46 protein-coding genes (1 of these 46 cut by a window edge) are annotated in these 57,671 nt (G+C 57.0%); 30 read left to right on the plus strand and 16 right to left on the minus strand.

Annotated features, from left to right (window positions below):
• Window positions 1–74: 74 nt before the first annotated feature.
• The 12 genes from Poly51_RS20125 to proS all read left to right on the plus strand — a co-directional run bounded on the left by Poly51_RS20125 (window position 75) and on the right by proS (window position 14,412).
• Window positions 75–1,304, plus strand: coding sequence for a hypothetical protein (locus Poly51_RS20125; protein WP_146459572.1), 1,230 nt, complete (start codon window positions 75–77; stop codon window positions 1,302–1,304).
• Window positions 1,305–1,361: 57 nt separating this feature from the next.
• Window positions 1,362–2,048 carry a FliH/SctL family protein gene (locus Poly51_RS20130; protein WP_146459573.1) on the plus strand — a complete coding sequence of 229 codons (687 nt, stop codon included), beginning with the start codon at window positions 1,362–1,364 and terminating at the stop codon, window positions 2,046–2,048.
• Window positions 2,045–3,562, plus strand: coding sequence for a FliI/YscN family ATPase (locus Poly51_RS20135; RefSeq protein ID WP_246114636.1), 1,518 nt, complete (start codon window positions 2,045–2,047; stop codon window positions 3,560–3,562). Before Poly51_RS20130 ends, Poly51_RS20135 begins: the two co-directional genes overlap by 4 nt.
• Window positions 3,563–3,672: 110 nt before the next feature.
• On the plus strand, window positions 3,673–4,128 hold the full coding sequence (gene fliJ, locus Poly51_RS20140; protein ID WP_146459574.1) for a flagellar export protein FliJ: 456 nt from the start codon (window positions 3,673–3,675) through the stop codon (window positions 4,126–4,128).
• Complete coding sequence (locus Poly51_RS20145; protein ID WP_246114637.1) at window positions 4,125–4,781, plus strand: hypothetical protein; 657 nt, start codon at window positions 4,125–4,127, stop codon at window positions 4,779–4,781. Before fliJ ends, Poly51_RS20145 begins: the two co-directional genes overlap by 4 nt.
• Window positions 4,782–4,861: 80 nt before the next feature.
• Entirely contained in the window at window positions 4,862–6,445 is a 1,584-nt protein-coding gene (locus tag Poly51_RS20150) for a flagellar hook-length control protein FliK (RefSeq protein ID WP_146459575.1), read from the plus strand.
• A gap of 84 nt (window positions 6,446–6,529) precedes the next feature.
• On the plus strand, window positions 6,530–6,976 hold the full coding sequence (locus Poly51_RS20155) for a flagellar hook assembly protein FlgD (RefSeq protein WP_146459576.1): 447 nt from the start codon (window positions 6,530–6,532) through the stop codon (window positions 6,974–6,976).
• A 72-nt stretch (window positions 6,977–7,048) separates the two neighbouring features.
• Complete coding sequence (locus Poly51_RS20160) at window positions 7,049–9,487, plus strand: flagellar hook-basal body complex protein (protein ID WP_146459577.1); 2,439 nt, start codon at window positions 7,049–7,051, stop codon at window positions 9,485–9,487.
• A 200-nt stretch (window positions 9,488–9,687) separates the two neighbouring features.
• Window positions 9,688–10,269 (plus strand): sigma-70 family RNA polymerase sigma factor, encoded by a 582-nt coding sequence (locus Poly51_RS20165; protein ID WP_146459578.1) that lies wholly within the window; start codon window positions 9,688–9,690, stop codon window positions 10,267–10,269.
• Complete coding sequence (locus Poly51_RS20170; protein ID WP_146459579.1) at window positions 10,266–11,666, plus strand: serine/threonine-protein kinase; 1,401 nt, start codon at window positions 10,266–10,268, stop codon at window positions 11,664–11,666. The genes Poly51_RS20165 and Poly51_RS20170 overlap by 4 nt, the downstream gene beginning before the upstream one ends.
• Before the next feature lie 35 nt (window positions 11,667–11,701).
• A complete protein-coding gene (locus Poly51_RS20175) occupies window positions 11,702–12,766 on the plus strand; it encodes a hypothetical protein (RefSeq protein WP_146459580.1) in 1,065 nt (354 codons plus the stop codon).
• A gap of 137 nt (window positions 12,767–12,903) precedes the next feature.
• Entirely contained in the window at window positions 12,904–14,412 is a 1,509-nt protein-coding gene (gene proS / locus Poly51_RS20180) for a proline--tRNA ligase (protein WP_146459581.1), read from the plus strand.
• A 29-nt stretch (window positions 14,413–14,441) separates the two neighbouring features.
• On the opposite strand, the gene Poly51_RS20185 is transcribed toward proS, so the two are convergent.
• The 5 genes from Poly51_RS20185 to ispF all read right to left on the minus strand — a co-directional run bounded on the left by Poly51_RS20185 (window position 14,442) and on the right by ispF (window position 18,659).
• Window positions 14,442–14,918, minus strand: coding sequence for a thioredoxin family protein (locus Poly51_RS20185; RefSeq protein ID WP_246114638.1), 477 nt, complete (start codon window positions 14,916–14,918; stop codon window positions 14,442–14,444).
• A gap of 156 nt (window positions 14,919–15,074) precedes the next feature.
• Complete coding sequence (ruvA, locus tag Poly51_RS20190; protein ID WP_146459582.1) at window positions 15,075–15,698, minus strand: Holliday junction branch migration protein RuvA; 624 nt, start codon at window positions 15,696–15,698, stop codon at window positions 15,075–15,077.
• Window positions 15,699–15,718: 20 nt separating this feature from the next.
• Complete coding sequence (gene ruvC, locus Poly51_RS20195; RefSeq protein WP_146459819.1) at window positions 15,719–16,213, minus strand: crossover junction endodeoxyribonuclease RuvC; 495 nt, start codon at window positions 16,211–16,213, stop codon at window positions 15,719–15,721.
• Window positions 16,214–16,245: 32 nt separating this feature from the next.
• Window positions 16,246–17,874: a cysteine--tRNA ligase gene (gene cysS / locus Poly51_RS20200; RefSeq protein WP_146459583.1), complete on the minus strand. Its 1,629-nt coding sequence runs from the start codon at window positions 17,872–17,874 to the stop codon at window positions 16,246–16,248.
• 224 nt (window positions 17,875–18,098) lie between these two features.
• Window positions 18,099–18,659 (minus strand): 2-C-methyl-D-erythritol 2,4-cyclodiphosphate synthase, encoded by a 561-nt coding sequence (ispF, locus tag Poly51_RS20205; RefSeq protein WP_146459584.1) that lies wholly within the window; start codon window positions 18,657–18,659, stop codon window positions 18,099–18,101.
• A 99-nt stretch (window positions 18,660–18,758) separates the two neighbouring features.
• Here ispF and Poly51_RS20210 point away from each other — a divergent pair, with 99 nt between their 5' ends.
• Complete coding sequence (locus tag Poly51_RS20210) at window positions 18,759–19,742, plus strand: ABC transporter ATP-binding protein (RefSeq protein WP_146459585.1); 984 nt, start codon at window positions 18,759–18,761, stop codon at window positions 19,740–19,742.
• Window positions 19,743–19,767: 25 nt separating this feature from the next.
• On the opposite strand, the gene Poly51_RS20215 is transcribed toward Poly51_RS20210, so the two are convergent.
• Window positions 19,768–20,970 (minus strand): phosphorylase family protein, encoded by a 1,203-nt coding sequence (locus tag Poly51_RS20215; protein WP_146459586.1) that lies wholly within the window; start codon window positions 20,968–20,970, stop codon window positions 19,768–19,770.
• Between the two features lie 73 nt (window positions 20,971–21,043).
• Here Poly51_RS20215 and Poly51_RS20220 point away from each other — a divergent pair, with 73 nt between their 5' ends.
• Complete coding sequence (locus Poly51_RS20220; RefSeq protein WP_146459587.1) at window positions 21,044–21,820, plus strand: exodeoxyribonuclease III; 777 nt, start codon at window positions 21,044–21,046, stop codon at window positions 21,818–21,820.
• A 21-nt stretch (window positions 21,821–21,841) separates the two neighbouring features.
• Here the strand turns inward: Poly51_RS20220 and Poly51_RS20225 are convergent, their stop codons facing one another.
• Window positions 21,842–22,954: a cis-3-hydroxy-L-proline dehydratase gene (locus Poly51_RS20225; protein WP_146459588.1), complete on the minus strand. Its 1,113-nt coding sequence runs from the start codon at window positions 22,952–22,954 to the stop codon at window positions 21,842–21,844.
• A gap of 174 nt (window positions 22,955–23,128) precedes the next feature.
• On the opposite strand from Poly51_RS20225, the gene Poly51_RS20230 reads away from it, so the two are divergent.
• Both Poly51_RS20230 and Poly51_RS20235 read left to right on the plus strand, forming a co-directional pair.
• Window positions 23,129–24,916: an ATP-binding cassette domain-containing protein gene (locus tag Poly51_RS20230; protein WP_146459589.1), complete on the plus strand. Its 1,788-nt coding sequence runs from the start codon at window positions 23,129–23,131 to the stop codon at window positions 24,914–24,916.
• Between the two features lie 50 nt (window positions 24,917–24,966).
• A complete protein-coding gene (locus Poly51_RS20235; protein ID WP_146459590.1) occupies window positions 24,967–26,220 on the plus strand; it encodes a serine hydrolase domain-containing protein in 1,254 nt (417 codons plus the stop codon).
• A 6-nt stretch (window positions 26,221–26,226) separates the two neighbouring features.
• Here the strand turns inward: Poly51_RS20235 and Poly51_RS20240 are convergent, their stop codons facing one another.
• Together Poly51_RS20240 and nrdR are read right to left on the minus strand one after the other, a co-directional pair.
• Window positions 26,227–26,871 carry a glycine zipper domain-containing protein gene (locus tag Poly51_RS20240; protein ID WP_246114639.1) on the minus strand — a complete coding sequence of 215 codons (645 nt, stop codon included), beginning with the start codon at window positions 26,869–26,871 and terminating at the stop codon, window positions 26,227–26,229.
• 221 nt (window positions 26,872–27,092) lie between these two features.
• The gene (nrdR, locus tag Poly51_RS20245; RefSeq protein WP_146459592.1) at window positions 27,093–27,560 is read right to left on the minus strand and encodes a transcriptional regulator NrdR; all 468 of its coding nucleotides are present in this window, start codon (window positions 27,558–27,560) and stop codon (window positions 27,093–27,095) included.
• 237 nt (window positions 27,561–27,797) lie between these two features.
• Between nrdR and Poly51_RS20250 the strand changes: the two genes are divergently transcribed.
• Together Poly51_RS20250 and Poly51_RS20255 are read left to right on the plus strand one after the other, a co-directional pair.
• Window positions 27,798–28,409 (plus strand): PH domain-containing protein, encoded by a 612-nt coding sequence (locus Poly51_RS20250; protein ID WP_146459593.1) that lies wholly within the window; start codon window positions 27,798–27,800, stop codon window positions 28,407–28,409.
• Between the two features lie 32 nt (window positions 28,410–28,441).
• Window positions 28,442–28,852 carry a DUF4339 domain-containing protein gene (locus Poly51_RS20255; RefSeq protein ID WP_146459594.1) on the plus strand — a complete coding sequence of 137 codons (411 nt, stop codon included), beginning with the start codon at window positions 28,442–28,444 and terminating at the stop codon, window positions 28,850–28,852.
• Window positions 28,853–28,933: 81 nt separating this feature from the next.
• Here the strand turns inward: Poly51_RS20255 and Poly51_RS20260 are convergent, their stop codons facing one another.
• From Poly51_RS20260 to Poly51_RS20270, 3 genes are all read right to left on the minus strand, one after another.
• Window positions 28,934–30,322: a hypothetical protein gene (locus tag Poly51_RS20260; RefSeq protein ID WP_146459595.1), complete on the minus strand. Its 1,389-nt coding sequence runs from the start codon at window positions 30,320–30,322 to the stop codon at window positions 28,934–28,936.
• Window positions 30,323–30,408: 86 nt separating this feature from the next.
• Entirely contained in the window at window positions 30,409–32,220 is a 1,812-nt protein-coding gene (locus Poly51_RS20265; protein ID WP_146459596.1) for a pilus assembly protein N-terminal domain-containing protein, read from the minus strand.
• Window positions 32,221–32,423: 203 nt separating this feature from the next.
• Window positions 32,424–33,302 (minus strand): TrmH family RNA methyltransferase, encoded by an 879-nt coding sequence (locus Poly51_RS20270; protein WP_146459597.1) that lies wholly within the window; start codon window positions 33,300–33,302, stop codon window positions 32,424–32,426.
• Between the two features lie 91 nt (window positions 33,303–33,393).
• Between Poly51_RS20270 and Poly51_RS20275 the strand changes: the two genes are divergently transcribed.
• From Poly51_RS20275 to Poly51_RS20305, 7 genes are all read left to right on the plus strand, one after another.
• The gene (locus tag Poly51_RS20275; protein ID WP_146459598.1) at window positions 33,394–34,536 is read left to right on the plus strand and encodes an N-acetyltransferase; all 1,143 of its coding nucleotides are present in this window, start codon (window positions 33,394–33,396) and stop codon (window positions 34,534–34,536) included.
• Between the two features lie 101 nt (window positions 34,537–34,637).
• Entirely contained in the window at window positions 34,638–36,032 is a 1,395-nt protein-coding gene (locus tag Poly51_RS20280) for a beta-ketoacyl synthase N-terminal-like domain-containing protein (RefSeq protein ID WP_146459599.1), read from the plus strand.
• 253 nt (window positions 36,033–36,285) lie between these two features.
• Window positions 36,286–39,054 (plus strand): PSD1 and planctomycete cytochrome C domain-containing protein, encoded by a 2,769-nt coding sequence (locus Poly51_RS20285; protein WP_146459600.1) that lies wholly within the window; start codon window positions 36,286–36,288, stop codon window positions 39,052–39,054.
• An 11-nt stretch (window positions 39,055–39,065) separates the two neighbouring features.
• Entirely contained in the window at window positions 39,066–40,469 is a 1,404-nt protein-coding gene (locus Poly51_RS20290; RefSeq protein WP_146459601.1) for a DUF1501 domain-containing protein, read from the plus strand.
• A gap of 80 nt (window positions 40,470–40,549) precedes the next feature.
• Entirely contained in the window at window positions 40,550–41,833 is a 1,284-nt protein-coding gene (locus tag Poly51_RS20295) for a valine--pyruvate transaminase (RefSeq protein ID WP_146459602.1), read from the plus strand.
• 187 nt (window positions 41,834–42,020) lie between these two features.
• Window positions 42,021–42,863 carry a hydroxypyruvate isomerase family protein gene (locus tag Poly51_RS20300; RefSeq protein WP_390621797.1) on the plus strand — a complete coding sequence of 281 codons (843 nt, stop codon included), beginning with the start codon at window positions 42,021–42,023 and terminating at the stop codon, window positions 42,861–42,863.
• A gap of 325 nt (window positions 42,864–43,188) precedes the next feature.
• Window positions 43,189–43,623 carry an AP2/ERF family transcription factor gene (locus tag Poly51_RS20305; protein ID WP_146459604.1) on the plus strand — a complete coding sequence of 145 codons (435 nt, stop codon included), beginning with the start codon at window positions 43,189–43,191 and terminating at the stop codon, window positions 43,621–43,623.
• A gap of 9 nt (window positions 43,624–43,632) precedes the next feature.
• On the opposite strand, the gene Poly51_RS20310 is transcribed toward Poly51_RS20305, so the two are convergent.
• Together Poly51_RS20310 and Poly51_RS20315 are read right to left on the minus strand one after the other, a co-directional pair.
• Entirely contained in the window at window positions 43,633–46,227 is a 2,595-nt protein-coding gene (locus Poly51_RS20310) for a UvrD-helicase domain-containing protein (RefSeq protein ID WP_146459605.1), read from the minus strand.
• Window positions 46,224–49,118: a PD-(D/E)XK nuclease family protein gene (locus Poly51_RS20315; protein ID WP_146459606.1), complete on the minus strand. Its 2,895-nt coding sequence runs from the start codon at window positions 49,116–49,118 to the stop codon at window positions 46,224–46,226. Before Poly51_RS20315 ends, Poly51_RS20310 begins: the two co-directional genes overlap by 4 nt.
• 312 nt (window positions 49,119–49,430) lie before the next feature.
• On the opposite strand from Poly51_RS20315, the gene Poly51_RS20320 reads away from it, so the two are divergent.
• From Poly51_RS20320 to Poly51_RS20335, 4 genes are all read left to right on the plus strand, one after another.
• Window positions 49,431–50,306 (plus strand): TIGR03546 family protein, encoded by an 876-nt coding sequence (locus Poly51_RS20320; protein WP_146459607.1) that lies wholly within the window; start codon window positions 49,431–49,433, stop codon window positions 50,304–50,306.
• Window positions 50,303–52,057 carry a TIGR03545 family protein gene (locus tag Poly51_RS20325; protein WP_146459608.1) on the plus strand — a complete coding sequence of 585 codons (1,755 nt, stop codon included), beginning with the start codon at window positions 50,303–50,305 and terminating at the stop codon, window positions 52,055–52,057. Before Poly51_RS20320 ends, Poly51_RS20325 begins: the two co-directional genes overlap by 4 nt.
• 177 nt (window positions 52,058–52,234) lie before the next feature.
• Window positions 52,235–53,092, plus strand: a complete 858-nt coding sequence (gene ypfJ, locus Poly51_RS20330; protein ID WP_146459609.1) for a KPN_02809 family neutral zinc metallopeptidase — start codon at window positions 52,235–52,237, stop codon at window positions 53,090–53,092.
• A 41-nt stretch (window positions 53,093–53,133) separates the two neighbouring features.
• Complete coding sequence (locus Poly51_RS20335; protein ID WP_146459610.1) at window positions 53,134–54,243, plus strand: acyltransferase family protein; 1,110 nt, start codon at window positions 53,134–53,136, stop codon at window positions 54,241–54,243.
• A 64-nt stretch (window positions 54,244–54,307) separates the two neighbouring features.
• Here Poly51_RS20335 and Poly51_RS20340 read toward each other — a convergent pair whose 3' ends face one another.
• Together Poly51_RS20340 and Poly51_RS20345 are read right to left on the minus strand one after the other, a co-directional pair.
• Window positions 54,308–55,372 (minus strand): SAM-dependent methyltransferase, encoded by a 1,065-nt coding sequence (locus tag Poly51_RS20340; protein ID WP_146459611.1) that lies wholly within the window; start codon window positions 55,370–55,372, stop codon window positions 54,308–54,310.
• Window positions 55,365–56,672 (minus strand): amidohydrolase family protein, encoded by a 1,308-nt coding sequence (locus tag Poly51_RS20345; RefSeq protein ID WP_146459612.1) that lies wholly within the window; start codon window positions 56,670–56,672, stop codon window positions 55,365–55,367. The genes Poly51_RS20340 and Poly51_RS20345 overlap by 8 nt, the downstream gene beginning before the upstream one ends.
• On the opposite strand from Poly51_RS20345, the gene Poly51_RS20350 reads away from it, so the two are divergent.
• Window positions 56,659–57,671, plus strand: partial view of a serine/threonine-protein kinase gene (locus Poly51_RS20350; protein WP_246114640.1) — the 5' end (the start) only. The gene runs 1,324 nt beyond the window's last position; 1,013 of the gene's 2,337 nt are visible here — the first part of the coding sequence; it begins with the start codon at window positions 56,659–56,661; the stop codon falls past the right edge of the window. The genes Poly51_RS20345 and Poly51_RS20350 overlap by 14 nt on opposite strands.

Consider the following 57,671-nt stretch of genomic DNA (forward strand, 5'->3'; position numbering starts at 1 on the left):
GCTCAAGTTTGCTTAGAAGAGGGTTACCGGGGTTCCGGTAGCACCAAACAAGCTCTTGGGAGGAAATCTGTTCGATGGCAGGCTCAGCAAACAACGATGCGGCGAACCGAGACGCAGCGATGCGCCGAATCGCGATCGTGTTGACCAGTTTACCATCGTCCGTCGCGGCAAAGCTGATGGGTTCGATCGACCAAGATTCGAAACAAACCATTCGCCGCACGATGGCAACCCTGGCCGATGTCGACCCACTTGAACGGCATCGCGCGCTGCAGGCTTTCAAGGTATCGGTCAAACGCCAACCCGAATCGGCCGCTAGCATCAACGGCGATCGTTTTGAGTCGTCCCGGTCCATCGACGACACCTTTGTCAGTGCCCTCCATACGACGTCGTCCAACTCGGTTTTAAAGAATCGGACGATCGATCCAGCCCACCATCAAAACAATCAATCTCCGTTGGGATTTTTGTCCGACGTCGAGGACGATCACTTGGTCGAACTGCTGTCCGGCGAACATGCACAAGCAGTCGCCGTGGTCCTGGCATCACTCTCGCCCGTCCAAGCGGCTCGCGTGCTGCCCCGTTTGGAATCAAATCTTCGATCGTCTGCACTGAGCCGCCTGGGACGACTCGGCGATATCTCCGAAACCGCATCTGCGGAAGTCGCCAACCACTTTCGCGCTCGTTTGAGCAACCGTCAAACATCGCAATCGAACCATACGACGACTTCCGGACGGCGGGCGCTTGACGCCATCTTGGCCGTGATGCCATCGCAATCCACCGCCAACGTTGCCCCTGAACCGGCGGTATCCGAAGTTCCCGTCGCCACGACACGGAACCATGCCGTGGATGACATCTACCAAAGCGGCGCGATTGATTCCATCGACTCACCGCCCGACCTTCGCATCGCTGAACACACGCTCGTCGATTCGACGCCGCCCTCCCCTGCCCCGGCGTCCCAGCCCTCGACCGCGAAGAACCGAACCGACGAATCCTTTGAATCGACGGACGCGATCCACTTGCACCTGGTCTCGTTGTCGGCAAGCGATTTGTGTGCCGCACTTGGCCAGGTCAACACGCGTGATGCGTTGCTGGCTTTGTGTGGGCTGCCCACCGCAAAGGCTAATGCCGTTCTGGCTGTATTGCCGCGAGACCAAGCGAAAACGGTTCGCGCCCAAATGAACTCCCTCAGTTCGTTGAATCTGCGGGAAATCGACCGAGCGAAAGAACGTGTCGCCCATGCATCGGTCGGTCGAGGCGGTGACGCAGACGTGTCGCAACCCAAGCCGATGGCGTCCGCGGCAGCTTGACCATGACTCGTTCGTAGCAAACGACGTGCGTGAATCCTTCGAAAGAGAACTTGAATCATGGCGAATGTACTGAAGGCAAACTCGCCTTCCGAGAAAGTCGAAGCGGCGCGAAACATATCCGGTCTTGCCGGATTCAACTTGAACGATCTCGCCGACGAAGGCCGAAGTCGGTTGGACGAGTGCCGGAATCAAGTCCGCCAAATGCTCGACGAAGCTGCGATCGAAGCCAAACGGATCCGAACCGAAGCCGAAGCGAAGGGCTATGAAGAAGGCCTGACGCGTGCGCAAGTCGACAACGACAAGAAGATCCGAGCCCAATCTGAACAACGAGCCAAAGAGGGTCTGAACGTCCTCCACCAAGCAGTCGAAAAACTACACACTCAGCACGAAGACTGGATGAAACAGTACAGTCGCACACTCAGCCGAATCGCACTGGCAGCCGCCGAACGCGTTGTCCGTCGCAAACTGGTCGATGAACCCGAGATCCTAGTCCGTTGGGCCGAAGACGCCCTGACAAGCACACGTTCGGCTTCGAAGTTGACGTTGGCCGTTCATCCGGAAACGATCGCCCAACTCGGTGAAGCCTTGGACCTGATGCTTGTGTCACCCGGCTTGCCCGAACAGACTCATGTCGAACCGGATGAAACGCTCGCACGCGACTCGGTCGTCGTTCGACAACTCGGTGGCGATATCCAAGCGGGTCTCGAGGCTCAATTGCATCGCCTCGAGGAATTGCTCGCATGACATCGCAAGCCTCCCAGCGGTTCAGCCTAAAAATCCCACCGCTTCCGGATGCCGATGCGGCGTCCGAAATGATCCAGCGTTCAACGACACATCAAGTGCGCGGACGTGTTTCGTCCGTGATCGGTGAAACGTTAGAAATCGAAGGCATGACAGCGCCGATCGGCGCGATCTGTGAATTGACGATGTCCGACGAGACGACGATGCGCGGCCGCGTGATCGGGTTTCGTGGCGTGCGGCCAGTGCTGGCACCGATGGAACGATTGTCGGCGGTATCGGCGGGCGATCCGGTTCGCTTGATCGACCGAAGCGCCAAACTGCGAGTCGGCCCGTCGTTGTGTGGACGCGTCATCGACGCCTTCGGCGATCCGATCGACGGTCGCCCATTGCCATCCGACTTGATTCCCGTCGACGCGGACCGAAGTCCACCCGAATCGCTCGATCGACCGCCGATCGACACCATCTTGCAAACCGGTGTGCGGGCAATCGACACAATGCTGACGTGCGGGCAGGGCCAGCGTCTGGGGATCTTCGCGGGTTCGGGAGTCGGTAAAAGTACGCTGCTGGGTATGTTGGCGCGGGGCAGCGCGGCCGACAAAATCGTGATCGGTATGATCGGCGAACGAGGTCGCGAGGTTCAAGAATTTATCAATCGTTGTTTGGGCGAGGCCGGTTTGGCGCGAAGCGTCGTGGTGGTTGCGACAAGTGATCGCCCGGCCGCACAACGAGTTTCGGCGGCCTGGACAGCAACCGCAATTGCGGAAACATTTCGTGACCAGGGACAAAACGTTTTATTGTTGCTGGACTCGGTAACCCGCTTCGCCATGGCGCAGCGTGAGCTTGGATTGGCCGCCGGTGAACCGCCGACGACCCGCGGCTATCCGCCCAGCGTCTTCAATATGTTGCCACGATTGGTCGAACGGACCGGCCGCACGACCAAGGGATCGATCACGGCGTTCTACACCGTCCTGGTCGAAGGCGACGACAACAACGAACCCATCGCCGACACGCTTCGCGGATTGCTGGATGGTCACATCATGCTCAGCCGTGAATTGACCGCTCAAGCTCAATGGCCGCCCATCGATGTGTTGGAAAGCCTTAGCCGCTTGCAACCTCATTTGATCACCGCCGAAATGTCATCGACGGTATCGACAGCACGCCGACACTTGTCGATGTACCGTCGCAACGCCGACTTGATCTCGATCGGCGCCTATCGCGCCGGCAGCGATCCCAACATCGACGCGGCGATCGCGATGCGAGAACCTATGAAGATGCTTTTGACTCAAACCGCTGATGAGATCGCACCGCTGGAACAATCGCACCTGCAATTGACCCAATTGATGCAGATGCCGATTGGCGCACTGAACGCAGCGATGGCTGGTCAACAGGCAACGCCCACCGACGTACCGGCTCCGACCGCAAGTCCGGCCAAGCCACAGGCTGCGGACAAACCTCGGGCCGCGGATCTGCCACGAACTCCGTCCCAAACCGCCAAAGACCAAAGAATTTTGAGCTAAAAAATGAGAAAAGGGTGTCCGCCCCCTTTTGTGCGAAGCACCCAAAGGGCCGGTACCCGGCAAAAGGCGTCGGACACCTTTTTTTCGCGCACCCCTGAGCGATAACAACCATGGCATTCAAATTCCGCTTCCAATCGATTCTCGATCTTCGTCGGCGCCAACGCGATGAAGCCGGTGCTGACGTGGGCAAGGCGAATCAGGCGATTGCTCGGATCGACGATCAAGCCCGTGACGTGGCAGCGAATCGTTCGCGTTTGCGAAACGAAACCGGTGGCACCCGAGTTGGCGAAGTCAATGTCGAAGGATTGATTTCGCTAGGACGGTACGAACTGCAACTGCAATCCGAACTTGCGCAATTAGCAGCCACACGAACCGAGTTGGTCAAAGAACTCGATCGTCGGCAAAGCTTGTTGGTGGAAGCAGAAGCCGAAGTGAAACGGTTTGAAAAGCTTCAAGGAAACGAACGTGAAACTCATCAAGCCCAAATGCTGGCGCGTGAGCAAGCCGACGCGGACGAGCGGACCAGCCAAGCCTACATCCTTGCTCGTCGGAGACCGGCATCGTGATTTCAAAACTCACCAAAGCCTTTGTCGTATTTTCCATAGCGACAGTCATCACACAGATCATCCTGTTCGGCTACGTCTTGTCGCGTGGGCATATGAACGGCGACACGCTGACGAAGGTGATCGCGTTGATCAACGGGATCGATATCTCCGGAAATCGCTTGCAGCAAATTCTGAGGCAAAGCGAAGACCGCGAGCAACCTGATTTCGACGAAATCCTGGAGGCACGGAAGCTCGAAAGCTACGATATGGAAGTTCGACTGAAGAGCCAGCAGGCGTTTCGTGACGAGTTGAGCACCAAGTTGGCGGAATTGAAAACCGAACGAGATCGATTCGATGAACGCCTCTCCTCGTTTCGCCGCGAACTTGAGGAAATCCGCGAAGGTGCTCAAAGTAAAGGCATTCAGGATGTGCAACGTACGCTTCAGTCACTTGATGCGGCTCAGGCTAAAGAACAACTCTTGATCATGTATGACGATGAAAGAATGGATGACGTCGTCACAATCATTCAAGCTATGTCCACAGAAAAACGAAAAGACATACTGGCGGAGTTCGTTTCGAAGGACGAAACGGAAAAACTTGCCGAAATTCTTCGCCGCATTGGCGAAGGCATGCCAACAACCGGCTTGATCAACAAAGCGAGCAACGGTCTGTAAAGGACCGCGATTGCTCGACCGATCGAGCCTGCACGTGACGAATACGTCCGAATGCCGGAATCCTGGGGGGGAAGCCGATCATGAGTGACCTCGAGACAAAGTCTGCGCGGGTATCGGTTTCGACACCCAACAATGCCAATTCAGCGCAGCGTCAGCAATCGATCAATGTCGGTGGCAACTTTTTTGCATCCGCCGATGGACTGGTGGACGCATTCTCGGAAGTGTTTGCCCGAATGGCGTCCTCGTCGACCCAACCGCTCGGACCGATCGCCGAGTCGCCCACGATCCAGTCGTATGATGTCGACAGTGCTGAGCCATCCGAAGCGACCGACTCGGCGTCCGAATCGAAAGAGTCGACCGAGGAACAAAAAACGGATGCGGCCGCGCCCGTGGAAGCTCGAGACGATACCGAACTCGTCGAACAAGTTGGCGTTGCAACCTTGACCGAGACCGACGAAACGTCGGAACCAGACGATGACAACGCAGACGAAGTCGTCGTCGTCAATGTCAGTATCGTGGTACCGAAATCGACCGACAGCGAGTCTGGCATTAGTGATATTGAAGCAGCCGCCACCGCCGGAGATCTCGAGCCAACGTTTACTGTCGAAGCATCGTTACGGAAGGATCGCTCGCCAAACGAAAACAACGATGGCTTGGACTCTGCCGTCCGAACGGAAGGCGAATCCGTCGATGCCGAATCCGAGGCCCCGGTGGCACAAACATCGGTCGAGAGTGAATTTGAATCGACGATTCCCAGCGGCGATGGAGCGGCCGGCGAACAAGATTCGACAACGGATTCGCGTCGTGATCGGCGACGCGACCGACGCGACAATCGAGGCATCGATGAATCCTCGAACCGGCCCAACGCCGCCGGATCGGCCAGCGGTTCGACGGAAAGGAACGGATCAATTCCGATACCCGAATCGATGATGGGCGATTCAGCCGGCCAACCGTTGGACCAGGAACTTGCTCAAGTTTCCACCGACAAGTTGGTGCAATCCGTGAACCGGACGGTGAATGTCGCCGCCGCAGTAACGGGCGCATCCCCCATTTCGTCGGCTGCTGCCGCGACATCATCACGCGGAACGTCAACCATCGACGGCGTCAACGGAACCGTCGACCAACGTCTAGACGCGCCCCCCACCGAAAACCGCGTCAATGGCGAACCCAAAACGAAGGCATCCGCGGGATCCCAAACCGACAATGTCGACACGCTCGCTCGCATCAAACTGATCCAACGGGTCAGCAAAGCGTTTCAGCACTTGGGTCCCGACGGAGGCGTCGTTCGATTGCGTCTGGCACCCTCGGAACTTGGCACCGTTCGGGTTGAAATGAGGCTGCACCAATCCAAGATCGAAGCTCGCGTGGTAGCCGATACCGAAGCCGCCAGTGCGGCCCTGCGAGAGCATTTGCCGGAACTGAGATCACGCCTTGAATCATTCGGCCTTCAAGTCGAAAAGATGGACGTCGAAACAGACCCTGGATTTGCGTCGAATGATTCCCCGTCATCGTTCAGCGATCAAGAAGCGTCGTCGAATCGGCAACGGCGGTATACGAACAGCAATGAATCAAGCGAGAAAGAAGTTTCACGGCCCGCCATGCCATCGGTTCTACGGCCGTTGGTTGGCACGGCTATCACTTCAGGTGTCGACCTTCAATTGTAAATTGATCTCGCGTCGGCCTTCGACGACTTCGTAAAGCTGAAGGTCGGGTACCGTACGCACTCAAGAAATCTCAGTGGTCAACTCATGTCAACAATCGGACAAACTGGCACAGCCAATTTCACGGCCTCCCAGTCGCAGGCCCAAGCCACCGACGCCTCGGACCCCTATGGCGAGCTGGATATCGATTCGTTCATGCAATTGCTGATCAGCGAAATGCAGAACCAAGACCCGCTTGAACCGATGAAAAACAGTGAGATGGTTGAACAGATCAGCCAGATTCGAAACATCGGCGCCACCGACGCGTTGACGAGCACCCTTAGCGGGCTGGCATCAAGCCAGGAATTGGTCACCGCCAGCAGCTTGATTGGCGAGCAAGTTACCGGATTGGCCGAGGACGGTTCCCCGATCGATGGCATCGTGGATCGTGTCACCGTGGAAACCAACAACGAAAACGATGCACGTTCGATCAAAGTTCACGTGGGTAATCAGACGATGAACATTAAGAACATCCGGGAAATTCAGACTGGGTAAACTTTATCGTTTGCCGTCCAGCGGCTTTCCAGGGTGCCACGTTACTAACGCATCCTGGGGAGACCGACGCCGATGGGACTCACATCCGCACTGACCACCGCACTAACCGGACTGGCTGCTGCCGAAGCTCAGATCGATGTGATCGGCAACAACTTGGCCAACTCGCAAACCGTTGGCTTCAAGTCGTCTGATGTCGTCTTTGCGACGCAGTTTCTTCAAACGCTGGCCCTGGGTGCCGGACCAACGGCCAACAACGGTGGTACAAACCCGCGCCAAATCGGTTTGGGTGTTCAGGTTGCCGAAATCGCCGCCAACCACAACCAGGGCACCATCGAAATCAGCAGCAGTTCGTCGGACTTGGCGATCCAAGGTGACGGCTTCTTCATCGTCGAAGGTGCGGACAAGGAACGACTGTATACGCGAAACGGGATCTTCAAGCTCAACAGCGATGCCGAATTGGTCAACAGCACCGGCCAGCGATTGCTTGGTTACGGAATTGACGATCAGTTTCGTTTACAAGAGACTTCATTGGTGCCTTTGTCGGTGCCGCTGGGGACCGAATCGGTTGCCAAAGCGACCGAGAACGTTACCTTCGAAGGTACCCTGACGCCTGAGGGCGATCTTGCAACGGTTTCCGAAGTGATCGAGTCGATCAAGTTGGGTGACGCGAACGTACCGCGTCCTGATGCGTCCGAGACACTGATCAGTGTCTCGCCGCTTTCTGACACCGCGGGCGTGACCGTGGGTACCGGTGGCGTCGGCACCCTTGCCGCCGGCACGTACAGGTACCGCGTCGCCTTGGTCGATTCGTCGGGCAACGAGTCAACCCTCAGCGCACCGATCACGGCGACCGTGGGCACCGGAGGCGCCGTCGCGCTGGGCGATCTACCAAACGAGCCGACGGGCGACTTCCCCACCGTCAACGTCTATCGCACCGGCCCCAACGGCAGCGACTTCTTCCGACTCGGATCGGCTGCAGCCGGTGCGACGTTTACTGACAACGGCTCGACCGCGCTTTCGGGCAACGCGATCAACGACGACACGCTGACGGGGAACTACACGTACATGATCACCTACAGCCGACCGGGCGAAAAAGAAAGTCGGCCAAGCGTCTTGATCGGACCACAGAACGTCGTCAACGGACGCGTGACGCTTTCCAACTTTCCGACGCCGCCAACACCCGAAACCGGTGACGCGTTCCCTGCATACACCCAAGTCAAAATTTACCGCAACTTGGCGGGTGACCAGAACAACTTTTATCTGGTGGATACCGTCGCACCGGGGACGGTCTACACCGACGGAAAATCGGATGCACAGATCGCCGATCTGGCGATTCCCGGCAACCAATTGGTCGACCTCGATGGACCAACCGTCAATAGCAGCACGTTGCTGACGTCGGTTTTGAAGCGTGACGGGCTGACGTACCAAAACGCTTTCGAATTGGGCACGCTCAGCTATAGCGGTCGCAAAGGCGGCCGCGCCTTGGGCACCCAGACTCTCGAGATCACCGAAACGACATCGGTTCAAGACTTCTTGGATTTTGTCGAGGCAGCCTCGGGCATCCAGAGTTTGCAAATCGACTCTCAAAACCCAGTTCTTGCGTCGGAGAACCTGATTGCCGGCGAAACGGGGACTCTGGTACCAGGCGGTTACATCCAAGACGGCGCTCTGCGCTTCGTCAGCAACACGGGCGAATTGAATGCCTTGGAAATTGACTTAGCCGCCTTCCAACTTCGCACACGAGCCGGCACCGTGACAACGCCGAACCTTGGTTTCGGATCGGCACAAGAAGCCGTCGGCCAAAGTGCCGCCAGCGACTTCATCGTCTATGATTCGCTGGGTGTTCCGATCAACGTCCGCGTCACGGTCGCGTTGGAAGCACGCACCAACGAACAAACCGTGTATCGCTGGTACGCCGACAGCCCCCAGAACCAATCTGCTTCGTCCGGCGGCGGTGTATCGGTGGGATCAGGATTGTTGTACTTCGACGGCAACGGCAGCTTCGTCAACTCATCCAATGATCGAATCGCCATCGGCCGCGACGACATCCCCAGCCTTTCGCCTTTGCAGTTCGACCTCGATTTTGACTTGGTGTCGGGCTTGGCGACGCAGAACGCGACGCTGGCAGCGACTCGACAAGACGGTAGCGAACCGGGCGTATTGAACAGCTTCGTGGTCGGCGAAGACGGAACGATCCGAGGCGTTTTCAGCAACGGGATCACGCGAGATTTGGGCCAGCTTCAATTGGCCCGCTTCGCCAACCCCGTCGGCTTGGAAGCACGCGGTTTGAACATGTATGCCAAAGGCGTCAACACGGGCTTGCCCGTCCAAGGTTCGCCGGGCGAAAACGGCATCGGCAATGTCATCGGTGGTGCGCTCGAATTGTCGAACACGGACATCGGCAAAGACTTGATCGAACTGGTGCTGGCCAGTACCCAGTACCGCGGAAACAGCCGCGTGATCACGACCAGCCAGCAGTTGCTCGACGAACTGTTGAACCTGCGTCGATAACCCAAACTCTTTTCTCTTTCCACTTCTCAGGTGCCTTTCATGTGGGTGGGGCTCTGGCAAGGACGGACCCACATGGGGAAAGAAGTGGCGTGCGAGTTTCGGCGGGAGTGATCAATTTTTTTGATCCGGCGTGAGATTCCGCCTGCAAGGTGGACTACAACCAATAGACATACGCTCTTTTGGTTGTTGGATTTCGCCGCATGTTGAACCCCGAGACACGACCGAGCTTGATCGTCCGGCTGGCGGATCAACGGGATCAATCCGCTTGGTGGTCCTTCGTCGAAACGTACGAGCCGTTCCTGAAGCACTTGATCGCTCGTCAGGGCGTTCCGCTCAACCACCAGGGCGACGTCGTCCAGCAAGTTCTCTTGGCCATCGCGGGATCCGTGTCCGGATGGACCGACGACGGGGCCGAAGCCTCGTTTCGTCGCTGGGTCAATCGCGTCGCCCGTAATGTCGTGATCAAATTCATGGCACGTCAACGCCGCCAAATTTCGGGGCAAGGTGGCAGCGACGCGATCGCCATGCTGGACCAACATCCCGACCGCACCGATCCGGCGATCGAGAATCAATACCGTCACGAATTGGTCGTGTGGGCGGCGGGAAGGGTCAAAGACGAATTCGCGCCGACAAGCTGGCAAGCGTTCTGGGGAACGATGATCGATGGCCGCGACGTGACCGAAGTTGCCGAGTCGATCGGCGTCTCGCCGGGCAGCATCTACATGTCGCGATCGCGAATCATCCGCCGCATTCGCGAAACGATTGACGAGGTGATGCAATGAAGGCCCATCACCCCAGCGACGCGGCGCTTGCCGATTCGGTCAACCAACGAACCGACCAAGCAACCGAAGACGCCGTCGTCGACCACCTTAGCAAGTGCCGCCAATGCCAATCACGCATCGACGCGTTGATTCGCAGCGATGACGGCAGTCACGAAATATCGCAAGTCCTTCGTCGTGAATCGGAATCGGCAAAATCGCTGGGATCTATCAATGGCGGAACGAGCGGCGAACACGAATCGATCGTCGATTTCGCGGTCGCTTTCCTTGAACCAACCGACCGATCCGATGCGCTCGGACGACTGGGCGAATTCGAAATCTTGTCCGTGATCGGTCATGGCGGCATGGGGATCGTGTTGAAAGGGTTCCAAGAAGAACTCAACCGTCCCGTCGCGGTGAAGGTCATGTCGCCACACTTGGCCACGATGGCGGTTGCGAGAAAACGGTTCTTGCGTGAAGCCCAAGCCACCGCCGCGGTGGTCCATCCCAACGTGATGCCGATCTTGTCGGTTAGCGAGTCATCATCGCTGCCGTTTTTGGTGATGCCGTTCGTTGCATGCCACTCGCTACAACAACGCCTCGATGCCGATGGCCCCTTGCCGCTTGTCGACACGCTGCGGATCGCCGTTCAAGTGGCGCACGGGCTAGCCGCGGCGCACGCCCAAGGGTTGGTTCACCGCGACGTCAAACCTGCCAACATTCTGTTAGAACGCAGCGTTGATCGAGCCATGCTGACGGACTTTGGCTTGGCCCGCGCAGCCGATGATGTGACCGTGACGCGTTCGGGCGTGATCGCCGGCACGCCCCAGTACATGTCACCCGAACAGGCGCGCGGATCGGCCATCGATGCTCGCAGTGATCTGTTTTCGCTCGGCAGTGTGATTCATGCGATGGCGGTGGGCAAGCCGCCCTTTCGAGCTGAAACCAGTTACGGCATTCTGCGAAAAATCACCGACGATGAACCTCGATCGATGCGAGTCCAAGGTGCCGACGTGCCTGATTGGATGGACCGGTTGGTCGCCAATCTGTTGTCAAAGAATGCCGACGATCGACCCCAGAGCGCTGCCGAGCTGGCAACGACCCTGGAAGTCTGCTTGGCTCACGTGCAACAGCCCACATCGAATGCCCTTCCCTCTTCGCTTGCCTCGCGACGGAAAATCAATCCCATGCTTCGATACCTGATAGGTGCGTTGGTCATCCTGGTCGTGTTGCCGGCAGTCGCGATGTTTGGTTGGTACGCGTCTTTGGATACACCAACGCAATCACCGGTGCGGCCAATGCCACCTTCGTTGGTCCCGGTAAGCGAAACCGAACCGACCGCTCCCGAACCAACCGTCCGTGAACAGATTCAGTCGCTCAACGATGAAGTGGATCAGCTGATGCAGAGGATGGAACGATGACCCTTGTCTCCCCAACGAATCAACGAGAGGTTCCCATGACGCGTTCTTATTCCATCGCCTTGGCATTTTTTGCCGTCTTCACGCTCGCAAATTTCACCAACGGCCAAGGAGGAATGGGCGGCGGAGGCTTCGGTGGAAATCAGGCCATGGAAGTCGTGATCCTGCTTGGCGAGGATTATGACTATCAATCGCCACCGTTCGTCAGCGCGCAAGAGATCGTGCGGGCGTTCGGCCCAGATCATAAGTCCGGAACGATGATCTTCGACGCGCCCACATTGGCAAGCGTTCGAGTGGACGTGACCAGCCGTGTTCCCAAGTCATCCAATCGGTCGATCGTCGCCGAGTACCCAAATTCGCTGGCGGGTGCCGAACTGGATCAGTTCAAAAAGAAGTCCAAACTCAACGCGCTTCGCTTCGGTATCAATGACGTCGAATTTGTTGAGGTGGACCCCAAGGACGAATACGGAGCCGAAAACGGCACCAGGTTATGGCTACGCGAACCGTACGTTTCGGAAAAAAAGTTGCAGGACGACTCGCGAATGTTATCGGAAATTTCTCGGACACTGGCCGCAGGCGATTTTGACAAACCATCGACGCCGGTCCGTTTGGATTTGTTCGCGGCAATGGTCAAGGCGCCGCAGTCCTACTACGACATGGGAATGGACATGATGGGGATGGAATCGGGAATGGGAATGGGAGGTGGAATGGGAATGGACGGTGAAATGGACATGGCAATGGGGAGGGAATCGGGAATGGGAATGGGAGCGGGAATGATCATGGGACCACTTAGCCATGAACAACTCAGCACCCAACGGGCCGCAAACGACACCCAACGCGCAGAGTTGAAAAAACGCATCGAGTCGATCGTTGCCGTGATCGCTCAAACGCCCGACGGCGATGACACGCAACTGCGGCGTCAACTGGCCGAGGTGGCCACGGCAGACCTGGCATTGGAACAGGAAAACGAGAGTCTTGAAGTTCAAATCATCCAATCGAAGCTCGAAGAACTGCGCGACCGCATCGAACGCGACCATCACCGGTTGAACCGAGACGAAACCATTCGGCAGCGCGTCGACGCTTGGTTGTCAAAACGCGAATAGACGTCAAACACGCCACCGGCATCGCCATATCACGGATGTTCGAGGACGATATGGACATGGGCTGTTCAGAAGGGCCTTGGGAAGCGAAATTCATTGCTTGAACCAATTCTCCTTCTCGATGCCCCCGATCCCCTGCGATGTCCAAAGCACCTAAAACGGCGATCCAACCCACCCGCTGCGAAGACTATCCCGAGTGGTATCAACAGGTCATCAAAGCTTCGGATTTGGCCGAAAACTCGCCGGTTCGTGGCTGCATGGTGATCAAGCCCTGGGGCTATCGACTTTGGGAAAACATGCAACGGGCGCTCGACGACATGTTCAAAGCGACCGGGCACCAGAACGCATACTTCCCGCTTTTGATCCCGATGAGCTTCCTGGAAAAGGAAGCCGAGCACGTCGAAGGCTTTGCCAAAGAATGCGCCGTCGTCACCCACCACCGACTCGAACCCGATCCCGCCGGCGGACTTCGACCGGCCGGAAAATTGGACGAGCCGCTGATCATTCGTCCCACCAGCGAAACCATCATCGGTGCCACTTATGCGAAGTGGGTCCAGAGCTACCGCGACCTGCCGATTCTGATCAACCAATGGGCCAACGTGCTGCGATGGGAAATGCGGACGCGGATGTTTTTGCGGACCGCCGAGTTCCTTTGGCAAGAAGGTCACACCGTCCACTCGACCGCACAGGAAGCGATCGAAGAAACCCAGCGGATGGTCGACGTCTACAAAGACTTTGCCGAAAACTGGATGGCGATGCCCGTCATCGTCGGTTCAAAGACTCCGCATGAACGGTTCCCCGGCGCGGTCGACACCCTTTCGATCGAAGCCATGATGCAGGACCACAAGGCGCTGCAGGCCGGAACCAGTCACTTCCTCGGCCAGAACTTTGCGAAGGCACAAGAGATCGTTTTTCAAGCCGAAAGCGGCGAACGCGAGTTTGCTTGGACGACATCTTGGGGCGTTTCCACTCGCTTGATCGGTGCGTTGATCATGACGCACAGCGATGACGACGGATTGGTTCTGCCGCCTCGATTGGCACCGGCACAAGTTGTGATCCTGCCGATCTATCGCGACGACGAACAACGTGTGGAAGTCTTGAAGTATGTCGAATCTTTGAAGGCCGAACTGGCTGTGCAAACCTATGCCGGCGCGGTGATTCGGGTCGAGATCGACGACCGTGACGTCCGCGGTGGCGAGAAGAAATGGCATCACGTCAAACGGGGCGTTCCGATCCGATTGGAAGTCGGCCCGAAAGACATGGAAAAGAACTCGGTCTTCTTTGCCCGTCGCGATCAACCCAAGTCCGTCGGAATGGATCGCGCCGAACTGGTTTCCAACATCGGAACGATCTTGGCCGAAATGCAGCAAGCGTTGTTCGACGCGGCGCTAAAACTTCGCACAGAAAACTCGAAAGTGATCACAAGCGAAGCCGACTTCCGGGCGTTCTTCAAGTCGGATAACGAAGATGGAATCGATGGCGGGTTCGCCTACTGTCACTTCGCTAGCGAAGACGAAGTCGAACCGCTGCTGAAAGAGTTGAAGGTGACGATCCGGTGCATTCCCCGCGATGGAAACGATACTCCCGGCACGTGTTTCTTGACCGGCAAGCCCGCCGCGAAACAAGCCGTTTTCGCGAAAGCCTACTAAGAATCCAAAGCATCACCGACGCTTGCCGGTTATCGCTTGAAGACTTTTACCTTGACGTCCCGCAACAGCGATTTCATTGCAATCGCGGGTTGATATCCGGTTCGGTGCGCCACGATTTTTCCCTGCGGAACCCCGATCAAGGTTGTCGGATACGTATCGACTTTGATGCGTTGCAGCGTCTGTGAATTCTCTTGCGGCGTCAGCTCGATGGCGACGAAGCCCTTGGCAAGGTCCGTTTGAACCGTGGGGTCACACCATGTGTCATGTTTCATCGCTTCGCAATAGCGACACCGATCGGTGGTGATGAAGATCACCATGGGTACATCGCGGCGACGCGATTCCTCCCAGCCGGAATCCAGCGACGTATGCCAACTGATGATCGGGGGCGACACGCCCGGTTGCTCAATCGACGGATCACCACGCCGGGGCATCTCTGCCTGCGATTGCGTGGTGAGTGAAAATGTGAGGAGCGTTCCCAATCCCAACGAAACCATGAATCGTTTCACGGTGTTTCTCCGGAGGCCAAGAGTGTCCGATTCGACGCATTCGCTTCACCGATGACGAAGCGAACGCAGCAAACTAGGTACTCGAGGTTGCCAAAACAAGCGGCCCCCATGGGTGGGTACGCATTGGTTCGAAGCAGGATCCGGCAAACGCCAAGACTAGTTTCTTCGCTGGTAGATGGCTGTTAACAGCGATTCGGTGTCCTTAAACTTGCCCCCGCTGGCGATCGTATCGTCGATCAACTTGCGGGCATCCGATTCGCTGTGACCGAGCGAAATGAGGGCGTCGAACGTTTCCGCCGTGATTTGCGAGCCGCCTTCGATCGCTTCGCCGGCCGCGTCACGGTCGACCATCAAAGCGAACCGAGGCATCTTTCGGCGCAGCTTGGCGATGATCCGTTCGCTGGTCGCGGGCCCCACTCCTGGCAAAGCGGACAATTGTTTCGCGTCTTGTTGCTCGATGATGGTCGCTAATTCCTTGACGGGCCGAACCATCGCTCGCAGGGCTTTCTTAACGCCAACGCCATCGACGCTGCAGAACAGGTCAAAGAATTGACGCTCTGGTTCCGTCAAGAACCCGATCAAGCGTGGCGTCATTCGGCCACCTTGCAGGCCGCCTTCGATGTAGTCGAGAGTGAAGAACCGCACATTCTCGCCGACTTTACTTTGCAGTTGTCGGCGAGTGTAGTCAGCGACCAATACTTCGTACTCAAACGGCGTTGCTTCGATCGCAACAGACGTTTCACCGACGCGATTGAGCTTGCCGGAAATGGCGATGATCAAGGTTGAATTCCAAAGGAGACTTAGCGACTGGTAAGTTTTTCCATCATCGAACCCTGTCCGAGATGGTGACCGCAAATGGCGATGGCCAGCGCGTCGGCGACGTCGGCTGGTTCGGGTACGGTCGATAGATGCAGGTGGGCCTTCACAGCCAATTGCATCTGAGCCTTCGATGCGCGACCGTTGCCCGTCATTACTTTTTTGACCTTGGTGGGTTCGAAGTGCGCGACCTCGATCCCCGACTTGGCGGCGGCTAGACAGATCACGCCGCGGGCGTGCCCCATCAAGATCGCCGTCCGCGGTCGGTCGTAGTGTGAAAACAACTGCTCGAGCGCCATGATGGTCGGCCGATGCAATTCGATCACTTCCAACACGCCCGTGTAGATTTCGTCGATCCGTGATTCGATGCTGGCCTTAGCTTTGCTGCGTACCACGCCGGCTTCGATCAATCGCGGTTTGACGCCCTCGAAATCGATCACACCATAGCCCGTCGTGTTCAGCCCCGGGTCAATGCCCAAGATTCGCCTCAGTGGTTTCGCATCGCCCGAACTCACGAAGTCCGTTCCCAACTGGTGCCTTCTTTCTTGTCCAGCAGCGCGACGCCCAGCTTTACCAAGCGATCGCGAATCGCGTCGCCCGCGGCGTAGTCCTTGCGATCTCTCGCCTCTTTGCGAAGATCGATCAACAATCGAACCACGTTGTCCAGCAATTCCGTGTCCGCTTCGTTGCCGCCACCGGCAGCAACCGGCGGCTTGGCAAACAGGCCCAGCGTGCCCGCCAATTCACGAATCACTGTCGCTGCGTGAATCAGCGACTTTGTCGCCGCGCCGTTGGGATCCGATTTCGCCGTCAGGTCGTTGGCATCGACATGTCGATTCAAAATCCGCAGCGAATCAAACAGCGCACTGATCGATGCACCGGTGTTAAAGTCGTCGTCCATACCCGCCAAGAATTTCGCACGGATACCGTGGATCTCTTTCAGCAGCGAATCGCCTGCCGGATCAAAATCGCCTTCCGAACGAGTCGCCGCAGGCTTCAGCTCATAAAACGAAACGTCCTTGATCGCCGACGTGATTTCGTCAAAGCGAGCGAAGAAACGGTAAAACGCTTCCAACGAGGTGCCGGCTTCTTCCAGCCCGTCTTCGCCGTAAACGATCGTCGATCGGTAGTGCGTTCGCAGTAAGAAGAACCGAATTCGTTCGCCGGTGTGGCGACGGATCAACGTCGACAAACCGCCGGCACCTTTGCTGCGACTGATCTTTCCGGCCGCGGCTTCTTCGGCGGTTTCTTCCGATTGATTCTCGCGATCGCTCTTGCCGCCAACTTTGCCCTTTTCGCCCGCTCGCATCAACCCGTTGTGCATCCAGTACTTCACCATTGGTGCACCGTGACAGCAACTGCTTTGGGCACGTTCATTTTCGTGATGCGGGAACATCAAGTCCAAACCGCCACCGTGAATGTCAAAGGTATCGCCCAGAATTTCGTGACTCATCGCCGAGCACTCGATGTGCCATCCCGGTCGACCGCGCCCCCACGGGCTGTCCCACGCCACTTCGTCGTCGTTCTTGGCAGCCTTCCACAGTGCGAAGTCGCCGGGCGATCGTTTCTTGGCCGCCGCGCCGCCGCCTTCGCCCTGTTGAGCATCGGCGGTGCGGTTGGACAGTTGCCCGTAATTGGGATCCTTCATGACGTCAAAGAACACGTCGCCGCCGACGGCATAGGCGTGGTCCTTGTCTTCAAGGGTCTGGATGAAGGCGATGATTTCCGGGATGTGATCGGTCGCACGCGGCAGATAGTCGATCTGGTTGACGCCCAGTTCTTTCAAGTTCGACAAATAATCGGCCGTCATCTCGACGGCGATCTGGCTCATCGGAATGCCGCGTTCCTTGCTCTTGTTGATCAGCTTGTCGTCGACGTCCGTGATGTTGACCACCAACGTCACGTCGTAGCCGCAATAGCGAAGGTAGCGTTTGACGGTATCGAAAATGACCGGGCCGACCATGTGCCCGATGTGCGATTCGGCGTAGACCGTCGGGCCGCATAGGTAGATGCCGACTTTGGGAGCCCGCAGCGGAATGAAGGGCTCTTTCGACTTCGACAGCGTGTTGTAGACACGAATTTCAGGTTTCGCGGAGCTGGTGGCTGTCATATTGGTTTGGGCTGCGGATGCAGTGCTCATGGTCGACGATCGCGGCAAATGGCGGCTAGAAAGTTCAAACCGCGGATTATAGGGAACTTGTCCCGATCAGGAGAGGCCGTTTTTTTCAGGCCCGTTATCAGAACGCCAGAATCCCAACGAGCAAGAAAAAGCCGCGAAACGGCGGGCAAGACCGTGAATCGCCCGTTACCCATAAGGGACTCGATTACGAATCGGAAGCGGATCGTGGGCAACCGAACTTCCCACTAATTCGTGCGGCGGCATAGCAGCACGACCACTCGGGCGGCGATGGCGGCGGAGCTGCCGATGTCACCGATGCCTTCGCCGGTCTTGGCTTTGATACCGATTTGATCGAGAGCGATGTCCATCGCCTCGGAAATCTGAGTCCGCATGGCGTCAATGTGGGGCGACATCTTCGGGCGTTCGGCCAAAATGACACAATCCAAATTGACAACCTCCATCCCTCGACGATGCACACGATGAATCGCCTCGGTCAGAAAATCGATGCTGTCACGGTCACGATTTTCCGGATCGTTGTCCGGAAACAGTCGGCCGATATCTTCTTCCGCGATCGCACCCAACAGGGCATCGGTGATCGCGTGCAATAGTACGTCGGCGTCGCTGTGCCCGATCGCGTGAACTTCGGCCGGAATGTCGATCCCACCGATGCGAAGCGGACCGCCGTTGCCGAGTCGATGCGAATCGTATCCGAGGCCGATCCGAAGCGGCGAGAGTGTTTCAGAATTCAGAGGTCGTACTTCGGGTGAGAGGAAGGATCTTTGCCGTCTGTTCCCAAATTCTAACATTCCCCCTAAGTTTGCGTAAACAAAGCGGGTGTTTTTTGATTCGTCTTTCGAAACCTGACGCCTGAAACCTGAAACCTGAAACCTGACGCCTACCTCGCCATGTCCTTCATCGAAGTCCGCAATCTGACCAAGTCGTACCGGGTCTTCAAAAAGAAAGAAGGACTTGGCGGCAGCATCAAGGGGCTGTTCCAACGAGAATACAAAGAAGTCGAAGCCGTCAAAGGCATCGATTTGGACGTCCAACAAGGCGAGTTCGTTGCCTTCCTTGGCCCCAACGGCGCAGGCAAGACGACGACATTGAAATTGCTTTCGGGCGTCATCAACCCCACGTCCGGATCGGCAACTGTGATGGGGTACGTCCCGTGGCAACGCAAGAACGAATACCGTCGCCGGTTCGCGTTGGTGATGGGCCAAAAGAACCAATTGTGGTGGGATTTGCCCGCCAATGAATCGTATCGGCTGCACCAACAAATCTATGGCGTCCCGGATGACCAGTTCAAATCCACGCTCGACGAACTGACGGATCTATTGGACGTTCGCCGTTTGCTGGACCAACCGGTCCGCGAACTGTCGCTGGGCGAACGGATGAAGATGGAGTTGATCGCGGCGCTACTGCACAGCCCCGAAGTGCTGTTCCTAGACGAGCCCACGATCGGCTTGGATGTGATCGCCCAACACAATATTCAACAGTTCCTGCGGTTCTATCAAGAGAAACGCAAGATCACGATCCTGTTGACCAGCCACTACATGAAAGACATCGCCGCGTTGTGCAAGCGAGTTGTCATCATTGCGGGTGGCCGCATCGAGTACGACGGTTCACTCGCCGGCATCATCGACAAATTCAGCGGCAGCAAGGTGATGACGTTGCAGTTCGGCATCGGCCACCAACCCGATCTCTCGCAATTCGGCGAAGTGCTAGAAGAAACCTGGCCCAAAGCGAAAGTGCGAGTCGTCCGCGCCGATGTGCCGCGCGTGCTGGCCGAAGTGCTGCGAGACAACCCGATCGAAGACGTCGCCGTCGAAGACGTGCCGCTAGAAGACGTGATCGCCGATCTGTTTCGCGAAACCAGCGAGAAGACATAACCGCCATCCGTGCCGCTGGATGAATTTAGCCGTCGGTGGCATCGTCGTCCCATGCTACGGGTCCACCGAGCAGGGCTTCGCCGGGGCCTCGGATGTCTCCGTTGGGCAAACCGCCGGGGTACTTTTGTTGGATGGATTCGATCGCGGATGCCGCGATCTCGATGTGCTGTTTCTTGCTGTCGTTGTAAAACGCTTTCGCCTCGCCCGGCAACTTCGGCTGCCCGTGCAGCGGCTTGTCGGAAACGCAAAGCAACGTCGCACTGGGAATGCGATACCGAAACCCGTTCGCCGCGACCGTGGCCGATTCCATGTCGACGGCAATCGCGCGACTGTCTCGCAAATGTTCCATCGTTCGCCGCAGCGTCAATTCCCAATTTCGATCCGCCGTCGTGTACACCGTGCCGGTGCGATACGGCAAACCGGAATCATCCAAGACCGTCGCCAACGCTCGGTTGAGTTGAAAGCTGGGCATGATCGGCACCGACGGTGGCAGCAACTCGTCCAGAATGTGATCGCCACGCATATAGCCCGACGCTAAGACAAAGTCGCCGATTTCTTGATGATTGCGGACGCCCGCACAGTGACCAACCATCAACATCGCATCAGGGCGCAACACGGCCAAGTGATCGGTCAGGTTCTTTGCGTTGGAGGGGCCGACTCCGATGTTGACGATACTGACGCCGCAGTTGTCGGGCTTGCGAAAATGCAACGCTGGCATTTGCACGTCGACTCGACTCGGCCCCACGCATCCGGCGAACCGCTGCGAGAACGCCTCCATGTGCATTTGATAGTTGGTCAACAAAACATAGCGTTGAAAATCCTCGGCATGCGTTCCGGTGTAATGTTCTAACCTTGCGATCGACAACTCCGATCGCTCGGGACCGAATAGAAATACCTTTTTGCGAGTCAAATCAAAATCAGTTTCGTCCAGCAATTCCAACAACTTCGGCGAACTGAGATCGACTCGCTTGCGTGATTCCGAAATCGTGATCTCGGCACCCCGTCGGGCCAACTTGAACAGCTCGCGTCGCAGATACCATCGATACGCGCTAGGCCGCGCGATCTTGCCAGACAGAGTCGGGTTGTGCTTGGACCAATGTCGGACCACCGTCACCTTGGAATAGAAGCCTTCGTCGAATGTCGCTTCCATCCGCTGGCAAGCCGCCTCGATTTGTGCACGCAGGTCGTCATCGGAGAGCTTCGAATCGATTCTAAAATTTGTGTCCATGGTCGCATTGTGGCCGATCCGCTAAGGTCTGAAAACAGCGGGCGATTCATTCGAGTTGAAGTCAGGTTGAGTAATGAAGTTAGTTTCTTGGAACGTCAATGGCATTCGCGCGGCGATGGATAAGGGTTTTCGTGCCTATGTGGAAAACGAAGTTCCGGACGTCGTGTGCTTGCAGGAAGTAAAAGCCGAACGAGACCAGGTGAAACTGGATTGGGCGGACGATTTGGGATATCACCAGATTTGGAATTCGGCCCAAAAGAAAGGCTACAGCGGCACTTCGATCTGGTCCAAAACGAAACCCAAAAAGGAAGTGCTGGGCATCGGCGTCGACGAACATGACGCCGAAGGTCGTGTCATCACGGCGACGTTTGACGATTTTCACGTCGTGACTGTCTACACCCCCAATTCCCAGCGTGGTTTGGCGCGGCTGGATTATCGCAAGCTATGGGACACCGACTTTTTGAGCTACGTTCAAAAGCTCAATCGCCGCAAACCGGTGATTTTCTGCGGCGACATCAATTGCGCGCATCAAGAAATCGATCTCGCGAATCCGAAGGCGAACCGAATGAACGCGGGTTTCTCGGAAGAAGAACGGGCCGGCGTCGACCGAATCGTCGAAGCCGGTTTTGTCGATTCGTTTCGCCACTTCGACCCCAGTCCGGAAAAGTACAGTTGGTGGACGTACCGAAGTAACGCCCGCGAGCGGAACATCGGATGGCGATTGGACTATTTCTGGGTCGCAAAGAAATTAATGCCGCGAGTCACCGCGGCATCGATCCGAGACGACGTGCATGGATCGGACCATTGCCCGGTGGAATTGATGATCGACGATGTTACGAAGATCACGTAGCCCATTCGATTGCAGTACGCATTACTTTGATTTTGCGACTTCCAAAACACATGGCCCGAGCACATCCCATTTCGGTGTGATTCCCAAACCGGGCTCGTCACTGGCTCGCATGAAACCGTTCTCGCGTTGGGGCGCTCCGTCGGCGTTGCTGACCGTGACGTAACTGTTGAAGTCCGTGCTGGTGAAACGAAACGCTTCGGGCGTGCTGTGCGCCAGGTGTGCAATCGCGGCGGTGGTGATGTCGCCACCCCAACTGTCTTCCAAGGTCATGGCGATGCCCATCGATACGCACAGGTCGCGTGCTTGCTTTGCTTTGGTCAAACCACCAAGCTTGCTGATCTTTAGATTCACGACGTCCATCGCTAGATCTGCTTTCGCCCTCAACAGCATGTCGATGCCATCGATGTTTTCGTCCAACACAAACGGCGCCGTCGTGTTTCGCCGAACGGCCAGACACTCTTCGTAAGTCGCACAGGGTTGTTCGATGTAGACGTCCAGGTCGGCGACCGCGCGGACGACTCGCATGGCTTCGTGCTGGGTCCATCCGGTGTTGGCATCGGCCACCAATCGATCGGTCGGTTGCAGCACCGATCGCGCTGCGCGGATGCGGACGATGTCAGTATCGGGATCGCCGCCGACCTTCAATTGAAATCGGGTGTAGCCCTGCTGGCGATAGCTGGCGACGTTGGCGGCCATCGCGTCGGGCGCCACCTGCGAGATTGCGCGATACAACCGCACGCTCTCGCCGAAACGACCGCCCATCAAGGTACACACGGGCAACCCGGTCGCTTTGCCCAGAATGTCCCAGCACGCAACGTCGATTCCCGTTTTCACATACGCGTGCCCCTTCAGCGCCGCGTCCATGCGATGGTTCAACACCCCGAGTTCCCGAGGATCCAGACCGATCAAGTGCGGCCCCAGTTCGCAAAGTCCCGCCCGGACACCCTCGGCATAGGCCGGCAGATAGAACGGTCCGAGCGGACAAACCTCGCTGTAGCCGACAATGCCACTGTCCGTTTCGACGCAAACGATGGTGCTGTCAAAAACGCTGACCGACTTGCCGCCCGACCAGTGATAGGCACCTTCCACCAGTGGCAACTCGACGCGGTGGGCCGTGATTCGTGTGATCTTCATTCAATACTTGATCGTTCGCGGAAAAAAACGTGCTCGAAAGAGCGATCCCAAGCGAACAGAATAAGCCGGACCGAGCCGCCCGCGAGCGGGCGTACTCTGGTCGAAATCGCTTTTTCGTGTTAAACCGCGCTTTGAAACTGCCGTAATCCTCGCTCTCGATCTCACGTATTTCCTATGCCTCTCGTTTCGCTCGACGATCTTTCTATTGGTTTTCGCGGTCCCCTGTTACTTGACGGCGTTTCCGCAGTCATTGAACGTGGCGAAAAGATTGGCCTGCTGGGACGAAACGGTGCCGGAAAAACGACATTGTTGCGTATGTTCGACGGCGAAGTGATTCCCGACCACGGCGCGATCACCTTTGCACCCCATGCCAAGATCGCTCGGCTGACCCAAGACGTACCGCGAGACTGGGCGGGAACCGTTACATCGATCGTGACGGAAGGCCAGCCCGGATACGACGACCCGGAAACCCAGTGGCAAGTCGAGCACGCTGTCGAGTCGACGTTGTCGAAGATGGAACTGGACGGCGACGCCTTGTTCGAGAAACTGTCCAGCGGAATGAAACGCCGCGTCCTGCTGGCTCGCGCGATCGCGATGGAGCCGGACGTTTTGTTGCTGGACGAACCGACCAACCACTTGGACATCGAATCCATTTTGTGGTTGGAAAACTTTCTGAAGCGATTCCGTCAAACGCTGGTTTTCATCACGCACGACCGCTCGTTCCTGCAAAGCTTGGCAACTCGAATCTGGGAGATCGATCGCGGTCGGCTATTCGATTGGTCATGCGACTACGCAACGTTTTTGCAACGCAAAGAAGGCGCTCTCGCGGCCGAAGAAAAACAAAACGCATTGTTCGACAAGAAGCTTGCCCAAGAAGAAGTCTGGATTCGCCAAGGCATCAAGGCGCGTCGTACTCGCAACGAGGGTCGCGTCCGTGCGCTGAAGCAATTGCGATTGCAACGGGGCGATCGGCGATCCGTCGAAGGCAAAGCAAAACTGAATCTGCAAGAAGCGGCGCGAAGCGGTGCACTGGTCGCGGACGTGAAAGAGATCTCGTTCAGCTACGGTGACCGAACGATCCTGAGCGATTTTTCAACGACCCTGATGCGTGGCGACCGCGTTGGCATCATGGGCCCCAACGGCGCCGGAAAGACGACGCTGTTGAAACTGTTGCTCGGCCAATTGAAGCCCGATTCGGGTGAGGTAAAGCTTGGCACAAACTTGGAAATCTCGTACTTCGATCAGCTTCGTGACACGCTCGACCCCGAGAAGACGGTTCAGGAAAACGTGGGCGACGGCAGCGACAAGATCTTGATCGGCGACAAGTCGAAACACATCGTCGGCTACCTGCAAGACTTTTTGTTCACGCCGGAACGGGCACGAACTCAGGTCAAGTATTTGTCCGGTGGTGAGCGCAATCGGGCGTTGCTGGCGAAATTGATGACGAAGCCTGCCAACGTCATCGTGCTGGACGAACCGACCAACGACTTGGACAGCGAAACCTTGGACTTGTTGGAAGAACAACTGATCGATTTCAGCGGCACCGTCTTGATGGTCAGCCACGACCGGACCTTCTTAAACAACGTCGTCACAAGCACGATCGTGTACGAAGAAGGCGGCGTGAAGGAGTACGACGGCGGCTACGACGATTGGAAGGCCGCACTTGCACGGCGCGAGTTGGCAGCCAAAGAAGCTCCGATCGAGAAACCGAAACAAGCTGCGGTGGCAACGAAGCCGGCTCCGACCAAGAAGCTATCGTTCAAGGACAAACACGAACTTGAAAAGATGCCCCAGCGGATCGAGAAACTCGAGTCCTCGATCGCGGCGATCAATGAAACGATGGCCGGCCCGACTTATTATCAAAAGGGTGGCGATCACATCGCCAAGGACGCTGCGAAGTTGAAGGAACTGCAAGAAGAACTGACGTCGGCTTACGCACGTTGGGAAGAACTGGAAGCCTAGCCAATCAATACGACATGGTACAATCGCGTTTCGTTTATTAAGGTGGTCTGATGTCTCGATACGTTTTTTCGTTGATGGTAGCTTTCACGCTGCATTCCATTTCGTCAGCCCACGCAGAGGGATTGCCAATTGCGAAACCCAGCGATGTCAGCATGTCGCCGGACAAGTTGGCCGAAGTCAGCGAAGCGATGCAAAAGTCGATCGACGACAACCGGATCGCGGGCGGTATCGTGATGATTGCCAAAGACGGCAAGGTGGTCATGCACCAGGCTTACGGCAAAATGGATATCGACGCCGATAAGCCCATGAAGCCAGACACCATCGTTCGCATCTACTCGATGACCAAGGCGATCACGACGGCGGCGGCGATGATGCTTTACGAAGAAGGCAAACTTGACGTCAACGATCCCGTATCCAAGTACTTGCCTGAACTGGCCGAGGTGACGGTGGCATCGGACAGTGAAGTTCGACCGGCTGAAAACACGATGACGATCGCGGACCTGATGCGTCACACGGCCGGGTACAGCTATGGCCGCGGCGGAAAGACGGCGGTTGATAACGCATTTGAAAACCTTAACGCGCTCGATCGAGAAGCATCGCTGGCGACGATGCAAACGAAGCTCGACGATTTGCCGTTGGAATTTGAACCGGGCACGGACTGGCTCTACGGCATCTCGATCGATGTACTCGGCCGTGTGGTCGAGGTCGTTTCCGGCCAACCGCTCGACACTTTCTTTCAAACGCGATTCTTTGATCCGCTGCAGATGGTGGACACCGGTTTCTATGTACCGCCGCAAAAGACGGATCGGTTTGCCGTGAACTACCAAAGCGATGGCAAGGGCAAGCTGACGTCGAAGGAGGAGGAAGAAGAGAACCAGTACTTGGAGAAGCCCGCTTTGCTATCCGGTGGTGGCGGGCTGGTATCAACCGCTGCGGACTACATGAAGTTCTTGATAATGATCGAAGCTGGCGGCGAACTGAACGGTACACGACTGCTGAAACCCGAGACGGTCGCGATGATGACCACCAATCAATTGCCCAAAGATGTCGGCTGGATCAAGTTCGGAAGCGAAGTGCGAACCGGCGTCGGATTCGGATTCGGTTTCAACGTCCGCGACGAAATGAGCGACTGGGATCCCGATGGACGCGTTGGCGAATACGGCTGGGGCGGCGCCGCCAGCACGCACTATTGGATCTCGCCTTCGGATCGATTGATCGTGATCACGATGGAACAAGTTATGCCCTACCAGTGGCTAACCGAACTCAAATTGAAAGGCCTGATCTACGACGCGATCGAAGACTAGCTTTGATCAGAATCCGATTCGAATGCTGCTGCCGTGATGATAATGGCGAGGCGGAGCGTGTCGATAGTAGTGATAGGATGGCGGCGGGTACGACGGGACGATGTAGCGTTCTTCGACGATGACCGGCGACGGGGCGACATAGACGGGTTCCGGTGCACGAGCGATGCGCTGCGAACCGCTGGGGGCACGCTGCAACGCACTGATCACGTTCTCGCTAACGCCTTGTTGGTGGAGCGCGATGATATCGGGCACTTGCAACGTGACTTGCGTGCCGCGTTGATTGATCTGGTTGATGATGACGCCTTCGCTCAACCCGCTGCGGCTCATCGAGATCACGTCTTGGATCGAGACCGACGACTGGGTAGCGTAAGTCTGCTGTTGCTGTTGATAGTAGTATTGTTGCTGTTGCTGGGCCGCACGTTGTTTGTCGTTGGCGTTGCCAAGCAAACCACCGGTGACGGCGCCAATCACGCCGCCAATCGCCGCCCCCGCACCGGCTTCGCCGTTATGGTCGCCAATGATCGCACCGGCAACGGCACCGCCGAGTCCGCCGAGCGTGGCGCCACGTTGGGTACCGGCTTGAGCATGTGCCGTTTGGGGAAGCGTGACGGCGCACGCGATCGTGGCGAACAACAAAATGGTACGGGACATCAACAAATGCTCCATCGGTTGTCGATCCATTGGATCGAACAAGCCTGCGAAAGGTGTCTGGGGTAACCGTTGACAGCAGAACTGGCTGGAGATCGGTGAGGCGATCGCGAGCCCGCTAAATCTGAACAGGATCGGTGTTTTCCGAGCCTTCTGGTAAGCCAAACTCGTCACGCGAAGCAATGCCATTTCTGGCGTGAAACCGACCCGACGCACAACGACGACTATGGCGTCGTGATTTTCGGGCCCATGATGCTGGAAATCGCACGGATAAAATCTTGTGCATCGTCGAATTCGCGGTAGACGCTCGCAAAACGGATGTAGGCGACTTCGTCCAGTTTCGCCAAATGCCTCATCACGATATCACCGACTTGCGATGAAGTGACCTCGGAATCAAAGCTAGCGTAAATGTCTGCTTCGATATCCTGGACGACACGTTCGATCGTACTGCTACTGATTTTTCGCTTGGAACAGGCGCGTTCGATGCCCCGGCGAATTTTTTCCCGATCCAGTGGTTCGCGGGTTTCGTCGCTTTTGACCAACCGGACGCTCAGTTTCTCAATCTTTTCCGTCGTCGCAAAACGACGCTGACAGGAATTGCAGGTTCGTTTGCGCCGAACCATGTACCCGCCTTCAGCCGACCGGGTATCGAGCACGCGGTCATTGTCAACATGGCAGTAAGGACAACGCATTTAGCACCTGAGGGGGTGGTCCCGATGGATTGCGTTTTCCGCAAACGATTCGACGTCCGGAAATGAAGCTAGAAAATGACGCAGGGACACCGGCGCGATATAGTATCGGGATTCCGCGACACCTCGCAACCGTTCGCCACCACCCTCGATTGGACGAGCGTGCGTCTCGGGCGGGTTTCAACCTGCGGAATCTCGCACCCACGCAACCTGACTTCTACGACTGAGGAACCATCGGCGATGTCGACAGACCCGAACCAACCCATTCCAGCCAACGTGGACCCATCCAAGGGATCCGTACCCGATGACACCGCAACGGAACGATTTCAAAGAGAAGTCGCCGCGCGGAAGGCCGCCGAACTGGACCACGACGAAGAGGAAGAAACGCTTTGGGCCGGCGGCTACAACCCCAAGGCCATGCTAGGGACGTGGATTCTGATGGCGATGATCAGCATCGCGCTGCTGATTTTGCCGTTCTTCGTTTCACCCTTATCGATGGGAATTGCCGTCGGATTGATCGCATTGATTTGGGTGGTGGGTTGTTTGCTCTACGCCTATCGCCGCTTGGGTTACCACTATGAATTGACGACCCAGCGGTTCATTCACCAAACGGGGATTCTTTCTCGCCAGACCGATCGCATCGAAGTGATCGACATCGATGATGTCAGTTTCAGCCAAGGCCCCGTCCAAAGAATGTTTGGCGTTGGCAATATCGAATTGACGGGCAGCGACCGCACGCACCCGACATTGTCTATGCTAGGTATCGGCAACGTGAAGGATGTGTCCGGACTGATCGATGACATTCGCCGGAAAGAACGTCGCCGAAGAAGTCTGCACATCGAATCCATTTAGGAAAGTCATGGCATGCTGGTGAGGACGTTTCATTGACTAATTGGTTTGTTCAAAATCGCGACAAAAAAGAAGAGGACGTCGGCCCGCTGAGACCCAGCGAGTTGCTAGAGAGGGTCCGCAAAGGCGAAGTCACGCAAGAAACGATGGTTCGCAAAGACGACTCGCCATGGTTCCAGGCTTCGCAGGTCGGCGGACTGTTCGAAGCCGCGCGGCGTCCGACGATCGAATACTTCTGTCCTCAATGCGAGACCGAAGTCAGCGAACCGCCCGTGTTGTGTTCCAACTGCGGATTGGACGTCCACCAAGCGATCACCCGCATCACTGAAAACTCCATTGGCAATCAAGCCGATCGATCCTTCTCTAGCCAAGCGGGCAAGAGCGTCAAGAATTGGTTGCTTAAGAAACGCATCCGCAAAGACAACAAAAAAACCGACGAGTCTTAACTCGCCGGTTTCATTGTTTCGATTCATCACATCGATTTTGCTGCGTTTTCGCTTCGCTTGCCCAATCGCGAAGCTGAACACTTAGTAGCGAAGCTCAGCACCGAGCGACAATCCGGTGAACAGGATGTCGTTGTCCGCTTTGAGTCGTGGATTCGACGACGCCGATTGCAACGTCCCGATGCGGTCAGTGGCAGAAGCGACGCCCGACAGATACCAAAGCTCGGCACCGGCTCGTACTGACAGGATTTCGCCAACTTGATATCGGATGCCCGTACCGATTTCGAACAGACCGGCCAACTCGATCGAGTCCCTGCTGACTCGGCTATTGATCGGAGTCGCTGTGGGTGCAAAGACAGGAGCGGGGACAGAAACTGTCGCGTCGTTTCCAACCAACTGATAGTTCATATCGGCAAAGTTAGCATACGCTCCGGCACGCATCCGCAGATCGGAGAACGCAAAGCGGCTGATGGGATAGAGCAGGTCCATACCAACCTGCAAACCGAGCAGGCGGTTTTGGACATCGTTTCGGAGTGCGCGGCTGCTTGATACAGTCGTCGTTTCGGTTGCACCACCGCCTCGTGGGATACGCGTTTGGGTCGTTTCGAAGTTGCCCGACGCGTTGAACTCTTCGTCGTAGCTAAGGAAGCGACCTCCGAGCAAAAGCTTCGAGAATTCCCAGCCGTTCAACGTCTTGCTGGCGTCGACGCTGAAGTAATCCGTGTTCAAACGTTGTGCGCTGTTAAGGATGCGGGTCTCAGTCAAAATGTCGGTGAGCACTGCTGGCCCGGTCGTTCCGGATGGGATCAAGGTAGCAAGGCTAACGACACGACTTGTCGTCACGGGACTATTCTGCCGAACGGCGGTGTCCCAACTGAAGGGGCCCACCAAAGATGCTTCGTAACCGTGGACACAATCCGTTACCGCACCGACGACGATCCGAGCACCGAACTCAAAATCGAAGTCTGACAGTCCGATCACGCCCGAGTGATTAAAACCGTTATCATCGCGGTCCATGTACAGCACTTCGATCGAACCGTATCGATAGGGTGTGCATGGGGCACACGGATCGATGTTCTTCGGTCCGCACGACAGCATGCTGTTGCGACACGTTCCGCCGCAAGCGGTGCCGCACGAACCACAGTTGGACATCCCCATTTGAACGCCCATCGACGGACCGTAGGATCCGCCACATGACCCGCCGCACGATGTGCCACAGGATGTACATGCGCCCGCATAGTTGACTTGTTGCACGGTCCCTGGTGCGGCCGAACCGACGTCAGCCGCCGTCCGGTAACCGGCGGTGTTGACGACGCGATAAGCATCGTTTCCGTGAGTGAACAATCCTTTCGCCACGCCCGAACCGGGCGACGCGTAGGACTGAGCGTGAACAGAAACGCTAGACACGATGCACAACGCGATCGCGCTGCAAAGCACCGCTAAAACTCTCGGACTGGTCGAATGGGTCTTCATGATCGAACCTCGTTAACTATCGGTGCGATGGACATCGCGTTGTGATGAATCGTTGGAAAGTGTGTTCGTAGAGCGGCGATGTGCCGTTAGCGAACGACTATTTCGTCTCGAACGGGAACCAAACAGGTCTTACGGACCATTCGAACAATCTTCTTTGCCGTGTCGTCGCTTTGGCATGCACCCGCGACGATCAACTCACCGCCGCGAGCATGCACGACGACGTCGACCTCTGGGAATGCCCGTCGAATGGATTGATTGAGCAACGCAGTTCGATCGGGTTCGTCACCCCCATTTGCGTTGACCTCTTGAACGTGAATGTCGAACATTCGCATCCGAGGTGCGCCGTTGCCGCCAGCTTTCTTCGCAGCCGCATCCGGTGTCGCCCAAATCACTAACTGAGTCACGCCGTTGCCGGTACCGATCAGCTTCAGTTGGTTGGGTCCCGACGCAAACGCTTGACAAACGTTCTTGTTCGCGACGTCGACGTGACGAATGTCGCCGCCGATGGTTAACGAACGAACTTGGGCGCGACTGAGGTAGAGTGGTACTGATGCCGCCTTGGCGGCGGTCAGCTCCGCAATCTGTTCAGGTGATGGCCCTTGCGATGCCACGGGTTCCGTCGTGAACGTTGCGATTGGTTCGATCGTTGAACGAACCGAATCCGTTTTGGCGACTTCGGCGCGTCCGAACGAAACCGGTACCGACGTCACAGCCACCGGGGCTCGGTAGCGACGGTCATACAAAGTGGGTTCGGCGACGGGTGCCTGGACAGCCACGACCGGGGCGGAACGCTCCAGTTCAACGATTTGTTCTTCGTCTTCGAGCGAAAACTCGATCGCGGTCAACGAACCTTCGCTGGAATCGTCAATGATGATCGGTGCGACAACGCCAAGTTTCGAATCAAGCAAGACTTCGGAGTCTGTTGCAACATCCATCGGATGTTGCTCGACGATTTCTTCGTCGTCAGAACCGAAACCGTCCGTCATCGAGAACGTGACGGGTTCGGCGTCGACCTTGACTTCTGTTGATTCGACTTCCTCGCTTGCCACGACTGGCAACATCGCAACCGGTTCGGGAAGAACCACTGCGGTCGCCTGCGGTGTCGCTTCAGCAATCGATGGCTGTGCGACAGGCGTCGGTGGAACGACCTCGACGGGTGGCAACGATGGCACGGGAATCAAGTGTCGATGCGGTGTAACGGCAACCGGTTCAGCAACGATTGGCTGGGTGTTCGGTTCAAAGACGGGCATGACCGGAGCCACAGGCCCGGAGACTTCCGAACGCGCCGCTTGATGAGTGGTGGTTTTGTCGACTGTGTTTTGCTCGACACTGATCGGCTCGACAACCATGGGTGCCGACGCATTCATCGGCATCAATTTGATCGATGTTTGAGCGGGCAATGTTTGGGCGGGCGACGTTTGCACCGGCGCTGGACCGGACTCGACGGTCGCGTCCACCAAATCAAGATTTTGGTGGTGGGCGGATCCGATCATTGGATTGTTGTGCACCGCCCCCGTTGGCGTCTCGACGGTCATCGCTGGTCCATCGACACGGCGTGGTTGATTGCTGCCGATGGGCTGCAGTCCGATCGCCGTTCCAATCGGAAGCAATCGAACGTTGGCGTTCGACTTCCCGCCTTGGCCGGACGTCAAGTGCACCGAAGACGTTGCGACTTTCGACTTGTCGACCGCTTCCGTCGGCCCGCAGAACGGGTTGGCGTGAATGGACGTCGATGTGTCGGTGGCCGACGACTTCAGCGGCAATGGCGGTCTCGCGGGATCCGCGGCATCAGCCGAGGAAACGGCAGCTGTGACCGAAGCGGTCCACAGGAAGGCAACGAGAAACGCCCGACGTTTGCGTCGTGTCGTTTCCGCCAGTTTTTTTTGTGCATCACGCATGCCGCGTCCTTGCGTCCGAGCGATCTAGGTCGATGGGCCCCCCTCGGCACATCCACCGACGTCGTCACTCCAGCGAGCTAGAACGTCGGATGCATGAAGTATCGGATTCCGATTGACGCGACATTAACGATTCTGCTCGATCCATCACGTCTAGCGGTCGTGACTGTTCGTCCGATCGTTCGCTTTGATCGCAAAATGCCGGCTTAACAGGATGATCCCGCATGGCCACGTTGCCGAACGGCTTCGAAAGCGATCACGGCCGCGGATACCGAAATATTCAAGCTGTCGACCTTGCCGGCCATCGGAATCCGGACTCCGGGAACAGAAATGTGGTCGCCGGTGAGTTTCCCGTCCACATATTGCGGAATGGTTTTCCAACGTTCACCCAGCCCGTGTGCCTCGCTGCCAAGGACGACCGCCACCGATCCGGCCCAGGAAACCGACCAAAACGGGGTCGACGACTCGACGCGTGCTCCCATCACCGAAAAACCGCCGTGGGCCAGATACTTCGCAATACTTTCCGATGTTCCCGTCGCCGTCGGCACGCGAAAAATCGCCCCAAGGCTATTTCGAATCGCGTTGGGGTTGAACGGATCCTGGCAATCAGAAAGCAAAATCGCATCAACGCCGGCTGCATCGGCACAGCGAAACACGGCGCCGACGTTGCCCGGCTTCTCGATTTGATCCAAGACCAAAACGAATGCCGATTTGGGAAGTTTCAGTCGATCGAGACCGCGATCGGGTCGTTCAAATTCGGCCACAACACCGCGCGGCGACTGCCCGAAGCTGATCTTTTCCATGATCGCATCTGAAACGAAGACTTTCTTCGAGACCGCATTGGCACGATCGACCACTCGCGATTGAGCTTCTTCGTCCGTGCCGGACAGATCGTCCGCCCCTTCTTCGCGAACGTAAACGCCACATAACGTCAGCCCAGACTCCATCGCCTGCGAAGTTTCACGCCAGCCGTCGACGATGATCCGGTCCGATTTTCGACGATAACGGTTCTCTCGCAGGCGGATCAGGTGACGCACCGTCGGGTTGGCCGTACTTCGCAAGACCACCGGCCCGGACTCAGTCATGGTTTTCTCTGTTATCTTGTCCGGTGAATTACTGCAGCAAAGGCCACCCATGGCTGATGAATCCTAAACCGTCCAACCTGATCAAAACAGCATGAGTGTTTCGGTGCGTGTCCAACCAGTCGCTTCACGGCGCGACCGCAAGGCTTTCCTGCAATTCGAACGCGATCTCTACCGAGACGACCCGAACTGGGTGCCGCCGCTGTGGCACGAGCAAAAAAAGCTACTCGGGTTCTCGAAACACCCGTTTTATGACGAAGCCGAAGGTCAAGCGTTTTTGGCGTGGCGGGGCGGCGAGGTTGTCGGGCGAGTTCTGGCCGTCGTCAACCATGCTCACAACAAGCGGTACAACGAAAACCGCGGCTTCTTCGGTTTCTTTCAGTGCATCGACGATGTGGACGTGGCGAAGTCGTTGATGGACACGGCGATGGCTTGGCTGGCCGAAAAAGGAATGACCGACGTTCGCGGGCCGGTGAACCCAAGTTTGAATTACGAGTGCGGGCTGTTGGTCGACGGATTTGATTCGCCGCCGACATTCATGATCACCTACAACCACGCCTATTACGGAAAATTGCTGGAATCAGTCGGGTTCACCAAGGTCCAAGACCTGTACAGCTATGACGCCCACATGGATCAATTGGAAGACCTGGATCCAAAACTGTTGTTCGTCATCAACGAAGCGACGCGGCGGTTCAAAGTCACGTGTCGCCCGATCGACCGGTCGAAGTTTGCCGCCGATGTTCGATCGTTTTTGGAAATCTACAATCTGTCGCTGCAACAGACGTGGGGCTACGTCCCCATGAGCGAGGCGGAAATCCGCGTTCAAAGCGGCGGGCTGAAACATCTGATCGTGCCCGAACTGACCAGCATCGCCGAAATCGATGGGCAAGCCGTGGGTGCCGGTTTCGGATTGTTGGACTACAACCAAGTGATCAAAGAAATCGACGGGCGACTGCTGCCGTTTGGCTGGCTGAAGCTGATCACAGGTAAGAAAAAGATCGATCGACTGAGGCTGATCAGCACCAATGTGTTGCCCGAATACCAGAAATGGGGGCTCGGTTTGGTCACTTTGGCCCGGATTCTGCCCGATGCGATCAAGTTCGGCATCGTGATCGGCGAATTTTCTTGGGTGCTGGAGTCGAACTCGCTGTCGAGGGGAACGATTGAACGGGGTGGTGCAAAACGAACGAAAGTTCACCGGTTATACGACCGTAAAATCGGCTCTGACGACGATTGAACGGAGTAATCCCTGGTCATGGCGGTTGCCGGCAACCATAATCCAAGCCACACGCGTCTTTTTCTGCCGCCCGATCATTTAGCCGACGATTTGATTTCCCCATGCCCAAAAGCACTGTTGTCATCACCGGGCTTGGCGTGGTTTCGTCCATTGGAGTCGGCGGCGACGCGTACTTTGACGCTTTGATGAACCAAAAATCGGGCATCACATCGCTGGCCGACCGAACCGACGAGGGTGCCAAACCACCCGCCGACTGGAACTTTGACGCCCCCACCGGCGAAATGGCACAGCATGCCGGTCTTTGGATCGGAGCCCCGATCACCGATTTCGACGCCAAACAGTACGTCCGCCCGCGAAAAGCACTGAAGGTGATGTGTCGCGAGATCCAAACGTGCTTTGCGGCTTCGCAAATGGCGATCGAGGACGCGGGATTGGCGGCATTCTTTCCGGCCGGCGAAACCGAGTCGCTGCTTGCCGGCGATTCCGAACCGATTCAACCGGCCGAGATCGGCACCGTCTTTGGCAGCGAGATGTTCTACGGCCCTGCGTCCGAAATGGAGGACGCGATGCGATTGTGTATGGACGAGGCCGGGAACTTTGACAGCTCGAAGTTCGGCGCCGCGGCAATGAAACAAGTGCTGCCGCTTTGGATGCTGAAGTATCTGCCCAACATGCCGGCATGCCATGTCGGGATTTCGCTGGGTGCCCACGGACCGAACAACACGCTGGTGCTCGGCGACGTTTCTGGACCGGCTGCGATGATCGAAGCGGAAGGATGTTTGCGTCGGTCGATCGCCCGATTCATGATCGCCGGCGGCGTCGGAACTCGTATCAATACAACGCGAATGAACTACCGCGGCGACCTACCCATCGCCGAAGTAGCCGACCCGATCGGATTGAGTTCGCGGCCCTACGATGGTGCCTCACGCGGCGTGGTCGGCGGCGAGGCAGCGACTTCGTTTGTGCTCGAACATGCCGAGTCAGCCTCGCGGCGCGGCGCGGCGGTGATCGCCCGGGTCGTCTCGCACGCTTCACGATTCATCGCGTCGGACGGAATGCAGCTTGCCATGCGAACGTCGTCCAACGACCAAGCGACCGCGCGAGGATCGGCGGCAGCCATCGCGTCAGCGATCCGCGGCGCGCTCGAATCGGCCGAACTTGCCCCATCGGACATCGCCCTGCTGGTCGGTCACGGAAGCGGCGATCCGGTCATGGACGCTGCCGAACAACAGGCCATCGAATCGACGCTTCCCGGCGTCGCAGTCATCGCTCCGGCGGCTTCTGTTGGGCACACCGGTGCGGCTAGCGGCACAGTCGGCATCGCCACCGGCGCGCTGGTAATCAAAAACCGAACGATTCCGCCGACGATCGGATTGACCGATGCGAAAACACGAGTCGCCGTCGTTCGCGAAGCCCAGCCTTTGGCCGGCGACTATGTTTTGTGCCTTTCGCACACGTCCGAAGGCAGCGCGATCGCGGTCATTTTGGGCACTTAGGATCGAGCGGGAAATAAATGTACGATGGGCATTCTTGCCCGTCGCGAACATCTCGGGCAAAAGCGCCCGAGTTACGACAGTTATTTTCCGCTCAATCCTTAGCGGCTGCGATTATCCGCAACGAAACTCCTCGACCGTTTCAATGGCCCGTTGTTAACGATTGACAATCAGGGGTTCAGGGAACCACACTGGAAAGGACTCAGAATCGACCGACGAGATTCGTGAAACCTACGAAGACAGAAAGCCAGCGTTCATGCGATTGCCCATTCAAATCTCGCTGTTGATATCGATGGCTTGCAGTCCGCTTGCATTCGCCGACACCCATGCGTCGACCAGTGATGCCGCTGCGGACAAGCACTTCACGTTGAAGGTCTTGCCGCTGCTGAAGGAAAAGTGCCTAGGGTGTCACGGAACCGATCCCGACGACATCAAGGGGGATTACGACATGCGTGATCGGGAATCGGTCATGCGGGGTGGCGAGTCCGGCGATGCGGCGATCGTGCCCGGCGAACCCGACGACAGCCCGCTGTATCAAGCCGTGATATGGGACGGTTTGGAAATGCCGCCCAAGATCAACGATCGCCTGGATGAAACACAGACGGAGATCATTCGCCAATGGATCGTCGCGGGCTCCCCCTGGCCCAACGAAGACACGCAAACCGCAATCATGCTGGACGAACGACAAGTCGTCGTCAATGACGAAGGCACGTTGATCACGACGAGCGGCGGATTGGCGGACCAGTGGACCTACCGTCGCTACGCACCCAGCGACGTGTGGGCTTTCTTGCCAGTCCGAAAATCGTTCGACCACGACTCGGTCGATGGCTTCGTTGATGAACGAATTCGCGATGCCGGGGCGACACCCGCCGGCCAAGCCGAACCACGACAACTGATTCGCCGCGCGACTTTAGATTTAACGGGACTGCTGCCGTCACCATCGGAATTGGATGAGTTTTTAGCGGCTTGGAACATCGACGCTGATCACGCGTGGAGCGAATTGGTCGACCGACTTTTGGCCAGTCCGCACTACGGCGAACGTTGGGCACAACATTGGTTGGACGTCGTTCGCTATGCCGACACCGGTGGCTTTTCCAATGATTACGAACGGTCGAACGCTTGGCGTTTTCGTGACTACGTCGTTCGCGCGTTCAACGACGACAAACCGTACAACGAATTTGTGATCGAACAGATTGCTGGCGACGAATATCGTCCCGATGATCCCGAAGCCATCGTCGCGACCGGCTTTCTTCGCATGGGTCCCTGGGACACTGCGATGGTCCCGCAAGACGAGGCTCGACAAATTTTTCGCGACGACGTTGTTCACAGCATCGGCAATGCGTTCCTTTCGATGCCGATGCGTTGCTGCAAATGCCACGATCATAAATTTGATCCGATACCGACTCGCGACTACTACCGCATGTACGCGGCAGTCTCGGCCAGCCAACCGGCCGAAATGCCTGCTGAATTCTTAGACGTCGAAAACAAGAATGGTTTCGAAGACGGGCTTTCCTTGGTGGAACAGCTTTACGCTTTTGCCGATGGCGAACGACAAACGATCTACGACAAACAAGAAACCGCCGCGAAGCACTGGTACGAAGAACACAACCTCCCCTACAAAGACGACAAAGCCCGCAAGGATGATCCAGAAGATCAAAAACCACCACGACATGTCGGCTTAGATGAAACCGAGAAAGGACAACTCAAGGTTCGAGAGCAAGATACGTGGATTTGGAAGCGTCGCCACGAACGTTACAAACCGATGGCACAAAGCGTCTACAACGGCCCCGATGCTTGGCAAGACGCAAAGAAGCTTCGTATGCCTGAAAAGATGAAGGCAGATTGGCGTCCCGAAACATTCATTCACACCGGTGGCTCGCTTGCGGCAAAAGGCGAAGCGGTCACACCAGGCGTGTTGAGCGGGTGCGGGGTGCCCGTCGAAGGTGCCCCCAGCGATGATCCCTACGCATTGACCACCGACGTCAACCATCGCCGTCTCGGATTAGCAAAGTGGATCGTTGATGAACGCAACCCGCTAACCGCCCGTTCGTTCGTCAATCGATTATGGCAACATCACTTTGGCCGAGGGTTGGTCGCGACACCGAACAGCTTCGGTGTCAAAGGCGGCAAGCCGACGCATCCGGAACTGCTGGATTGGTTGGCAACCCAGTTCGTTCACGGCGGTTGGAAATCAAAACCGATCCACCGCATGATCATGATGTCCGATGCTTACAAGCGATCGACGTGGCATCCGAATCGGGATGAATTGGCGACATCCGACCCCGAGAACGAATGGCTGACCCATTTCGTGCCGCGCCGTTTGACGGCCGAGGAACTGAGGGATTGCATGTTGACCGCGACGGGTGAACTGAATCGCGAGTTCGGCGGTGTGCCGATCATGCCCGAAATCAATCTTGAAGTCGCATTGCAACCGCGGATGATTCAGTTTTCGATTGCGCCGGCCTATCAACCGTCGCCGAAGCCCGAGCAACGCAACCGTCGCACGATCTATGCCTATCGCGTTCGCGGGCAAGCCGATCCCTTCATGGAAGTGATGAACCTGCCCAACCCGAACGACTCGTGCGATTTCCGCGACGACGCCGCCGTATCGCCTCAAGCATTCACGATGATGAACAGTGACCTGATGTCCGATCGAGCGATCGCGATGGCGAAACGATTGGAAAGCGAAGCCCAAGATACAGCGTCCCAAATTGAGCTCGTGTTCGAACGGGTTCTAGGTCGCAAACCGAGCGACGAGCAACGCGATCGTTTGGTTACCTACATCAACGATATGGCGGCGTACCATGCGGTCCATGAACCCGAACCGATCACGTATCCGACGAAGATCATCCGATCGCTGGTCGAAGAATTTTCGGGGCAATCGTTTGAGTTTGAAGAACGATTGCCGAATTTCGAAAACTATACGCCGGATGACAAACCGTCGACCGTTCCGGCGACGACTCGCGCGATCGCCGACGCGTGTTTGCTGCTGTTCAATTCAAACGAGTTCGTTTACGTCTACTAGTAAGTCCAACCATGAATCAACGACCGCGACGTGACTTCCTTTACGGACTCGGATCTTCGCTCGGTGCATTGGCGCTGACCGACATGCTTGCGCGAGATGGGATCGCAGCTGTCGCCGCGAATGCGGGGCCGTTGTCACCAAAACCACCGATGCATCCGGCCAAAGCGAAGGCCGTCATCATGCTATTCATGGAGGGTGGTCCCAGCCAAACCGACACGTTTGACCCAAAACCGGAACTCGACCGCCTGCACCTATCCGAATCGAAACGCACCGAAGGCCTGGCCAACGGGAAACGGTTCTACGTCGGCAGCCCCTTCAAGACTCGCAAGGTCGGCAAGTCGGGAATCGATATGTGCGACCAGTTTGTACACATGGCCGATCCGGAAGTCGCCGACGAGCTGTGCGTTTATCGAGGTTGCCAAGCGGAATCGCTGAACCACCCCGAAGCCTTGCTGCACATCAACACGGGCAGCCGATTGGGTGGCGATCCCGCGCTGGGCTCGTGGATGACATACGGCCTGGGTTCACAAAACCAAAACCTGCCCGGCTATGTCGTCATGACCGAACTGGCACTGCCGCAAGCCGGATCGACCAACTGGTCCAACGGTTTCTTGCCGGCCTATTTCCAAGGCACGCGACTGCGTACCGAGGGCTCGCCGATTTTGGATCTGAAACCGGCCGGCCACATCACGCCCGACCACCAACGCCGCGCGCTCGACGAACTGGCACGATTGAATTCGGCGCACTTGGCGGCACATCCCGAGCACGCCGAACTGGCATCGCGAATGGAAAGCTACGAGTTGGCGTTTCGCATGCAGGCCGAGGTCCCCGACATCGTCGACCTGAGTACCGAGTCGCAAGAGACCCTGCAGATGTACGGCATGGACAAACCGCAAACGTCGACGTTCGCCAGGCAGTGCTTGATGGCTCGCCGATTGGTAGAACAGGGCGTGCGGTTCGTTCAAATTTTCTCGGGCGGCTGGGACAGTCACGACTATCTCGAGCGTGGCCACTCCGCCCGCATCGCTAGTGTCGACCAACCGATCGCGGCGCTGATCAAAGACTTAAAACAACGCGGCATGTTGGACGAAACGTTGGTCGTTTGGACGGGCGAGTTCGGCCGGACGCCAGACAACAACTATCGCGGCGGTGTCACGTCGCTGGGGCGTGACCACAACGTCGATGCAATGACGATGTGGTTGGCCGGCGGAGGAACCAAACGGGGCGCGATCGTCGGCGCGACCGACGAGATCGGCGCGAAAGCCGTCGAGTGCGTGCATCCGATCCGCGACCTGCACGTCACGCTGCTGCACTTGATGGGACTCGACGATAATCGGCTGACGTACTTTCACGGCGGCCGGTACAAGCAACTGTCGCAATTCGGGGGCGAGCTGATCAACGAATTGATCGCATAGCGTATCGCGGTGGCAAGTCGTGGCCTACGATGGCGGTGAATTGTTCAGTCACATCCTTTGCCGAATCGTAAGCTGTCCCGATGAGTTGGAACCTATCTGAATTTGGCCAGCGACTTGGTCGTGGCAGCGGCATCGGCAACCTGATGGACGACCTCGGTCACGCCTTGGCCGCCGGCGGTGACCGCGTCTGCATGCTGGGCGGCGGACAGCCCGCCCACATTCCGCAAATTGACGCAGTCTGGCGACGACGGATCGAAGAAATCAGCGCCGTTCCGGGACAACTCGAACACGCGTTGGGCAACTACGAACCGCCGGCCGGAAACATGGCGTTCCGGACCGCGCTCGCCAAACTCTTTCAACGCCAATTCGGGTGGTCGATCGGGCCAGAGAACGTCGCCGTGACGCCCGGCGGCCAGACCGCCTTCTTCTTGCTGTTCAACACAATGGCGGGACGCTTTCCCGATGGGACGACAAAGAAAATTCTGCTGCCGATCATTCCCGAATACATCGGCTATGCCAATCAATCCGTCGCCGAAGAAATGTTCGTTGCCGTACGTCCGAAGATCGAACGAATCGGCCAGCATCGATTCAAGTACCGCGTCGATTTTGAATCGCTAGAAATCACCGATGATATCGCCGCCATCTGCGTTTCGCGCCCGACCAACCCCAGCGGCAATGTTTTGACGGACGCCGAGATCGCCCAGTTAGCAGAACTCGCATCCCAGAACGGTATCCCGCTGATCGTCGATGGAGCCTACGGTGCACCGTTCCCCGGTGCGATCTTTACCGAGACGACTCCGGTTTGGAATGACAACATCGTCTTAACACTCAGCCTCTCGAAAGTCGGCTTGCCAGGAACTCGCACAGGCATCGTGATCGGAAACGAAGACTTGATTCGGTCCGTCGCCTCAATGACATCGATCGTCGGATTGGCCAACACGAACATGGGCCAAGCGATCGTGACGCCATTGATCGAATCGGGTGAACTGTTGCAACTGTCCGACGAAGTCATCAAGCCGTTCTATCAACAAAAATCGATCGAAGCCTTACGGATCGCTGAAGAAGTCTTCGATGATTCGCTGCCCTATCGCATCCATCAAAGCGAAGGCGCATTTTTTCTGTGGCTATGGTTCGAAGATTTGCCGATCACTTCGGCGGAATTGTACGAGCGTCTGAAAGCACGAGACGTTTTGGTGGTTCCCGGCCACCACTTCTTCTTTGGCGACGTGATCGAAGGCGTCTCCACCCCGTGGAAACATCACGAAGAGTGCATCCGAATGACGTTTACGATGCCCGAGCCCAAGGTGCGACAGGGACTCTCGATCATCGCAGATGAAGTCCGCCGGGCCCACCAGCAGGGGTGACCGGCGTCAGAACCCTGCCTTTGACGGAGTCATTTTTTCATGGCCAATCTTTGAAGCTCTTTCGCCGAGTCGGTTATAATCAGCGTCCGGTTCAATAATATTCAAGATTCCCATTGAGACTCCCATGTCGATCGACAAAAACTCCAATCGAAACCAAGCGTCGGGTGAAGTCAGCCGTCGCGGACTGATGATGGCTGCCGTTGCCGGCGCCGCGGCAAGCACGGTTGCGTCTAGCGTTTCTGCATCTGCCGAAGAAGCGAAAGCGGTTGATGCCAAGACAGGCCGACTGAACCAATCGGTTTGCAAATGGTGCTTCCCGAAAATGTCGCTCGAGGAACTCGCGGTCGAAGCCGCCGCCATGGGGATGGTGGGAATCGACCTGCTTGATCCGCCCGACTTCCCAACGCTTAAGAAGCACGGTTTGGTTTGCACGATGGTCCAGTCGCATCCGCTTGGCAACGGTTTGTGCGACAGCCAATTTCATGACATGTGCATTGAAAAGATCAACGCCGCTGTGGAAGCAACGTCGGCCGAGGGATGGAAGAACGTCATCGTCTTCAGCGGCAATGCACGCGGAATCGACCGCGAAACTGGAATGAAGAATTGTGTCGACGCGCTCGCCAAGGTCATCCCGGCCGCCGAAAAAGCAGGCGTCACGTTGCAGATGGAATTGCTCAACAGCAAGGTCAATCACCCCGACTACATGTGCGACAACTCGAAATGGGGAATCGAATTGGTCAAGCGAGTCGGCAGCGACAACTTCAAATTGCTGTACGACATCTATCACATGCAAATCATGGAAGGCGACATCATACGAACGATCCAAGAAAATCATCAATACTTTGGCCACTACCACACCGCCGGAAATCCCGGTCGCCACGAGCTAGACGATTCACAAGAACTGCTCTATCCGCCGATCGCAAAAGCGATCGCGGAAACGGGATTCGACGGCTATTTCGCGCACGAATTCCTGCCCGTTCGTGACCCGATCGCTGGTCTTCGCGATGCCGTTTCACAGTGCATCGTCTAGCGAACAATGCTTCGTTTAGCAATCGTGACTGAGTGACATACTCGCCTTTCTCACTCGCCTTTCTCACTCGCGGGGGGGGCTTCCACCGAGCATGTGCGGCGGATGCCCCCCGGCAGGTTTCTTTCATCGTTCACCGGTTCAACGTGTTGCACTTTTGCGATACTTGTGGTTGAATCGGAGTCAGACTGATGAGTTTCTGCAGCCTGTCCTTGGTTCCAATCGCTGGCGACATCCTTTCTTTGGGTGTTTTGATCGGGCGATTCAAACAAACCTTGGGAATCACCAACTGCCCCGCCCTACCCTGCCTCGATAAAAGATTGACTCCATGAGTGCCAACCGCAATATCACTCGCATTGAACATGTTTCCACTGGTGGTTATATGATCCGCATCATGCGGAAAGGAAAAATGCATCAAAAGTACTACTCGGATACCGAGTGTGGTGGAAAGCGAAAGGCCCTCACCGCCGCCCGCACCGAACGGGACAAGATGGAAAGCAAATTGAAGGGATTCACGGCAAAACAGATCGCCAAGAAAGAACGTGCAAACAATACGTCGGGTGTTGTCGGCGTTCGCTACGTGGAAGAAACGGATCTGCGATGGGAATCGCAACCCGTCTACGGATATTGGGTTGCTCAGTGGAGCCCATCCAAGGGCGTTCGCAAAACGGCAAGATTCTCGGTCGAGAAGTACGGCGACGACGAAGCGTTTCGTCTGGCCGTCAAAGCTCGAAACAAGGGCGTCAATTCGATGGAATCTTGATTCGTCAAATCAAGATTCACGGAAACGAATGCTAACGGTCTCGACGGAGACCTGTGCATCATGGTGGTCATCACTAATCCGTTCGCCACGGTTCATCCAAGTCGGTGTTCCGGATTCGTAAAGCACCGTTTGCCCCGTCGTCGGATCCTGATCGCTCTCGAGTGCGTGAAAGATCAACGACGACGATGTTCGGTTTTCAAACGCTGCCTTCGATGCGGGTTGGATCACCATCCTTAACGACTGCCTTGCTCGCGTCATCGCGACGTACAACAGGCACATCGCTTCGGTCATCGCCCCTTCGGCTTGCATCCCGAAGGCACGTTGCCAATTCAATGGCAAATAGTGCCACGACTTACTGCCCAAATATCGCGATAGCCCGCGAGGTGCATCGCCGGGATTTTCAATGTCCGGCACGCATCCGCTGCGAGTTCGCGTCAATGCGCCGTCTAGTTCCGGCAGGATGACCGCATCAAACTCCAAACCCTTGGACTGGTGAACCGTCATCACGCGGACGGCAGCTGACTGAGGACGCTCGACACGCTTCTCTCGCACCAATCGAACGAAGTCTCGCAACCGCGCCGCGGGATTCGTTTCGTATCCGAGCGCAAGTGCGGTGAGCTGTTTTAGTCGCAACGTTTCGCGACCATCGCACAGCGGCGCCAACTTCCCAGACAGAAACTCGACCGTTTCGGCGATGCCGCGATCCTCGCACATCGACCGAACAAATTCAGGACCAAAACCTGGAATCTCGACCAGCGGCGTTTGCGAAAGATGGAAAGCCCACCGACCGTCACCCGGATGGTCTGCCATCATGATGGCGGACAACACAGTTTCAACGGCGGCTGAATCGGTCAACGGATTTCCACCCTCTTGACTGACTTCGACCTTCATCCGTTCCAGCATGAAGATCAATTGTGCCACACCGCGATTGGTACGCGTCAAGATTCCGATCGATCGCCGCGGGTCAGCCGCGTGGATTTCGGCCGCGATTCGCGCCGCATCTTCGAAACATGCCAATTGGCGAGCGGCCGAGTCGCCGCCTTCGACGATTCGACATGTTTCCAACCGCACGTGCCCCGGCAGATCTGATTTAGCGGTCGAATGAACCGGAAATCGCCGAGCAAAATTGCGCACCGCGGTCGCTTCGTACATCGACTTATCGGTCGGGTCGTTTGAATCGGCCGCATCACAAACAGGATGGCGAATCAAGTTCCGGAACGTCTGATTGACCGCTTCGACGACGACCGGACTGCTGCGGAAACTTTTGTTTTGCTCTTCTTCGGTGATACCGGGAACTTCGTCCGCCACGGCTTCGAATATTTCTGCGACGCCACCTCGCCAACCATAGATGGCTTGCTTGGTGTCTCCGACACAGAAGAACGACTTCGGCACCGCGCGCTCGGAATCCCCCTGACCGGTACCCACCGTTGCGCACCGCATCGCGAAAGGACGCAAGACATTCCATTGCACCGGCGACGTATCTTGAAACTCATCGAGCAACAGGTGATCGACCGCACCGTCCATCCGAACGGCAAGCGACTGCGGGTCCAGCCGCGAAAACTCGGCCGCCAAACGGATCGCAACGTCTTCGAAACCCACCGCCCGAGCGGATTGTTTTAATTGGTTGATATGAAAGTCGTAAGCACCGATCACCGTCCCAGTCGCTTCGTTTTGCGAGTTCAACAGCGACAACACTTTGGTTTTCGCCGCGGCATAGACAACATCAAAAGCTTCGTCAACGCCGTCGGGAAAGGGTGCGCGATAGTACAACACCTCGCCACCGCTACGCCGCGCCGCGCCGATGTTGGCGACCAGGGTGTCGTCCATCAACGAATCGAAATCTCGCAGTTCAAGCTTCTCGGCGAAGGACTCCAATTTTGTGAGCAGCCGTTTTTGCTTTGGCATCGCCATTCGCATGATCCCGGCCGCGCGGGTGATGTCGGCGGACTCGGGTTGCGTAGGTACCTTGAGCTGTTTCCAAACTTCATCGATGCACAGTCGTTGAATTCCGTAGGCCGCGTCCACGACCTGCAACAGTTCTCGCGAGATCGATCGTTTGATATCCCCCTTGCCCAACATCGCAAGCAGCGCGGTCATCTCGCCGCGATCCAACGTCGCAATGACGGAGTCGACGGCTCGCTCGCGCAACCACGACTCTTCAATTTCATCCGTCAACCGCCAAGCCGGTGGCAACCCAAGCTCGAACGGAAACGATCTCGCGAGCTGCGAGAACAGACTGTCGAGCGTACAGATTCGCAATCGATGGATATTGCGAAGCAGCGTGTCGATCAACTGCAAGCAGACACTGCGAGGCAGCGTGGGAATGCCGACCTGATTCCGAAGACTCTCGAGCGCTTCGGGATCGTCTTCGTCCGCGGCCTGGGCCAGCGACAACAGCACGCGTTCCAAGATCTCGCCCGCGGCCTTGCGAGTGAACGTGGTCGCCAAAATGGTTTCCGGTGACGCGCCCTGCAACAGGATCCGCAACAGCCTTGCCGTCAAACGGTACGTCTTGCCGGTCCCTGCCGAAGCGCGAACCAACGTGGGAAGCAACGACCCGTCGCCTGTGGAACCACTCGACGATGGATTCGGTTTAACGTTCATGAATGTGCCCCCTCGGTATCCCACGCATCGCCTTGGTCGAGCATCCGACTGGCCACGCCGGTTTGCAGAATCATTGCATAGTCATCGAATTCGACACGTTCGTCGGTCGGTTCGAATCGACGTTCCCAAATGCCGCGGATGCAATCGTGAATGATCTGTTCCGCTTGCAGCATCTGTGGTTCGGTGAACTCAGCCACGTTGATCTTTGTCTCTTCATCTTTTTCGCTGATGTTGAAATACCCCAACGCGACTTCGGGCGGCGGTGCCTTGATACCCAGGAACGGGATCATCATCCGGTACAAAGGCAATTGCATATCGATCCAGCGGTGACCGTCGTCCGTTTTTGCGAGGTGTTTCTTTTCGGGTTTGTGTCCGTGCGTTTTGTAATCCAGAATCGCCCATCGATCGGTTTCCACGTGATGATCAATACGATCGAAACGACCTCGCAGTCCCATGCGTTTCCCGTCAACATCGACACCAGCGCCGTCGCTCTCGCTAACGGCCGCTTCGGATGCGTGAATCGTCCAACCACCGGCAATGCGTTCGGCTTGAACAACGGCGACTGCCTTGAGTCGACGTTCGGCTTGGGCGATTTGAATAGCGACGGCTGTCGACGCGTCACTTCCGTATACGTCCGCAGCATACTGGTGCAGGTATTCCAGCAAGTACTTCTCGATCTTGGACGCTTGCCCTTCGTTGCGATCGCTCGATTCACCAAATCGCTCAAGCGCACCGTGGACCAAGTCCCCAAACTGATTGGCCGCCAATTCGCCGCTGAGGTCATCCAGCGGCTTGAGCTTCAATACGTGGCGAAGATAGAAGCGATACGGACACGCAAGGTAGTCGCGAAACGCGGTCACACTCATTGCCCTGACAATGTCGTCATCGCCGGACAAGTCCAGTGTGGGAATCGGCAATTGAGATCCCTCGATCGCCACACCGTTTTGCCTCGGCGGCTGGTCCCATTGGTGATGCACGACAATTTTTTCGCGGCGTTGCCCCAACAACACACGCAATCTTCGCGCGGCATCGACGGTGGGTGTCGCCGCCAACAAGCGGCTAGGCGGAGTCGGCGATCCGTCGGCGCGTGACTTGCCGACAATGAATCGAATATCCGACCGCGTCGACAACATCAAATGCATCGCATAGACATCGCGAGCGTACCGTCGATCGTTGTCAGCCATCCGAAGCTGGGTGCGAAGCGTCCCGGGCAAAAAGGGATCCGCCGTTGTCGAACCGGGAACAAATGGATGATTCAGCCCCACCACGACCATGGCCGGCGCATCGTCCAATGCGAGGTCTAGCCAGCCAGAAATCTGAACTTCATTGGATTGCGGTTCCGCGACAATTCGCGAGTCTCCCAATCGTGTGGCCAGCATTTCGATCGCCGCGGCGCCACCAAGTTCTAGATCAAGTCCATCATTGAGTTCCGCAAACCGGCCCATCATCTTGAGCGCCGACTCCAACGCCATCGATGTCCGAACACCAACATCTGACATCGTGGTTGTGTCGGCGGAAGCATCAACAGGGGCGTAGAGTTCACCCAACCACTCTGCCGCGGCGCGGCTCCAATGAGCGATGGTCGGCTGGACTTTGTCTGACTTCGTGATCGCATCATCTGAAAATGGAGTCAACCATTCCTGGACGATACTGGAAGCTCCGATGGCCAGCGGATAGGCCTTGATCGCCTGCTCCGTTAACGGCTTGTCGATGCGGATCGGAAAGTGGCCCGCCAGCAAGTGGTCCAATTGCGTTAGCCACTGGCTCGAGTCGTCTAAATTCAACCGCCGCGTGATCATGCGACCGACATCGGCATGACGCACCAGCGCCGCCAACGACTGCCACGACCGGCGCTGCAAATGGGTGGCCGTTAAGTGAAGGAGTCGCCCGACTGCGGTTTGGGAAACGGTCCATCCCAAATGTCGAAACGTATCGACCTTGCATCCGCGAAGCGAGATTTCGACCGGCCCGACTTGCGATTCATCGGTGACGCCCACCGTGACTTGGTCGGCCCGGTATTGGCCGGCAAAGTCCGCAAGCGTCTCGGCGACCGCCGTGGCCTGATCGGCGACGTCTCCACCGGCGATCAAATGGTGGTCTTGAATCGGCAAGTGATGCTCGACCCATCGTGATGTCTGGACGCAACCGAACTCGTCGAAGCGATCGGACATCGATGGGGGCGCCGCAACCATCGATAAGACGTCCGAGTCCAGATTCTTCAGCATCAAAATCAACGCGTCGCTCAAATCGCTGGTCCCGACCAACACGACCATCTTTTTTGTGCGGCAACGCTCGGATGTGATGGCGAGTCGGCGCTGGACATGCGGGTCGGATAGCCCCACTTGTTCCAGGGAAGCGAGGTAACCTTTGAATACGAAGTCGAGCAATTTCCAGCGTCGTTTTTCGGACTCGGTTTCGGCAACGTCGAAGACGTGTTGAAACGTCAACTCGCTGGCAGCCAATTCTGTATGAAGTCGTCTTAGCATCGCGGCCAGATCCAACCATGGGGCGATCGGTTCGGACGGGGGTACCACAGGAATCAATGGCTCAAGTTCTTCTGCGGGAAGCTGCCGAAGCACATTGGCCCATGCCAGTGTTTGCTCGAACTCAAGTGCCAACGGAGTCGTGGGCACGTAAAGTCGCTCGGCCAGGGAACCGATCGTCGTGATATCGGGTCGACGATATTCCAGCCCCAGCCCAGTCGCATACTCAAGCAATAACGAATGCAACCGATGCGTGCCACGAGCCGAGGGCAAAACACAAAGCAGTTCGGACAGGTCCAAAGATTGGCCCGAACGAAAACGGTCACCCAAAATCGTGACGGCTTTCGGAAGGAGCGGCCCCTCCCATCCGGCGAATACTGTTTCACACGAAGTTGAAAAAAGTTTCACGATCGTTTGCTTTGCTGGCGGAAGCGGGGTGGCGGAGCTGGCGCCCAATATCGGGCCAGGTTTTGACACGTTTGGTCAAACGAGTCGACATTGTGCCAAAAAAAGTTTGCCAGCTTTGCGCTGGACTCAAAAGTTTCGGTTTTACCGTGAATTACAGCGTGAACGAAGGTGTGGTCCCACCGCAGACTGGGCACGCCGACGTGGCCGATCAGGAAAACTTTGCGGGTCGTATTGAATGTTCAGGCCTGGATAGCCGATACAAACGACTGCGAATTCCCACAGACATAGCCGTGCGCATGGAGGCGCACAGACATGATTCTTTGGACAATCAAATTATTGACCACGCTACGACGAGCGATCGCCGGGCGACGTTATCCCCACCAACTCGCTTGGGCGGTGGCTTTCGGATTATTGCTGGGCATCATCCCTCACGGCAATCTACTAGCCCTTGTGCTATTGGTGGTCGTGTTGTCGTTGAAGCTGAACCATGCCGCGGCGGGATTGACCGCGATCGGTGTGTCGTTCTTAGCATCCCGGCTGGATACGATTTCCCACCAGGTCGGCGACTATGTGCTGACGAATCCCAAGTGGGCAGCCACCATTGCCGACGCTTGGGCTTTGCCGCTTGTACCGTGGACGAACCTGAACAACACCATCGTGATGGGCAGCTTCCTGATCGGCGTTGTGGCGTTGGTGCCAGTATTCATGATCACCTATCCGATCTTTCGCGCGTTTCGCATCGTCGACCCCGTCGATGAATTAGCACCGACACAGGATCCAACGCCGCCCGATGTGCGTCATCAGCCGTCGACACCGGTTGCGATCGTTGACCAGAGCCACGCGAAGGTACCCTCGCCACACTCGGGATCGCGACGACACACGCATCCGTCGGCAAGCACCACGGATCGGATCGACCGAATCGAATTCCATGAAATCGACGGCGACGCTTCGCCAGCGTTCGAACACGACGCCGAAGAGACTCCGGTGCAAGCTATTGCCGTCGAGACCCGCATCGACGTCATCCGATTGAAAGAAGGCGCCGTGATACCTGCTCCGCACAGCGATGTTGCACCCAAGACAGCAACGGTTGCGTCGCCGACCAACATCGACGAGAAGCAACCTATGGACGAAGCACTCAATTATCTGCTTCGTCAATTGCGTGACTCACAGACAAGGAAATCGGCATGATTCGGTGGAGCTTCGTACTTACCCGACTGATCGTCGTCGGCGCGATTGTGTTCCTGCTTGGCTGGGGACTGGGGCCGTTGGCCAACTACGCGACCGTTCGCGGTATCGAAAGTGTTACCGGTGCCAAGGTCGACATCGACAAGACGCACGTCGGACTTTTCCCACCGCGCGTTCAGTATGTCGACGTTCGGATCGCTGACCCGCGTAACGACAAAGACATGCGAGATGCGATTCGCGCCGACTCGATCGACTTGGTGATCGATGGCAATGCGCTGCTGCATCGCCGTTGGGTCGCCAGCAGTGGTGTCATCACCGGTTTGCAGGTCGGTTCGCAACGAGAAACCTCGGGACGCCTTGAACCCACGGAAGCCCCCAGCGCCAGCGATCGAGGTTCATCGATGCTGGGTCAGCTATTGGGCACCCAGGTCGACAAGCTTGGCGATGAAGCCGAATCGTTGGTCACGGACCTCGAAACACTTCGTCGCAGCAAAGAAATCCGGGCACGATGGGAAAGCGAATATGCCGCGATGGTCGTTCGTGCCCGCGAGCTCGAAACCAATCTTCGCTCGATTCGCGATCGTGCCCGAGGCATCGACAATCCGTTGCGAGACTGGGTCGAACTGGAACGAACATTGTCCGAAGCACGCGACGCGAAGAACGATCTGTTGATCGTTCGTCAAGCGATCGATTCGTTGCCCGATCAACTGCAACGTGACCTGGCATCATTAGAAGAAGCCAAGCAAATCGATATCGCGCGAGTCGACAAGTATGTGCCCGGCGATTTGACCAACGCACAAGAGTTCGGCATCGACATCATCACCGATGCCGTTCGCGATCAAGTGATGCAAGTCAAATCGTATTTGGATGGTGGCCGAACGCTGGCCAACTACACCGTCGTCGCACCCGAAAGCGATCGCGTGCGTGGTGTCGACCACTATCTGGATCGCGTTCGCCAACCCGAACTGATGATCCGACATTGTGAAGTCAGCGGACTGATGCGGGCCGGTGGCGACGTCTATTCCATGACCGGTATGGTCGACAACATGACACCAACGCCGCAGTGGTTGGCAGAACCGACGCGGGCACGCCTGCGATTGGAAGGCCCCGAGGTTCTGCGCGTCGAATACGTTCGCGATCGACGCGGATCCGCGAATGTCGACCTGCTGACGCTGCATTGGCCCGAAATGGACGCCAAGCCGATGCGACTGGGCAACCCGGCCGAAGCAGGTCTTGCGATCAACGGCGGTAAACGCGAATTGTGGGTTCAGGTTCGCACCGAAGGCACCGCGATCGAAGGCCGTTTGGTCAGCAAGCAAACAGGTGTCCAGATGGACCTGAACGTCGATCCGAAATTCAATGACACTGCGGGCGTCGTCTCGATGCGAGACTCGTTGGCGGCCGTGGACCGAATCGAAATCGACGCCAACTTTGCGGGAACGTGGAAAGACCTGAACCTGAAACTGAACACGAACCTTGGTCAGGTGATGCGGCGGGCGACTCAAGACGCCGTCGACGGCCAGCTTCGCGACACCAAAGAAAAGATGACGGCGAAGATTGAGAAAGTCCACTCGGACCAGACAATCGCGCTGCGTCAGTGGCTGGGTTCCCAAGCGACAGAAGCCCGTTCGCTGTTAGCCAGTGCCGACAATTCGATCCAGGAAATGAGCGAAAAGATGCTCAGCAAAGGCGACCAAGCCGAAGCCCTGCTGGGCAGCCGCTTGCGAAGTGCGATCGAAAGCAAACTCCGCTAAAAGCCGGCCAGTCCCGGGCGGCGAACTCGCCCCACTGTCCTTCCGCAACACCAACGTCTACAAAGAATTTCCAAGCGGGTGACCCATCGTGGGTGTCGTCCGTATACTAGGGACGTCGTTCTAGTAACATTCTTTGAAGTTGGTTTTGTGCCTGCGGGCCTTTGCGGAGTCGGTGATATGAAGTGGCGTGGACGTCGTCAAAGCGAAAATGTAGTCGACCGTCGCGGTGTCAGTGGACGCACGGTGGTTGGCGGCGGGATCGGAATCTTGATTCTTGCCATGATTGTCGGTCTGCTCGGCGGTGATCCCCGGCAAGTCATGCAGCAGGCCAACCAAGGTCGCCAACAAGCACCGGCCGAAGGTGGCAAGCCTGCGGAGTTGTCGAAGTTAGATATCGAACGAGGCGAGTTTGTCTCGACCGTTCTGGCCGACACCGAAGACGTATGGACGAAACTGTTCGCCCAAAGCGGCTTGAAGTACGAGACACCGAAGCTGGAACTGTTCACCAAAGCGACCAGCAGCGCCTGCGGCAATGCTTCATCGGCCGCTGGACCGTTCTACTGTCCGGCCGACCGCAAAGTCTATTTGGACACCGCGTTCTTTGATCAACTTGCTCGCCAACTGAACGCCCCCGGTGACTTCGCGCAAGCCTACGTTGTCGCGCACGAAGTGGGTCACCACGTTCAAAACCTGCTTGGCAAAACGTCCGAGCTGGATCAAGCGCGTCGTCGCCTGCCCGAAGTCGAGTACAACAAGCTCTCTGTGCGATTGGAATTGCAGGCGGACTTTTACGCCGGCGTGATGTTCCACCATGCTCAACGAGAAAAACAGATTCTTGAGGAAGGCGACATCGAAGAGGGCTTGCGTGCCGCGGCCGCCATCGGTGACGACACGTTGCAGAAACGAAGCCAAGGCGCCGCTCACCAAGAAACCTTCACCCACGGAAGCAGTGAGCAACGCGTCCGTTGGTTCATGAAGGGTTTGCAAACCGGCGACCCCGAACAAGGCGACACGTTCGCAGCCGGCCAACTGTAACGTGATCGAGTGATGGGACAATCTGCGCGGCGACGCCATCGATGACCTCGCCGCCACCCCTGTTGAAACAGCAACGATACCCTGCGGGCGGCGGTCGCGACCTTGGCTTGGATGTGGTTCGCTTCGTTGCCATCGTGTTGGTGATGGGGCGCCATGCCGCGATTTCATCTGAGTCCGCAGCCTGGCTGCAGACGTGGTCACGCGGCGGATGGGTTGGCGTCGACCTGTTCTTCGTGTTGAGCGGGTTTCTGGTTTCCGGCTTGCTGTTCGCCGAGTACCAGAAACACCAACGCGTTCGGCCGATCCGATTCTTGATTCGCCGTGGATTCAAAATCTATCCGGCGTTTTGGGCCTTCATGGCCCTGACGCTGACGATGCGTTGGTGGGCTGGCGAACCCGCTGCGTTGACTTCGGTGGTCGTCGAATTGGCATTCGTTCAAAACTATTTCGCGGGCATCTGGATTCACACGTGGTCGCTTGCCGTTGAAGAGCATTTCTATTTCATGTTGGCGCTGTTGATGGGCGCACTTTCCGCATCGGGAAGACTGAACAAGCGTGGGGCAATTCCGATAGTTTTCGCCGTGTTGGCGATCGGCTGTTTGGCCCTACGTTTGCAACACGCCAGCACGCACTTGACCTTTTCGGCAAGCGAATCCATCTTTCGAAGTCACCTAAGAATGGACTCGTTGTTTTATGGCGTCCTGATCTCGTATAGCGTTTGGTTTGGTGGTCTGAAGTCAGGAATTGACCGGATTCCAAAGTGGCTGATGACCGCCATCGGCTGTGCGTTACTGTCGCCTGCGTTCGTATGGCCGGTCGATCAACATCCTTGGATTGGAACGTACGGGCTAACGCTTTTCTACCTCGGCAGCGGCTGCATTGTGATAGCTGCGTTGGGAATGAAGCTGCCTTCGTCGGCGATACCGCGTTCCGCACTCGCCTTCGCGGCTCGCGCCGGCGCAGCGAGCTATTCGATCTATCTTTGGCACGTCCCCGTCAACCTGATCGCAATCCACTTGTTCGTTGAAACTCAGTCGCTGCCGATCGCGTATTGGTCAACTTACCTGATCGGATCCGTCGGGGTCGGTTGGGTGATGCACGGCCTGATCGAAAGACCGGCGATTGCGCTGCGCAATCGATGTGCCGCTTGATTCGATCGACGATTCCGCGGGACGATTCCGCGATTTGGACACCCTCCGCATATCCCAATCTCGCTCAACCGGGCATCGTGACGGCGAAACAGACTTCGCACTTGTTGCGGGCCAGTTGGCGGATTTCAACGTTCGTCGGATTCCACGATTCGACCTTGGCCTTCCAACGATCGATCGAAGCCGCCGCGTCGTAGTCACCCAGTTTCAATGTGATCAGCAAGCCACGGAAATCACTCTGTCGATTCGTCACGATGTTGCCGACGGTGACCAGCGTTTGATCCGGCTTGACGTTCGAGTCGACAAGCATCCATTTCGCGCCGCGAAATTCGCGTCTTGGCAAGTCACCGCCGCGCGCTTGGATGTGACGAAACCGGGGATGCTCCTCGATTCGCGGATCCATCTCGGCCGGATCGACACCGATGACGCGCAGACCAAGTTCCAACAATCGGCCACATGCCCCGCCCGGCGCGCTGCCGATCTCGACGGCCAAGTCGCCGGGTTGAATGTCAAAACCAGACCAAGTGATCGCTTCGGCTGCTTTGTAATAAGCCCGTGAAACGGGTTCTTCGGCAGGATCGATCGGTTGCACTCCGCCCGGCCAACGCGTCGGCCAAACGGTCGCGGTGTGAATGCCAAAAAACCAATGTGACGGCTCGACCAGCACCACGTCCAACACCGATTCACCGGGCTGGGCAATTCGATTGGGGGCATCACATCGCACCCATTTGTCGCCAATCGCCTCGTAAATTTCTTCGCCCACGGCACGCGAGACCTCGTCAATCCCGGGTTCGAAACCGAAGCGGCCGATCGCGGCTCGGTCTTTCGCCCAAACGTGCAACTGGTCCAACGGTCGGGCCGCCAAACCGGATGACTTCAGCGATTCGACCAATTTGTCGAGTTGAGCTTTTCCCGATTCGTTTCGCGATTGGCCGATGGACCGCGCCGCGGTGCGGATGAAGATGCCGTTTGGCAATTCCTTCTTTTCATCGTGTTTGGCGGTCACGAATCCAGGCCGTGAAAAAGCCAGACGCCAACCCTCCGGTGCAATCGCTTGTTTCACCGCCGATTCAGCTCCGTGCGCGCACGTCAGCATGACAAAGGTGGGCGTGTCGTCGGACGGATCAGTCATGGATGGTCGGGTTGCCGGAGGGGATAATGGTGGTATCAAATTTCTCGATTCGTTCGCGTATCCCGGGGATCAGCCGCACGGCATTCTGGTAGTAAATTTTTGCCAGCACGTCGTCGGGCAATCCGACCCCGTCGATTTGCCACATGCCTTGCGGCGGAGGCACTTTTTCGCTGTAGTCGAACGACTCGTCAAAGGTTTCGAAGAACTGCCAATAGAGCCGTAAGCGCTGCTGGGGCCAAGGTCCGTCGGTTCCAAACATCACGCGATCGGCATATCGAACCAGAAATTCGCGGGCCGTTCGTGGCTGTCGCCCCAGTTCGGAAATCCGCGACGCCGGTTCGACGTACAGATTCGGATAGCGATCGAGCCACTTTCCGACCGCCGCCAAGTCTTCGGAGTTGTTGGCAATGTGGGCACCGATGAAGTTGGTGCCCGGGTGTCTTTCGATGACGCGATTTCGAGCCTCGAGCAGGTGTTCTCGCGAAGGAAATTCGTCGCCGTGGAAACTCCAATCGGGATGCCGACTGAGTTCCTCCCAGCGCTCGTTCGTCTCGTCGATCGGATCGAAAAACGCAGCCGGATCCGCCGTGTGCATCAGGACGGGGATGCCCAGCTTTCCACATGCCTCCCAAATCGGATCCCAACGACGATCATCAATCTGGATCAACGTGCCGTCGGGGTTGCGATAGCCGAGTCCGAACTTTTTGAAGACTTTCAAACCGCTTGCTCCGCCATCCACCGCTTCCGCCAACTGATCGGCTGTTCGCTGTGCGAAGCCTTGGCGATGACAGGCCCAAGTCGGTGGATCGTTCGGATCGCCGGCGCCCTGCCAATCCACGTTGGCAAAGATCACGAACCGGTCGCGGTACTTTTTCCATAAGAAGTTGCGATGGTCTTCGAATTTGCCGTCCAACTTTCCGTCCAACGACGCGCATACGGCGATCCTTTGACGATCCATGACGGCGACGAAGTCATCGAGAGCTTGTTCGCTTTGACGCAGCTTGTAAGAAAAGTGCGTATGGACATCGACGACGGTCCATTTCGCCGACGCGACCGGATGGTGCGGCGATCGAAGTTGATTTTTGGGCCGAAAGTTGCGGACTGACAAATCGCGTCCGTCGCGGCCATCCAACATCGCCGCGTCGGCATTTGCTTCAAGCGATGCATCGATTGCTGTGGTTTGTCCGTAGGAAGTGCCGAACACGAGTACGCCGGCCACCAGAAATCCGACCCAAGCGGCGAGTTTGAATCGGAAGTTGTCCGGTACAATAGAATGGCCGAGCTGGATGGTTGAAATCATCACGCAAGATGGAACGGGGTTAGATGTTGGTGGAGCCTCGGTCAAGCCGGTGCGACATGACGGACGCGACATGAATTACGACCAAACCGAAAATCAATCCGATGATGGCCAATCGACCAGCAAAAAGCTGTCGATGCGTGCCACGACGCCACCGTCCGAAGTGCCAGGATACCGGCTGACCCGCTTTCTGGGTTCCGGTGCGTTCGGCCAAGTCTGGGTGGGTGTGGATTTGAACACCGGGCGAAACGTCGCCGTCAAATTCTACCTCCATCGCGGCGGCGTGAATTGGTCCCTGCTCAGCCGCGAAGTCAAGAACTTGGTGACCTTGTCGGCCGATCGTCACGTCGTCCAGGTTTTGGAAGTCGGCTGGGACGCCGATCCGCCGTATTACGTGATGGAATTGGTCGGCGGCGGATCGTTGGAAGACCTGCTGGAAGTCAGACCGCGGTTGCCGGTCGCCGAAGCCGTGGCGATGTTTCGAAAAATTTGCGTCGGGCTGAACCATTGCCACAGCAAGGGGGTGCTGCACTGTGACATCAAGCCGGCCAACATCTTGATCGGCGACGATGCCGAACCGAGGTTGGCGGATTTTGGCCAAAGCCGATTGTCGCACGAGCAAACGCCGGCGTTGGGAACGCTGTTCTACATGGCGCCCGAACAAGCCGATTTGAACTCGACACCCGATGCCAGTTGGGACGTGTACGCCGTCGGCGCGATTTTGTATCGGATGCTGATCGGTTCGCCGCCCTACCGCAGCGACGAGATCGTGGAACAGATCGATACGGCCGGTTCACTGCCCAAGCGGCTCGAACGGTACCGCACCGCGATCGCCAGCGGCAAGGTTCCCGATCGGCACTTGCAACATCGTGGCGTTGACCGACCGCTCGCGCGAATCATTTCGCGATGCTTGGCGGTCGACCCCAAGGCTCGCTATGCCAACATTCAACAGATTCTGGACGACGTCAATCGGCGTGACCATTCACAATCACGGCGGCCGTT

Source organism: Rubripirellula tenax, from assembly GCF_007860125.1.
In the GTDB taxonomy this organism is placed as follows: Bacteria; Planctomycetota; Planctomycetia; order Pirellulales; family Pirellulaceae; genus Rubripirellula; species Rubripirellula tenax.

What these genes read in the sequence shown, in the direction of transcription:
- nrdR (WP_146459592.1), bottom strand. Translation starts at nt 27,560, where the DNA reads ATGCGTTGTCCTTACTGCCATGTTGACAATGACCGCGTGCTCGATACC.
- Poly51_RS20225 (WP_146459588.1), bottom strand. Translation starts at nt 22,954, where the DNA reads ATGAAGATCACACGAATCACGGCCCACCGCGTCGAGTTGCCACTGGTG.
- Poly51_RS20265 (WP_146459596.1), bottom strand. Translation starts at nt 32,220, where the DNA reads ATGCGTGATGCACAAAAAAAACTGGCGGAAACGACACGACGCAAACGT.
- Poly51_RS20335 (WP_146459610.1), top strand. Translation starts at nt 53,134, where the DNA reads ATGACCTCGCCGCCACCCCTGTTGAAACAGCAACGATACCCTGCGGGC.
- fliJ (WP_146459574.1), top strand. Translation starts at nt 3,673, where the DNA reads ATGGCATTCAAATTCCGCTTCCAATCGATTCTCGATCTTCGTCGGCGC.
- Poly51_RS20325 (WP_146459608.1), top strand. Translation starts at nt 50,303, where the DNA reads ATGATTCGGTGGAGCTTCGTACTTACCCGACTGATCGTCGTCGGCGCG.
- Poly51_RS20175 (WP_146459580.1), top strand. Translation starts at nt 11,702, where the DNA reads ATGACGCGTTCTTATTCCATCGCCTTGGCATTTTTTGCCGTCTTCACG.
- Poly51_RS20160 (WP_146459577.1), top strand. Translation starts at nt 7,049, where the DNA reads ATGGGACTCACATCCGCACTGACCACCGCACTAACCGGACTGGCTGCT.
- Poly51_RS20305 (WP_146459604.1), top strand. Translation starts at nt 43,189, where the DNA reads ATGAGTGCCAACCGCAATATCACTCGCATTGAACATGTTTCCACTGGT.
- Poly51_RS20290 (WP_146459601.1), top strand. Translation starts at nt 39,066, where the DNA reads ATGAATCAACGACCGCGACGTGACTTCCTTTACGGACTCGGATCTTCG.
- Poly51_RS20280 (WP_146459599.1), top strand. Translation starts at nt 34,638, where the DNA reads ATGCCCAAAAGCACTGTTGTCATCACCGGGCTTGGCGTGGTTTCGTCC.
- proS (WP_146459581.1), top strand. Translation starts at nt 12,904, where the DNA reads ATGTCCAAAGCACCTAAAACGGCGATCCAACCCACCCGCTGCGAAGAC.
- Poly51_RS20235 (WP_146459590.1), top strand. Translation starts at nt 24,967, where the DNA reads ATGTCTCGATACGTTTTTTCGTTGATGGTAGCTTTCACGCTGCATTCC.
- Poly51_RS20155 (WP_146459576.1), top strand. Translation starts at nt 6,530, where the DNA reads ATGTCAACAATCGGACAAACTGGCACAGCCAATTTCACGGCCTCCCAG.
- ypfJ (WP_146459609.1), top strand. Translation starts at nt 52,235, where the DNA reads ATGAAGTGGCGTGGACGTCGTCAAAGCGAAAATGTAGTCGACCGTCGC.
- Poly51_RS20165 (WP_146459578.1), top strand. Translation starts at nt 9,688, where the DNA reads ATGTTGAACCCCGAGACACGACCGAGCTTGATCGTCCGGCTGGCGGAT.
- Poly51_RS20130 (WP_146459573.1), top strand. Translation starts at nt 1,362, where the DNA reads ATGGCGAATGTACTGAAGGCAAACTCGCCTTCCGAGAAAGTCGAAGCG.
- Poly51_RS20285 (WP_146459600.1), top strand. Translation starts at nt 36,286, where the DNA reads ATGCGATTGCCCATTCAAATCTCGCTGTTGATATCGATGGCTTGCAGT.
- Poly51_RS20230 (WP_146459589.1), top strand. Translation starts at nt 23,129, where the DNA reads ATGCCTCTCGTTTCGCTCGACGATCTTTCTATTGGTTTTCGCGGTCCC.
- Poly51_RS20135 (WP_246114636.1), top strand. Translation starts at nt 2,045, where the DNA reads ATGACATCGCAAGCCTCCCAGCGGTTCAGCCTAAAAATCCCACCGCTT.
- Poly51_RS20170 (WP_146459579.1), top strand. Translation starts at nt 10,266, where the DNA reads ATGAAGGCCCATCACCCCAGCGACGCGGCGCTTGCCGATTCGGTCAAC.
- Poly51_RS20260 (WP_146459595.1), bottom strand. Translation starts at nt 30,322, where the DNA reads ATGAAGACCCATTCGACCAGTCCGAGAGTTTTAGCGGTGCTTTGCAGC.
- Poly51_RS20320 (WP_146459607.1), top strand. Translation starts at nt 49,431, where the DNA reads ATGATTCTTTGGACAATCAAATTATTGACCACGCTACGACGAGCGATC.
- Poly51_RS20250 (WP_146459593.1), top strand. Translation starts at nt 27,798, where the DNA reads ATGTCGACAGACCCGAACCAACCCATTCCAGCCAACGTGGACCCATCC.
- Poly51_RS20270 (WP_146459597.1), bottom strand. Translation starts at nt 33,302, where the DNA reads ATGACTGAGTCCGGGCCGGTGGTCTTGCGAAGTACGGCCAACCCGACG.
- Poly51_RS20240 (WP_246114639.1), bottom strand. Translation starts at nt 26,871, where the DNA reads ATGTCCCGTACCATTTTGTTGTTCGCCACGATCGCGTGCGCCGTCACG.
- Poly51_RS20220 (WP_146459587.1), top strand. Translation starts at nt 21,044, where the DNA reads ATGAAGTTAGTTTCTTGGAACGTCAATGGCATTCGCGCGGCGATGGAT.
- Poly51_RS20345 (WP_146459612.1), bottom strand. Translation starts at nt 56,672, where the DNA reads ATGATTTCAACCATCCAGCTCGGCCATTCTATTGTACCGGACAACTTC.
- Poly51_RS20150 (WP_146459575.1), top strand. Translation starts at nt 4,862, where the DNA reads ATGAGTGACCTCGAGACAAAGTCTGCGCGGGTATCGGTTTCGACACCC.
- Poly51_RS20300 (WP_390621797.1), top strand. Translation starts at nt 42,021, where the DNA reads ATGATGGCTGCCGTTGCCGGCGCCGCGGCAAGCACGGTTGCGTCTAGC.
- Poly51_RS20125 (WP_146459572.1), top strand. Translation starts at nt 75, where the DNA reads ATGGCAGGCTCAGCAAACAACGATGCGGCGAACCGAGACGCAGCGATG.
- Poly51_RS20310 (WP_146459605.1), bottom strand. Translation starts at nt 46,227, where the DNA reads ATGAACGTTAAACCGAATCCATCGTCGAGTGGTTCCACAGGCGACGGG.
- Poly51_RS20210 (WP_146459585.1), top strand. Translation starts at nt 18,759, where the DNA reads ATGTCCTTCATCGAAGTCCGCAATCTGACCAAGTCGTACCGGGTCTTC.
- Poly51_RS20215 (WP_146459586.1), bottom strand. Translation starts at nt 20,970, where the DNA reads ATGGACACAAATTTTAGAATCGATTCGAAGCTCTCCGATGACGACCTG.
- Poly51_RS20295 (WP_146459602.1), top strand. Translation starts at nt 40,550, where the DNA reads ATGAGTTGGAACCTATCTGAATTTGGCCAGCGACTTGGTCGTGGCAGC.
- ispF (WP_146459584.1), bottom strand. Translation starts at nt 18,659, where the DNA reads ATGTTAGAATTTGGGAACAGACGGCAAAGATCCTTCCTCTCACCCGAA.
- Poly51_RS20340 (WP_146459611.1), bottom strand. Translation starts at nt 55,372, where the DNA reads ATGACTGATCCGTCCGACGACACGCCCACCTTTGTCATGCTGACGTGC.
- Poly51_RS20275 (WP_146459598.1), top strand. Translation starts at nt 33,394, where the DNA reads ATGAGTGTTTCGGTGCGTGTCCAACCAGTCGCTTCACGGCGCGACCGC.
- cysS (WP_146459583.1), bottom strand. Translation starts at nt 17,874, where the DNA reads ATGAGCACTGCATCCGCAGCCCAAACCAATATGACAGCCACCAGCTCC.